Raw genomic sequence first — 57,516 nt, 5'->3', positions numbered from 1 at the left:
GCGCAGAGGCTGGCGCCATTGCCGAGATGCGCGATGACGGTGCGTTTTGCGACGAGCTGCGGCGCGATCTCGGCCAAGCGGCCCGCGACATATTCGAAGGAGAGGCCGTGGAAGCCGTAGCGCCGGACACCGCGCTCCTCATAACGCCTCGGAATCGCGAAGCGGCTCGCGGGCGGCGCGAGGCCGTGGTGGAAGGCGGTGTCGAAGCACGCGATCTGCGTCAGCGCAGGCCGGATCGCGGTGAACCTACGAACCGGCGCGAGGCATCGCGGCTGGTGCAGCGGGGCCAGCGGCGTCAATGCCTCCAGCTTCGCGGTGACGTCGTCCGTCAGTGTGACCGGGCCTGAATAATCGGGCCCGCCGTGAACGATGCGGTGGCCGACGGCGCGCAGGCTGCGTTCGCCGAACCGGTCCTCGATGAAGGTCAGCACGTCGGCGAACAGATGGCCACCGTCGGCGTCCGCCGCTTCTCTTCGCGTCTCGAACAGGTCTTCGCCCGCGGGGCTCTTCACGACGAGCCCAGGCTTTGCCTCATGCTCGTCGAGCAGGCCCTTGTAAAGCAGGGTGGGCTCAGTCGCCGAGATCTCGAACAGGCCGAACTTGATGCTCGACGATCCCGAGTTGAGGACGAGGACCGTTTCCGACATGGCTAGTCGCCGGCCTCAGTCGGGGTATTGCCGCCGGAGCTGTTGGGCCAGACCCAGTCCTGGACCTCGGGCATGTCCTCGCCGTGCTCCCTCACATAGCGCGAATGCTGGATCAGCTTGTCGCGGAATTGCTGCTTGGCCTGAGCCGCCTTCGCCGCGAGCCCGGGCACGCGTTCGATCGCCTCGATCGCGAGGTGATAGCGGTCGAGCTCGTTGAGCACGACCATGTCGAACGGCGTCGTCGTGGTGCCTTCCTCGGCAAAACCGCGCACATGCATGCCGGCATGGTTGGTGCGGTTATAGGTCAGCCGGTGGATCAGGTATGGATAGCCGTGATAGGCGAAGATGACAGGCTTGTCTGATGTGAACAGGCTGTCGAAGTCGCGGTCGGACAGGCCGTGCGGATGCTGCTCCTGCGGCTGCAGCGTCATGAGATCGACGACGTTGACGACGCGGATCTTCAGGTCCGGCAGCGCCTTGCGCAAGAGATCGACGGCGGCGAGGGTCTCCAGCGTCGGCACGTCGCCGGCGCAGGCCATGACCACGTCGGGCTCCTGACCTGCAGCTTCCGTACCCGCCCAGGTCCAGATGCCGATGCCGGCATCGCAATGCGTGGCCGCCTCCTGCATCGACAGCCATTGCGGCGCCGGCTGCTTGCCGGCGACGATCACGTTGACGCGGTTGTAGGTGCGCAGGCAATGGTCGGCGATCCACAGCAGCGTGTTGGCATCAGGCGGGAAGTAGATGCGGACGATATCGGCCTTCTTGTTGGCGACGAGATCGACGAAGCCGGGGTCCTGGTGGCTGAAGCCGTTATGGTCCTGACGCCAGACATGCGAGGTCAAGAGGTAATTGAGCGACGCAATCGGCCGCCGCCACGGCAGCTCGCGCGTGACCTTCAACCATTTGGCATGCTGGTTGAACATGGAATCGACGATGTGGATGAAGGCCTCGTAACACGAGAAGAAGCCATGCCTGCCGGTGAGCAGATAGCCCTCGAGCCAGCCCTGGCAGAGATGTTCGCTCAACACTTCCATGACGCGGCCGTCTTGCGCCAGATGCACGTCGTAAGGTTCGATCGGCTCCATCCAGACGCGTTCAGTCTCCTCGAACACCGCGTCCAGACGGTTTGACGCGGTTTCGTCCGGGCCCATGATGCGGAAGTTGCGCTCTTTCGCGTTGAGGCGGATGACATCGCGCAAAAATTTGCCGAGCTCGCGCGTCGCTTCGGCCATGAGGCCGCCGGGCTGCGGCACTTCGATTGCGAAGTTGCGGAAGTCCGGCAGCTTCAGCTCTTTCTTCAGGAGGCCGCCATTGGCATGCGGATTGGCGCCCATGCGGCGGAGGCCTTCTGGCGCGAGCGCCTGAAGCTCGGGGATGAGCGCGCCGCTTTCGTCGAACAGTTTTTCCGGCTCGTAGCTGCGCATCCAGTCTTCGAGCACTTTGAGATGGGCCGGATTTTCACGGCAGCCTGCGACGGGGACCTGATGTGCGCGCCAAAAGCCCTCGACCTTCTTGCCGTCGACCTCTTTCGGACCGGTCCAGCCCTTCGGGCTGCGCAGCACGATCATCGGCCAGCGCGGCCGCTCGACGCTTCCGCGCCCGTCCCGTGCGTGCTGCTGGATCGAGCGGATGCTGGCGAGCGCGACGTCGAGCGCATCCGCCATGGCCTGGTGCATCAATTTGGGCTCATCACCTTCGACGAACAGCGGCTCGTGGCCGAACCCGCGGAAGAGATCGCGGATTTCCTCGTCGCGCATCCGCCCGAGCACGGTCGGGTTGGCGATCTTGTAGCCGTTCAGATGCAGAATCGGCAGCACCGCGCCGTCATGGGCGGGGTTCAGGAATTTGTTGGAGTGCCAGGACGCGGCGAGCGGACCGGTCTCGGCTTCGCCGTCGCCGACCACGCAGGCAACGATCAAATCAGGATTGTCCAGCGCCGCGCCATAGGCATGCACCAGCGCGTAGCCGAGTTCGCCGCCTTCGTGGATCGAGCCCGGCGTTTCCGGCGCGGCGTGGCTCGGAATGCCACCGGGGAACGAGAACTGCCTGAACAGCTTGCGCATGCCGTCCGCATCGCGCGCGATATCAGGATAGATCTCGCTGTAGCTGCCTTCCAGATAGGTGTTGGCGACCATGCCCGGCCCGCCATGGCCGGGGCCGCAGACATAGAGCACGCTGACATCAAGCGTGCGAATGACGCGGTTGAGGTGGGCGTAGATGAAGTTCAGGCCGGGCGTTGTACCCCAATGGCCGAGCAAACGCGGCTTGATGTGCTCGGGGCGCAAGGGCTCGCGCAGCAGAGGATTGTCCAGCAGGTAAATTTGCCCGACGGAGAGGTAGTTCGCGGCGCGCCAGTAGCTATCAAGGAGACCGAGGTCGCTGCTCGCTGAGGCCGATTGTTGTTGCTTTGTCATGTTCCTGCTGACCTTCACCCGGCGATCGTCACCAACATTGTTCCGCGGCGATTGATCCCTGACCGGCATCAAACGAAATCGCCATGTCGGGCGTGTTGCGTGAGGTCAAAGGACCGCGCCCGAAATTTGGGCCGCAACTTTGCATGGGGTTGTTTTTCAGTTTTTCGTTTGTGTTCTTGATTTGTTCCTTTGCCGTGCTATCTTGGCTTCATGAGTCCAGCAGCATCCTCTCATGCTCACAAGCACCCGCCGGTCACGGCGCCCTCCGAGCCGGCGGGTGCGGACTCTGATTTTCCAGCCGATTTTCCAGAGCTCGGCGTCGCCATCGACCGCGCGCGCCGGAGAGGGCGGGGTGCGCAGTCGAATGCAAGCGGCCGCTTTGAGGCCGAGGCGCGCGTCGCCTTCGACGACGGCTGGCAGAGCCTGGAAGAGCTGCCGCCGTTCAAGACCAGTGTGGGGGTCGATACCTCGCGCAAGGTGATCACCCGCAACGACTCACCCGATATCGGCTTCGACCGCTCGATCAATCCCTATCGCGGTTGCGAGCATGGTTGTGTCTACTGCTTTGCCCGGCCGACCCATGCCTATCTCGGCCTGTCGCCGGGGCTTGATTTCGAATCGAAGCTGTTTGTGAAACCTGAGGCGCCCGCGCTGCTCGAGAAGGAGCTCGCCGCGACCGGCTATGAGCCGCGGATGATCGCGATCGGCGCCAACACCGATCCCTACCAGCCGATCGAGCGCGAGCGGAAGATCATGCGCGGCATCCTCGAGGTGTTGGAACGCGCCGGCCATCCCGTCGGCATCGTCACCAAATCCGCGCTGGTGGTGCGCGACATCGACATTCTCGCGCGCATGGCAAAGCGCAACCTCGCCAAGGTCGCGATCTCGGTCACCTCGCTCGATCCAAAACTGGCGCGCACCATGGAGCCGCGGGCCTCGACGCCGCCGAAGCGACTGGAGGCGCTGAAGCAGCTTTCGGACGCCGGCATTCCCACCACCGTGATGGTCGCGCCCGTGATCCCAGCGCTGAACGATTCCGAGATCGAGCGCATTCTCGATGCCGCCGCCCATGCCGGCGTCAAGGAAGCCTCCTATGTGCTGCTGCGGCTGCCGCTGGAGGTGCGCGATCTCTTCCGCGAATGGCTGATGGCGAACTATCCGGACCGCTATCGCCACGTCTTCACGCTGATCCGCGACATGCGCGGCGGGCGCGACTACGATGCGAAATGGGGCGAGCGGATGAAGGGCACGGGACCGATGGCCTGGACCATCGGCCGCCGCTTCGAGATTGCCTGCGACAGGCTTGGCCTCAACAAGCGGCGCTCAAAGCTTACGACGGATCACTTTGCGCGGCCGAAGCGGAGCGGCGATCAGCTCAGCCTGTTCTGACCGGGAGTGGAAGAGGCGTCGCATGAGCAAGCAACTCCAGCCTCCGCTGCCGCGGCTCACCGTCATCACGCTCGGTGTGAGTGACATCCGCGCCAGCATCGCCTTTTACGACGCGCTCGGCTTCTCGCGCCGGCTGAAGGCGACCGGAGAGGCCGTCGCGTTCTACGATACCGGCGGTCCGGTGCTCGCGCTGTTTCCGTGGAATCAGCTCGCGGCGGACGCCGCGTTGCCGGATCAGCCGAGGCCGACGACCTTTCGCGGCATGACGATCGCCTGGAACTGTCGGACACGGGACGAGGTCGATGCGGTGATGGCCTTCGCCCTCGGCAAGGGGGCGAATCTGGTGAAGGCCGCCCATGAGACCGATTACGGCGGCTATTCCGGCTATTTCGCGGACCCCGACGGCCATCCCTGGGAGGTCGTGGTCGCGCCCGGCATCGAGGTCGGCGAGGACCGGCGGGTGCATCTGGCGGAGTAGGCCAGCCTGAATAACGGGAATTGTCTGGGGTTCCCGGTTGCGCAGCCCGGGCCGCTTGCGCACCATCCCGGCCATGATTCGGGACAAGTCCGCCAGGAAGCCGGCCGCCAAAGACGCGGCAAAGCAGGACGCCGCCAGGAAGGCAGCGCCCTCGAAGGCGGCCAAGGCGTCGGCCGTCAAGGTCCCGGCCGGCAAGAAAGGCATCATCGCGATCGCGCCGCCGAGCTTCCGTCGCGAGCGCGCGCTGATCAAGCGCGGTGTCTGGCCGGTTGCGGGCTGCGACGAGGCAGGCCGCGGGCCGCTCGCCGGACCCGTGGTCGCGGCCGCCGTGATTCTCGATCCCGACCGCATTCCGCGCGGCATCGACGATTCCAAGCGCCTGACGGCCGAGGAGCGGGAAAGGCTGTTCGATAAGATCTGCGCCACCGCGCAGGTCTCGGTCGCCGTCGCCTCGCGCTCCCGGATCGACCGCGACAACATCCTGCGTGCCTCGTTGTGGGCACTGAAGCGCGCCGTGGTCGCGCTGCCCGACTCGCCGCGCCATGTGTTCGTCGACGGCCGCGATCGGCTCGACACGTCTTGCGACTGCGAGGCCGTGATCGGCGGCGACGGCATCGTCCTGTCGATCGCCGCGGCCTCGATCGTCGCCAAGGTGACGCGCGACCGCCTGATGTGCGCGCTGGCGCAGGACTGCCCCGGTTATGGCTTCGAGCAGCACAAGGGCTATGCCGTTCCCGAGCACCTCGACGCGCTTGACCGCCTCGGTCCCACCGTCCATCACCGCAGCTTCTTTGCTCCCGTCGCCGCCGCCCGCGCAAAGCATATGCCCTGGACGGTCGAGCCGGTGCAGGACCTGTTCACCGTCACCGAGGTACAGGTGGACGCCAACGTGGAAGTCGACGTGTCGGCAAATCTTTAAGGCTTAGCGCTGCTGATCCCTATATCGTCATGGCCGGGCTTGACCCGGCCATCCACACCTTACCCGCGGCACGAAGAACGTGGATGCCCGGGCCTTCGCCGCGCAGGCGGGACAAGCCCGGGCATGACGACTTGTGGCGGTTGCCACGACGCGCAGCGCCCATTATCAAAACAGATGTGAACGAATAGGGCCGGCTGGACGGGTTGGCTGCATCTTTCAGGCGTTGCATGCGGTTTACCTCCCTGGTCATCGAGCTCATTCGCGCCCGGCCGCGGCTGATCGTCTGGATCGTCGTGCTGCTCCAGGCCGCGATGTGGCTGTTCGTGGCGCTGGTGTTCTACCGCAGCCCGCCGGGCACCCTCGCGACGCTGCTGGCTTTCGGACGCGAATATCAGGTCGGCACCGAGCTCGGTCCACCTTTGCCGGTTTGGCTCGCCGACATCGCCTATCGCGCCGCCGGTGGCCACATGTTCGGCGTCTATGTGCTGGCCCAGCTTTGCGAGATCGCCACCTTCATCGCGCTCTATCATCTCTCCCGCGCCGTGGTCGGCTCGCAGCAGGCGGTGCTCGCCGTGCTCTTGACCATGACGGTGCTCGCCTTCTCCTCGTCGGCGCTCGACTTCGGCCCCCTCATCCTGGCCCGGCCGCTCTGGGCGCTGCTGCTGCTGCACTCCTGGCAGATCATCGGCCAGCGCCGCGGCAACGCCTGGTTCGCCTGGTCGATCGAGGCCGGCCTCTTGTTGCTGACGACGCCCGCGGCGATCTTTCTCCTGTTGCTGCTCGTGGTGTTCGCGGTCTCGACCGCAGGCGGCCGCCGGACACTGCGCGCGCTCGATCCGCTGTTTGCGCTGATCGTCGTGGCGGTTCTGGCGCTGCCCTATGCGGTCTGGCTGATGCGGGCCGAGACGCTTGCGATGCCGGCCCTGCCGCAAGTTGCGGAGCTGGGTGCCCGGGCCCTGCATGCGGCCTGGCTGCTCGGCGGCCTCGTGCTCGGGGCGGCCGCGATCCCGGCGCTGACCTTCCTCAACACCGGGCTGTTCGCCACCAAGGGCGAGGAGCCGCCGATCATCTTCCGGCCGCCGGTCGCGCCGCTCGCGCGCAACTTCGTCTATTTCTTCGCGCTCGCCCCGGTGCTGGGCGCAGCGCTGATCTCCGGCCTGCTCGGGCTCGACTCCGTCGTCGGTGGCGCCGGCGTCGTGCTGGTCATGACCGGGCTTGCCGTGGTCGTTGCGGCCGACGAGCTCATTGCAATGCGTCGCGCGCGGATGCTGCGTATGGTGTGGGCCGCTGCCGTCGTGGCGCCGGCCGTGGGCGTCGTGCTCGCCGTCCTGTTTCTGCCCTGGACCGGCACAAACGAGATCGCGACTTCGATGCCGGCGCGTGCGATCTCGGATTTCTTCGACGAGAGCTTTGCCCGCCGCACCAACCATCGCCTGCGCGCGGTTGCCGGCGAGACCCAGCTTGCGAGCCTGATCACACTGCATTCCGGCCGGCCGCATCTGTTCATCGACGCCGACCCCGCGCGCACGCCATGGATGACTCAGGCCAAGTTCAGCGAGACCGGCGGCGTCGTGGTCTGGCGCGCTTCCGACACCGCCGGCACGCCGCCGCCGGAGATCCTCAAACGCTTTCCCGGCATCGTGCCGGAAGTGCCGCGAGCTTTCGAATGGCTGGTGACGGGTCGGCAGCAATTGCTGCGGATCGGCTGGGCCATCGTGCGGCCGAAAGGGACGTGAGGCTGCACGCGGGCTCTTTCCGTCGTCATTGCGAGGAGCCCTTGCGACGAAGCAATCCAGGATCTTTCCGCAGAGGCACCCTGGATTGCTTCGCTTCGCTCGCAATGACGGGGAGGGAGCGTCCGGCCCCTCACGCGCCCGCCAGCGCCTTTGCGATCGCCCGCAGGTCCTGCCAGGCCAGTCGCTTGTAGGACGGCGAGCGCAAGAGATACGCAGGGTGAAAGGTCGGCAGCGCGCGGATGGTGCGCGTACCCGCGTCGTAGTCGAACCAGCGCCCGCGCGTGCGCATGATGCCCTCGCGCGTTCCCAGCAGCGTCTGGGTGGAGGGGTTGCCGAGCGTCACCAGCACGTCGGGATTCACCAGCTCGATCTGGCGCTGGATGAAGGGCAGGCAGATCTGCGTCTCCTGCGGCGTCGGGGTGCGGTTGCCGGGCGGCCGCCAGGGAATCACATTGGCGATATAGGCGGTGGTGCGGTTGAGCCCGATCGCGCCGATCATCAGATCGAGCAGCTTGCCGCTGCGCCCGACGAAGGGCAGGCCCTCGATGTCCTCGTCGCGGCCCGGCGCCTCGCCGACGAACATGATGCGCGCCTGCGGATTGCCGTCGGCGAACACCAGCCGCGTCGCGGTGTGCTTCAGCGCGCAGCCCTCGAAGCTCTGCATCAGCTCGCGCAGCGCCTCCAGCGTCGGCGCGGTGCGCGCGGCCTCGCGCGCCGAGGCGATCGCGACGTCGGGGGCAGGGGCGGCCTCGCCACGCATCACCGCCGGCGCGGAGACCGGCCGCGGTGCCTCGACCGGAGGTGCCGCGCGCGGGGCCGGCGGCGGAGCGTCCAATTCCGCCAGGCGGTCGATCGGTTCCTCCGCGAGCGCGCAATCGATCCCGGCCTCCAGATAGAAGGCGAGAAGCTCGCGGACGGTGGGTGCGGGTTCGGGGATCATTTGGAAAGTCAGACTTTATATCAGTTTAAGCCGCCTTGTATCCCAGCGAAACGCATTTCCGAGGTTGTCCTATCCGGAAAAATCGGAAACAAGAGGGCGCAATCGACCAAGGACCGTCTCAAGGGCTGAGATCAGATGAGCACCGAAGAACTTCCCCCGCGCGAATCCATGGAATTCGACGTCGTCATCGTCGGCGCCGGCCCCTCGGGCCTGGCCGCGGCGATCCGGCTGAAGCAGCTCAACGCCGATCTCAACGTCGTCGTCGTCGAGAAGGGCTCCGAGGTCGGCGCGCATATTCTCTCCGGCGCGGTGATTGATCCGATCTCGCTCGACAAGCTGATCCCCGATTGGCGCGAGGATGCCGACTGTCCGTTGAAGACCCAGGTCAAGGACGACCACTTCTACTGGATGTTCGGCGACACCCGCATCAAGCTGCCGAACTTCGCGATGCCGCCGCTGATGCACAATCATCACTGCTACATCGGCTCGCTCGGCAATGTCTGCCGCTGGCTGGCGCCGAAGGCGGAAGCGCTCGGCGTCGAGATCTATCCGGGCTTTGCCGCGACCGAGGTGCTCTATGACGACAAGGGCGCGGTGCGGGGCATCGCGACCGGCGACATGGGGATCGCCAGGGACGGCACCCACAAGGATTCCTACACCCGCGGCATGGAGCTGCTCGGCAAGTACACGCTGTTTGCCGAAGGCGCGCGCGGCTCGCTGTCGAAACAGTTGATCGCGAAGTTCGCACTGGACGCCAAGAGCGAGCCGCCGAAGTTCGGCATCGGCCTCAAGGAAGTCTGGCAGATCGATCCGGCCAAGCACAAGAAAGGCCTGATCCAGCACTCCTTCGGCTGGCCGCTCAACAACTCCACCGGCGGCGGCTCCTTCCTCTATCACTACGACGACAACCGCGTCGCGGTCGGCTTCGTCGTGCATCTGAACTACGACGATCCGTATCTGTCGCCGTTCGATGAATTCCAGCGCTTCAAGACCCATCCCTCGATCCGCGACGTGTTCGAAGGCGGCAAGCGTCTCGCCTATGGCGCGCGCGCCATCACCGAAGGCGGCTACCAATCGGTGCCGCGGCTGACCTTCCCGGGCGGCGCGTTGGTCGGCTGCGCGGCTGGCTTCGTCAACGTCCCCCGCATCAAGGGCGTCCACAACGCGATGGGCACCGGCATGCTCGCGGCCGAACATCTCGCCGCCGCGCTCGCCGAAGGCCGCGCCAATGACGAGGTCCTCGCCTACGAGAACGCCTGGCGCGATTCCGCGGTCGGCAAGGACCTCTTCAGGATCCGCAACGTCAAGCCGCTGTGGTCGAAGTTCGGCACCTTCCTCGGCGTGCCACTCGGCGCAATCGACATGTGGACCAATCAGCTGTTCGGCATCTCGCTGTTCGGCACGCTGTCGCATGCCAAGCCCGATCGTGCCACGCTCGATCCGGCCAAGAGCCACGCGCCGAAGAACTACCCGAAGCCGGACGGCAAGATCTCGTTCGACAAGCTGTCCTCGGTGTTCCTGTCCAACACCAACCATGAGGAGGACCAGCCCGTCCATCTCAAGGTCACGGACATGAACCTGCAGAAGACCTCCGAGCACGACGTGTTCGCCGGTCCCTCGAATCGCTATTGTCCCGCCGGCGTCTATGAGTGGGTCGAGGAGGGATCGAGTCCGCGTTTCCAGATCAACGCCCAGAACTGCGTTCACTGCAAAACCTGCGACGTGAAGGATCCCAACGGTAACATCACCTGGGTTCCCCCGGAGGGCGGCGGCGGTCCCAACTACGAGGCGATGTAAGAGCGGGCCGGGCAAGCGGATTGGTCGCGAAGTGATCCGGCGCACGTTCGCGTGAGGATGAGGCCGCGACCACCGGTCGCGGCCACGATAAGGCCATAGTAGCGGCGTCTTGGGGCTGCTCCGACCGGTCACTTGGCCGATTTGGAGCGTGCGGAGGGGAACGTCCGGCCCGAATCCTTGCGGCGAAGCGCCAAAAGCGGCATTGTGGCCGGACGGTTCCGGGTCCGGATGCCACCGGCCGCGTTCGCATGCGATACGGCCCTCTGCTGCAAACCCAGGCACTACCAACTCAAGGCGAGCCCTGATGTTTTCAAATCGTTTCAACCGCTGGACTGTTGCCGCCATCGCCCTCATGGGCACAGCGATCGCGACCGTCCCGGGCAGCGTCCTGGCGCAGACGCCGGATCACCCGGAGAACACGGCGGCGCAGTTTCCAACCCGAAATGATCTGAAGTCGCTCACCGGTGCCGGCAGCTATCTCGCCGCCCGGCATGCCAGCGTCGAGCGCGACGCGGCCTCTGCCGCCGCGTTCTACCGCTCGGCCCTGCGCACCGATCCCAAGAACAACGAGCTGCTCGACCGCGCCTTTATCTCGTCGGTCGCCGACGGCGACATCGAGGAGGCGGTCAAGCTCGCCGAGCGCGTTCTCACCATCGACAAGACCAACCGCGTCGCGCGTCTCGTCGTCGGCGTGCATGATCTCAAGGTGAAGAAGTACGCGGCCGCGCAGACCAATATCAGCCAGTCGATCCGCGGCCCGATCACCGATCTCGTCGCCACGCTGCTGTCGGGCTGGGCCGCCTATGGTGCCGGCGATGCCAAGGGCGGTGTCGCCACCATCGACAAGCTGGCAGGTCCCGAATGGTATCCGCTGTTCAAGGACCTTCACGCCGGCATGATCCTCGAGCTCTCCGGCAAGGAGAAGGACGCCGGCACCCGCTTCGAGCGCGCCTACAAGCTCGACGATTCCATGCTGCGCGTCACCGAGGCCTATGCGCGCTGGCTGTCGCGCAACAAGGATTCCGCCGCCGCAACCACTGTCTATCAGGCCTTCGACAAGAAGCTCGCGCGTCATCCGCTGATCCAGGAAGGCCTGCGCGAGACCAAAGCCGGCAAGAAAATGCCTTCGCTGGTCGATTCCGCCCAGGCCGGCGCCGCCGAAGCGCTCTACGGCATCGGCGCCACGCTGACCCGCCGCGGCGGCGAGGATCTGGCGCTGGTCTATCTCCAGCTCTCGCTCTACCTCCAGCCGACGCATCCGCTGGCGCTGCTTTCGCTCGCCGATCTCTACGAATCGGTGAAGCGGCCGCAGATGGCGATCAAGGTGTATGAGCGTGTGCCGTCGAGCTCGCCGCTCAAGCGCAACGCGCAGATCCAGCTGGCCATTGATCTGGATTCCGCCGACCGCACCGACGAGGCGATCAAGATCCTCAAGGGTGTCACCACGGAGGATGCCAAGGATCTCGAAGCCATCATGGCGCTCGGCAACATCGAGCGCGGCCGCAAGAGGTTCGGCGACTGCGGCGCGACCTATTCGCAAGGCGTCGACGTGCTGCCGGCCGGCAACGACAAGGCCAACAGCGTCTGGTACTATTATCGTGGCATCTGCCAGGAGCGTTCCAAGCAGTGGGCCAAGGCCGAGGCCGACATGAAGAAGGCGCTCGAGCTGCAGCCCGACCAGCCGCACGTCCTCAACTATCTCGGCTATTCCTGGATCGACCAGGGCGTGAACCTCGACGAAGGCATGAAGATGATCAAGCGTGCCGTCGAGCAGCGTCCCGACGACGGCTACATCGTCGACTCCCTCGGCTGGGCCTATTACCGCATCGGCAATTACGAGGAAGCGGTGAAGAATCTCGAGCGCGCGATCGACCTCAAGCCCGAGGATCCCACCATCAACGATCATCTTGGCGATGCCTATTGGCGCGTCGGCCGCACGCTGGAAGCCAAATTCCAGTGGTCGCACGCCCGCGATCTCAAGCCCGAGCCGGAAGAGCTGCCGAAGATCGAGGCCAAGATTGCGAACGGGCTGACCGACGACAATTCGAACTCTTCGGCCGCGCAGGCGGAAAAGAAGAAGGACGACGGCAAGGGCGGCTAGGCCGTCGCATGATCCGGAAAAGGTGTAGCGGTTTTCCGATCAGATCATGCGCGACAAACAGGTGAAGTTGGGGGCGTGTCGCCGATGCCGGCGTTGATTGAAGAAGGACGGGCGAAGGTCAATCTCAGCCTTCGCGTCGTGGGCCGTCGTGCCGATGGCTATCATGATCTCGAAAGCGTGGTTGCGTTTGCCGATTGCGCCGACCGACTCACGCTGGAGCCGGGCGGCGAGCTGAAGCTCACCACCACCGGGCCGCTGGCGGAGGCCTGCGGCGAGATGTCCGACAATCTCGTGTTCAAGGCCGCCAAGCTGTTGGCCGAGGCCGTGCCCGGCCTGAAGCTGGGCGCGTTCGCGCTCGACAAGGTGCTGCCGGTTGCGGCCGGCATTGGTGGCGGCTCTGCCGACGCCGCGGCTGCGCTGCGGCTCTTGGCGCGTCTCAACAATTTGTCGCTCGATGATCCCAGGCTCCAGAAGGTCGCGCTCGCGACCGGCGCCGATGTGCCGGTGTGCCTTTTCTCGCGCGCCTGCGACATGACCGGCGTCGGCGAGCAGCTGCTGCCGCTCGCACTGCCGAGCATGCCTTGCGTGATGGTCAATCCGCGCGTGCCTGTAGCCACCAAGGACGTGTTCCAGGCGCTGGGCCTGCGCAACGGCGAACTGCTGGTTGGCGTGACCGACGTCATCCGCGCCCCGGCTTGGCCGGAGGAGGGCGCCTCCATCACCGATTGGGTCGACGTTCTCGAAACCGTCGCCAACGATCTCGAAGCGCCTGCGCTGCGCATCGAAGCTGTCATCGGCGAGGTGCTGGAAGCCTTGCGCTCTTCCGCCGGCGTCAAGCTTGCCCGCATGTCCGGCTCGGGCGCGACGTGCTTTGCGATTTATGGCTCAGCCGCCGATGCCCATGCCGCCGCCGAGAAGATCCGGCGCGACCATTCCGGCTGGTGGGTGCATGCGGGGACGTTGAGCTAGCTGCTTCGTCAAAGACACCGCCGTAGGGTGGGCAAAGCGACTTGTCCGCCGTAGCTCGAAGAGCGAAGGCGGAAGCGTGCCCACCACTTCCAAGAACGTGGGCACGGCGCTGTCGCGCCTTTGCCCACCCTTGTAATAGCGCGATCGTTTATTCTCGACCCGTTCCATGAGGAATGGCCTGCCGCGGTTTGCACCCCGCGACAGGCCGCTGGCGATCGGATCGAGCCCACCCAGAGCAGTTTGTGGCTGCCCCGTAGCGTGATCGCGTCAGCACCTTCATCGGACCCGGATGGTTGCCGGAACAACTTGGTTCGCTTCACAAGGCAGGGTCGACGAAGATGACACAGACTAACATAACGACGGCCGGGATCGATACGTCCAAGGCTAAACTGGACATCGCGGTTCATGGTCGAACCGAACGCTGGCAGGTCGCCAATGCTTTACCGGGTTGGCGCGCTCTGGCAGCAAACCTGGCCAAGGCCGGCGTCACGCGGATCGGGATCGAGGCCACTGGCGGCTATGAACGTGGCGTGGTGGAGCATTTGCGATCGGCCGGTTTTACCGTGCTGTTGCTGCAGCCGCTTCAGGTCAAGGCCTTCGCCAAGGTCCATTTGCGCCGGGCCAAGAACGATGCGCTCGACGCCGTATTGATCGCCGCCTGTGCTGCGGCGCTCGATCCCCCTGAGATCGCGCCGGATCCGCGATTGACGGAATTGGCCGACTATCTGACCTTCCTTGAGCAGATCGAGGAAGATATCCGGCGCTTCAAGACGCGTCTCGAGCACATCGACGAGCCTGCGTTGCGACGCATCGTCAACAGCGACATCGCCCGGTTGAAGGCACGCAAGGCCGCGCAGATTCGTGACATTGCCAAGCGCCTTCGTGCCCACGACGCCCTAGCCATGCGGCTCAAGCTGGTGCTGAGCATTCCCGGCATCGGCGAGCGGACGGCGCTGGCGATCGTCATCCGCATGCCCGAACTCGGACGCGTCAGCCGGGAGCAAGCCGCAGCCCTGGCCGGGCTGGCTCCCTTCGATTCCGACAGCGGACAGCACAGAGGACAGCGCAAGATCGCCGGAGGCCGCAGCCGCCTACGGCGCTCCCTGTTCGCCGCGGCCCTTCCAGCTGCCTTCCGCTGGAACAAGGCCTTGATCGCGCTCTATGCACGCCTCATGGCAAGGGGCAAAGTCCACAACGCAGCACTAATCGCCTGCGCCAGGAAACTCCTGATCTACGCCAATACTGTCGTACAACGCGGCACGCCCTGGACCGAAAAAGTCGCCTAGCCTTTAATGGTTGCTACGGCTGTTGTGCTAACCCGCGCCGTCCGCGTTGAGCCCGAGAAACTGCCGGATCTCGCCTAGCACCTCCTGCGGCTTGTCGTGCTGCAGCCAGTGTCCGGCGCCTGAGATGGTCTCGACGCGCGCGTTCGTGAAATACCGCTCCAGGCCCGCTGATCTGGCACCGGCGAGAAAGCTTTCGCCGGCGTTCAACAGCAGCGTCGGGCAGGTAATGCGCGCCCACAGCGCGACGTGATCGTCAGGCCAGAGCCGGTGCGGCGCCGAGGCGCGCTGATAGGGATCGAACTTCCAGCTATAACTGCCGTCCTCGTTCTGCCGGGCGCCGTGCGTGGCGAGATGCAGCGCGAGGTCGCGGGACAGGCGTCTGTTGTGAAGCACCATCTGCGCCGCTGCATCCTCGAGGGTTGCATAGCGGCGCGGTGTGCGGTCATGCAGCTTGTCGAGCTGGCCGACCCATTTGCTGATGCGCTCGTGCGCCGGGGCCTTCGGCGTATCCGGCAACATGGTCACGCCGTCGAGCACGACCAGCTTCGAGACCTTTTCAGGGAATGACCCCGAAAAGATCAGGCTCACCATGCCGCCCATCGAATGGCCGATGAGAGTCACCTGCGGCGCTGCGATGGTGCGAATGAGCTGGGCGAGATCGTGGACATATTCGGTCAGCGCGTAGCTGCCGCCCTTGGTCCATTCGGAATCGCCGTGGCCGCGCAGGTCGGGCGCGATGATGTGAAAATGCGGCTGCAACGACCGGGCGATGACGTCCCAGCTCCGGCAGTGATCGCGGCCGCCATGGACCAGGATGAGAGGCGGAGCGCTCTCATTGCCCCAATCGGCGTAATGCAGCCGCAGGCCATGCGATTCATAGAAGCGATCCTGCGGGGGGCTAGCCATTTGCCGGCCGCCGCGCCAAGGCCAGCGACAGGCCGAGACCTGCAATGAAGACGCCGGAGCCCTGGGTCAGGCGCCGCATAAGATGCGGCCTTCCAACGAGCTGTGTGCGTGTTGCGGAGGCCATCAGCACCACGACGATATCGGCGAGCGTGTTCAACGCCACCGAGATCGCACCTAACATGATGAATTGCAGCGTCGGGCTCGATCCCGTGGGATCGAGGAATTGCGGAATGAAGGCGAGGAAGAACGCGGCGGTCTTCGGGTTCAACGCCTCGACCAGCACGCCGCCGCGGAAGGCGCGCTTGTCGCCGACGGCTTCGTTCTCGAGCGACAGGCCGGCGCTGCGAAACGTCTTGATGCCGAGCCAGACCAGATAAAGCGTGCCGACGAACTTCACCGCGGCAAACAGCTCGGCGCTGGCAAGGATGATCGCGGAGATGCCCGCGCTGCCGGCGACCACATGAACCAGCCCGCCCAGCGCGGTGCCCGCGGTCGAGGCGAAACCGCTGGCGCGTCCCTCGGACAAGGTCCGTGCCGCGACGTAGAAGATCCCGGGGCCGGGAATTGCGGCAATGAGACAGGCTGCGGCCAGGAACAGCCAGAAATTCGTTTCGATCATCCTGTTTTGGTAGCGCAGCGGACCGCGATTGCAAGGCCTCTCGTTGAGTCCACGCGGCGGAGAGCAGCGCGCTCCTGCCTATCGCCACCACCCTGACGCGCGAGCGTCAGATCGAAGCGCTCAGTGCGACCGCGCCAGGCAGAACGCCACCACCTGCTCCAGCGCGCTCTTCATCGGCGAGGAGGGGAACAGCGCCAGCGCGTCCACCGCCATGGCGCCGTAGTGCTGGGCGCGGCTCAGCGTGTCCTCGAGCGCGCGGTGCTTGTTCATCAGCCCGATGGCATGGTCGAGGTCTGAATCGCCGATCTCGCCACGCTCCAGCGCGCGGATCCAGAACGCGCGCTCGGTGTCGTTGCCGCGGCGGAAGGCGAGCACGACCGGCAGCGTGATCTTGCCCTCGCGGAAATCGTCGCCGGTGTTCTTGCCGAGTTTTGCGCTCTTGCCGCCATAGTCGAGAACGTCGTCGACGAGTTGGAAGGCGATGCCGAGATTCATGCCGACCGAGCGGCAGGCGGTCTGCTCCGCCTTCGGGCGATTGGCGATGACGGGGCCGACCTCGCAGGCGGCGGCGAACAGCTCGGCGGTCTTGCCGCGGATCACGGCGAGGTATTCATCCTCGGTGGTCGCGGTGTTCTTGGCGGCGGCGAGCTGCATCACCTCGCCTTCGGCGATGGTGGCGGCGGCCGCGGAGAGGATGTCGAGCGCGCGCAGCGAGCCAACCTCGACCATCATGCGGAAAGCCTGGCCGAGCAGGAAGTCGCCGACCAAGACGCTTGCCTCGTTGCCCCAGAGCATGCGCGCCGACAGCTTGCCGCGGCGCATCTCGCTCTCGTCAACGACGTCGTCATGGAGCAGGGTGGCCGTGTGCATGAACTCGACGCTTGCTGCGAGCTTGATGTGGCCGTCGCCAGTGTAGCCGGCGAGGTTGGCCATGGCGAGCGTCAGCATCGGCCGCAGGCGCTTGCCGCCGGAGGAGATTAAATGGTTGGCCACTTCCGGGATCATGGTCACGTCCGAACCGGTCCGCGACAGGATCGTGGCGTTGACGCGCTCCATATCAGGAGCGACAAGGGCAACCAGCTCTTCGATCGACGCGCCGGGAGTTTCGAAAGGTACGATGACTGCCACGCCGGTCTCCAATATTTGCCCCGGAAGGGCTATTCTGACGGAAAGACAATAGAAACTGGCAGCGGATGCGGCAAGGCCTGCGGAACCATTGACATTTGCCGCTTTAGCCTCTTTCAGGCAGGAGACCTCTCGTTTTGCGTGAATTGGTTCGGACCAACGATATGGTGCTGGTGTCGGCGATCGGCGCGCTGCTCGACGGCGCCAACATCCATCATCTGGTGCTGGACCAGAACATGAGCATCATCGAGGGCTCGCTCGGCATTTTGCCGCGGCGGATCCTGGTTCATGAGGACGACGCCCAGGAGGCCAGGGACCTTCTCACTGAGGCCGGCCTCAGCCACGAACTGCGCGGCAATGAGTGAGGCCGCAAATATTACCGAGGACGCCTTTCTCGGGGGGCAGTTGCGGCTGAGGCAGAAGCGGTCCGGTCATCGCGCCGGGCATGATGCCATCCTGCTTGCGGCGGCGACCGAGGCCCGGGCAGAGGACCGCGTGGTTGATTTCGGCGCCGGTATCGGCACGGCCGGGCTGGCGCTGGCCCGGCGCATTCCCGGTGTCAGGCTCAGCCTGGTCGAGATCGATCCGGAGCTGGCCGAACTCGCGCGCGACAATGCGGCGGCGAATGCGATTGCCGCCGAGACGATCGTGCTCGACGTCACAGCCGACGCGCAGGTCTTCGCGGCGAACGGGCTGTCGCCCGACAGCGTCGACGTGGTGCTGATGAATCCGCCGTTCAACGATCCGGGCCGGCATCGCGGCTCGCCGGATCAGGCGCGTCACACCGCGCATGTGGCGACGGAGGAGACCCTGCATGCGTGGGTGCATGCAGCGCGGCGCATCCTCCGATCGAATGGTGTGCTGACATTGATCTGGCGCGCAGATGGCATCGCCGATGTCCTGGCGGCGCTGTCGCGCGGCTTCGGCAGCCTTTCGATCCTGCCGGTTCACGGCGAGGCGGGGCGGCCCGCGATCCGCGTGCTGGTGCGTGCAGTCAAAGGCGGCCGGGCCCCGACGCGATTGCTGCCGGGCCTCATGCTCAATGACGAGTCACGCGTGCCTAAAAATGAGACGAGGGAGATTTTGGAGGGGAGAGCGGCCTTGCCGCTGGTGGAGCGGTGACGGCTTACTGCGGAAGCGATTCCGACTGCTGCTCTCGCGGAGACGTCAGGCGGATCGCCATGAACAGCGCACCGATCAGCAGCATCAGCAGGTAGATTTTCATGGCGTTCTCCGCTGCCTCATTGCAGCCTCCCAACGGGAAATCTGCAAAACACGTTCCAGGCACTTCCAATGACAGTCGCGTGATAAGAAATGGTTAAGCAGAGGTAACGGCATGGCCGAACATTTGAACGAACGTGAGAGTTCCGGCCTGGCCGACAAGCTCATGCAATATCTTCCGGCGCGGTTCCGCCCGGGCACGGCAGTGGTGCCGGTGGTGCGGCTCTCAGGCGTGATCGGTGCGGTGACGCCGCTACGCCCGGGCATGACGCTGGCGGGCGTGGCGCGCGTGCTGGAGCGGGCGTTTTCGTATCGGAACGCCAAGGCGGTGGCGCTGGTGATCAACTCGCCCGGCGGCTCGCCGGTGCAGTCGCGTCAGATCTACTTGCGCATCAAGCAGCTCGCGACGGAGAAGAAGCTGCCGGTGCTGGTGTTCGTCGAGGACGTCGCGGCCTCCGGCGGCTACATGATCGCGTGCGCGGGCGACGAGATCATCTGCGATCCCTCCTCGATCCTCGGCTCGATCGGCGTGGTCGGCGGCAGCTTTGGTTTTCAGGAGGCGATCAAGCGGCTCGGCATCGAGCGGCGCCTGTACACCGCCGGTGCGCACAAGGCGATGCTCGATCCGTTCCTGCCGGAGAACCCCGACGACGTCGCCAAGCTGAAGGGGATCCAGCGCGAGATCCACCAGATCTTCATTTCGCTGGTGAGGGGGAGTCGCGGCGCGCGGCTGAAGGGCGACGACGATACCCTGTTCACGGGCGAATACTGGGCCGGCGAGAGCTCGGTCGCGCTGGGGCTGGCCGACAGCATCGGCGATCTCCGCTCAACTCTTCGTGCCCGCTACGGTGAGAAGGTTCTCACCCCCGTGATTGCCCAGCCGACCGGTTTGCTCTCAGGTCTCCTGGGCCGGAAATCGCCCGGCGCGGGCCAGCTTTCGGCCCTGGAATCAATGGCCGGCTTGCCGGACGAGCTGATCTCGGCGGTCGAGACGCGGGCAATCTGGGCGAAATTCGGGTTCTAGGCGACACCCTCCCGCGCCATTTGGTCCTTCAGCCTGCCGATTGCGGCGCAGAACCATCTGCGCAACAATGCACGTGGGGGCTGAGCACTAGACAAGGATCGACCGATGCCGCCGTTCGTCGCTTTTGCGGGCGTCCTGGGTGGGCTTGCCGTGGTCCGCTGGGCCTACAAGACCGCTGTCCGGATCAATCAGGAGCTGGAGGAGATGCGCCTGTCGCGCGTCGCCGAAGCCGCCCATGTGGGGAACATCCAGACGCTGAAACGTGATCCCGTGACCGGAGCTTACCGGCCGGGTTAGCCGGTGCCGTAGGGTGGGCAAAGGCGCTCTTGCGCCGTGCCCACCATTCCCTTCCGCAATCGTGGTGACGATGGTGGGCACGCTTCGCTTTGCCCACCCTACGGCACTGCTTCACACGCTGTCATTCCGGGGCGGTCCAACGGACCGAACCCGGAATCTCGAGATTCCGGGTTCGATGCTTCGCATCGCCCCGGATTGACTGCCATTTCCGCCCCCTTTGCCTTGATTCCCACCCCCGCCGTCGATACGGTCCCGCGCGATTCAAAACCCCCCGCGAGAGCCTGATCTGACGATGGACGCCTCATTGCCCGCCCATATGCGCCCGGAACGCTCGTTCCAGGGCTTCATCCTCGCGCTCCAGCGGTTCTGGGCCGAGGAGGGCTGCGTGATTTTGCAGCCCTACGACATGGAGATGGGCGCGGGCACCTTCCATCCGGCGACCACGCTGCGCGCGCTGGGGCCGAAGCCCTGGAATGCCGCCTATGTGCAGCCCTCGCGGCGGCCCAAGGACGGCCGCTACGGCGAGAACCCGAACCGGATGCAGCACTACTACCAGTTCCAGGTGATCATGAAGCCGTCGCCGCCGAACCTTCAGGAGCTGTACCTGAAGTCGCTCGCCGCGATCGGCATCGATTCCGCCGTGCACGACATCCGCTTCGTCGAGGACGATTGGGAGAGCCCGACGCTGGGCGCCTGGGGCCTCGGGTGGGAGTGTTGGTGCGACGGCATGGAGGTCAGCCAGTTCACCTATTTCCAGCAGGTCGCGGGCTTCGAATGCGCGCCGGTCGCGGGCGAGCTCACCTATGGGCTCGAGCGCCTCGCGATGTATGTGCAGGGGGTCGACCGCGTCTACGATCTCAACTTCAACGGTCGCGACGGCGATGCCAAGGTCACCTATGGCGACGTCTTCCTGCAAGCCGAGCGCGAATACTCGAAGCACAATTTCGAAGTTGCCGACACCGCGATGCTGTTCGAGCAGTTCAAGATGGCGGAAGCTGCCTGCAGGAAATATCTCGACGCGGGCTGGAAGGACGATAAGCGCGAGGCGCATCTGATGGCGCTGCCGGCCTATGACCAGTGCATCAAGGCGAGCCATGTCTTCAACCTCTTGGACGCGCGCGGCGTGATCTCGGTGACCGAGCGGCAGAGCTACATTTTGCGCGTACGCGAATTGGCAAAAGCCTGCGGCGAGGCCTGGATCCACACTGAAGCGGGCGGAGCGGCCTGATGCCCGATCTTTTGCTTGAACTGTTCTCGGAAGAAATCCCCGCGCGCATGCAAGCCAAGGCGGCCGACGATCTGCGCCGCATGGTCACCGACAAGCTGGTCGCTGAAGGCCTCGTCTACGAGGGCGCGAAAGCGTTCGCGACGCCGCGCCGGCTTGCGCTTACCGTGCACGGCATCCCCGCGCGCCAGCCTGACTTGAAGACCGAACGCCGCGGCCCGAAAATCGGCGCACCCGATGCGGCCGTGCAGGGTTTTCTGAAAGCGACGGGTCTGAAATCGCTGGACGAAGCAAAAATCCAGCGCGACCCCAAGGGTGACTTCTACATCGGATTGATCGAAAAGCCCGGCCGCGACGCGATCGATGTGCTCGCGGAAATCCTTCCCGTCATCATCCGCACCTTCCCCTGGCCGAAATCGATGCGCTGGGGCGCGCGTTCCGGCAAGCCCGGCTCGCTGAACTGGGTGCGCCCGCTGCACGCGATCACCGCGACCTTCGGGATCGAGACGGAAGAACCCGATGTCGTGAAGTTCGAGGTCGACGGCATCGAGACCGGCCAGACCACTTACGGCCATCGTTTCATGGCGCCCGCCGCAATCTCGGTGCGCCGTTTCGAGGACTACGAAGCGAAGCTGAAGGCTGCAAAGGTCATCCTCGATCCGGAGGCGCGCAAGGACATCATCCTCGCCGACGCCAAGGAGCTGACCTTCGCGCAAGGGTTCGAACTGGTCGAGGATCAAGCGCTGCTCGACGAGGTCTCGGGCCTCGTCGAATGGCCCGTCGTCATGATGGGTTCGTTCGAAGCGGAATATCTCGCGATCCCGGACGAGGTAATCCGCGCGACGATCCGCAACAACCAGAAGTGCTTCGTGGTCAAGGACCCCAAGACGGGCAAGCTGACCAACAAGTTCGTTCTCACCGCCAATATCGAGGCGACCGACGGTGGCAAGGTCATCGTATCAGGCAACGAACGCGTGATCCGTCCGCGTCTGTCGGATGCGAAATTCTTCTACGAGACGGACCTGAAGACGAAGCTCGAAGATCGCCTGCCGAAGTTCGAGCAGATCGTATTCCACGAGAAGCTCGGCACGCAGGCCGCGCGCATCAAGCGCATCGAGCGCCTGGCCGGGGAGATCGCGCCGCTGGTCGGCGCTGATGTCGCCAAGACCACGCGTGCCGCGCATCTCGCCAAGGCGGATCTGCTGACCGAGGTCGTCGGCGAATTCCCCGAGGTCCAGGGCCTGATGGGCAAGTACTACGCGTTGGCGCAGGGCGAGGATGCGTCCGTCGCCGCCGCTTGCGAGGAGCACTACAAGCCGCAAGGCCCTGCTGATCGCGTGCCCACCGATCCGGTTAGTGTTGCAGTGGCTTTGGCGGACAAGATCGATACGCTCGTCGGCTTCTGGGCCATCGATGAGAAGCCGACTGGGAGCAAGGACCCTTATGCGCTGCGTCGTGCGGCGTTGGGTGTGATCAGGCTGATTGCGGAGAACGCGTTGCGGCTGTCGCTCATGAAGGTGGCGGCGTCCGCGCTCGCCGGCCTGTCGGTGAAGCCGGCCGATGCGCAGAAGCTCCCAATCGATCTGCTCGCCTTCTTCGCCGATCGCCTCAAGGTCCAGCTCCGCGAGCAGGGCGCACGTCACGATCTCGTTGATGCCCTGTTTGCGCTCGGCGGCCAGGATGATCTCCTGATGATCGTCCGCCGCGTCGAGGCGCTCGGAAAATTCCTCGAGAGTGACGACGGCAGGAATCTGCTCGCCGGCACCAAGCGCGCCGGCAACATCCTCTCGATCGAGGAGAAGAAGGACAAGCGCACGTTTGACGGCGCGCCCGATGCTGCGCTCTATGGCCTCGCTGAGGAGAAGGCGCTGGCCAAGGCGATCGGTGAAGTGAAGACGGAAGCCAGCGCTGCGGTCGCCAAGGAGGATTTTGCCGCCGCGATGAGCGCGATGGCGAAGCTGCGTCCGCCGGTCGATGCGTTCTTCGAAAAAGTTCGCGTCAACGACGACGATGCGAAGGTGCGCGAGAACCGCCTGAAGCTGCTGAACGAGATCCGCAGTGCTACGCGTGCGGTGGCGGATTTCTCGAAGATCCAGGACTAGGTCTCGTGCCCCGGACGCAGCCGCAGCGCTTCTTCAGCGGTGCGCTGCAGAGCCGGGGCCCATGCTGGCCGCGTGCACGGAGCTTCTGGGTCCCGGCTCTGCGTCGCAACGCTTGCGCGTTGCGCCTTGTCCGGGACACGAGCGCCCAATAAAAGTGCCCCGCCCGGCGGGGGGAAGACCGGGCGGGGCCTGATGTCCGATTTTCACTGTTCGCGCCAGCCTGATTGAAGTGACGCGCCGGACATCTAGTCGATCAGTGCTCGTTGTCGATCAGTGCTAGTTCAGCACCTCGACGATGCGGCGTGAGCGCGGTTCGACCAGCACGGTCTCGCCGTTCACGACGGTGTAGCGATAGGTGGTGGCGCCGAAGCGTTGCGGCACGTCATAATAAGTGACGCCGCTTTCGGGTAAGGTAGCGCCGACCACCACGCGATCCGGAATCCGGAAGGGCGGCACACGTTGTTCGACGACATACTCGCGGAAGGCCGGCCGCTGGTCGGTCGCAATGGTCGGGGCGCTGTCGACCACAGCGGGCGCGCGTCCGACGGTGACACCGCTTTGCGCCTGCGCCGCAAGGGGCGAGCCGATCGCGGCCGCGAGCGCTGCAAGAGCAAGAATCCTGTTCCGCATGGACAACTCCTTCGACGTGATTTTATTTTCGGACGCGCCAGTGGCGCAGCCGATTGGCCAATGCATGCACCCTTCTCAATGTTCCGGGAAAAGGCCCGCCGCATTCGCGGCAATTTCAGGCAGTTTTCGTGGGTGCCGGAACTCGCACTGCCTGTTGCGCGTCTCTACTCGCGGAACCGGGAGGGCTATGATCCGCCCGCGATTCGCCCCACCTCCACAGAAAGATAGTCATGCACATCACCGTCGCCCACATTTCGCCGATCCTGTCGTTGATTGCGGGCGTGCTCATCCTGATCATGCCGCGGCTCCTCAACTTGATCGTCGCGATCTTCCTCATCGTGAACGGCGCGATCGGGCTCGGGCTCCTGAAGTGGCTCCGCTTCTAGGCGTTCATTTTCCGGAACTGTCCGACTTGCGCGGGCCCGCCCAAAATGGTGTAAGGCCCGCGAATTCCCATTCCTCTCGCAGGTTGTGTGCAAGCTATGGCCAAAGCCGCCTCGAAGCCCAAGAAAATCCCGGCGAAAATCCCAGCGAAATCAAAGTCCTCCGCCGCCGCTAAGGCCGCGCCGCCGGCCCGCAAGGTGCTGGCCAAGAGCGCGCGGAAGACGGTCGCCAAGCCGGCTGCAAAGCCTGCCGCCAAGACCGCTGCAAAGCCGGCGGCCAAGGCCGTGACCAAGGCGGCTCTGCCGAAGGTCGCTGCGAAGCCTGCGCCGAAGAAGGCTGCGCCCGCCAAGGCGGCTCCCGCAGGCATCAAGGCCGGCAAATGGGTGTACACGTTCGGTGACGGCAAGGCCGAGGGCCGGACGGAGATGCGCGACCTGCTCGGCGGCAAGGGCGCCAACCTCGCCGAGATGGCCAATCTGGGCCTTCCCGTGCCTCCCGGCTTCACTATCCCGACCTCGGTCTGCACCTACTTCTACGCCCACGACAAATCCTACCCGAAGGAGTTGCAGGCACAGGTTGAGAAGGCGCTCGACCATGTCGGCAAGTTGACCGGCAAGGTGTTCGGCGACACCAAAAACCCACTGCTCGTCTCGGTGCGCTCCGGCGCGCGCGCCTCGATGCCGGGCATGATGGACACGGTGCTGAACCTCGGCCTCAACGACCAGACCGTGGAAGCGCTGTCGGAATTGTCGGGCGACCGCCGCTTCGCCTATGACAGCTATCGCCGCTTCATCACCATGTATTCGGACGTGGTGCTCGGCTTCGAGCATCATCACTTCGAGGAAATCCTCGACACCTTCAAGGACGGCCAGGGCTACACGCTCGACACCGACCTCACCGCCGACGACTGGGTCGACCTGGTCGGCAAGTACAAGGACGCGGTCGCGCGCGAGACCGGCAAGGATTTTCCGCAGGATCCGCACGACCAGCTTTGGGGCGCGATCGGCGCCGTGTTCTCATCCTGGATGAACGCGCGCGCGGTGACCTACCGCAAGCTGCACGACATTCCGGCTGACTGGGGCACCGCGGTCAATGTGCAGGCCATGGTGTTCGGCAACATGGGCGAGACCTCGGCGACCGGCGTTGCCTTCACCCGCAACCCCTCGACCGGCGAGAGCAAGCTCTACGGCGAGTTCCTGATCAACGCGCAAGGCGAGGACGTGGTGGCGGGCATCCGCACGCCGCAGGACATCACCGAGGAAGCGCGCAAAGAGTCGGGCTCCGACAAGGCGTCGATGGAAGCGGCGATGCCCGAGGCCTTCAAGGAGCTGACGCGGATCTACACGCTGCTCGAGAAGCACTACCGCGACATGCAGGACATGGAGTTCACGGTCGAGCAGGGCAAGCTGTGGATGCTCCAGACCCGCGGCGGCAAGCGTACTGCGAAAGCCGCGCTGCGCATCGCGGTCGAGCTCGCCAATGAAGGGCTGATCAGCAAGAAAGAAGCGGTCACCCGCATCGATCCGGCTTCGCTCGACCAGCTGCTGCATCCGACCATCGATCCCAACGCCAAGCGCGACGTGATCGCGACCGGCTTGCCGGCGTCCCCGGGCGCGGCCTCCGGCGAGATCGTGTTCTCCTCGGATGAAGCGGCCAAGCTTCAAGCCGACGGACGCAAGGTCATCCTGGTCCGCATCGAGACCAGCCCGGAAGACATCCACGGTATGCACGCCGCCGAAGGCATTTTGACCACGCGCGGCGGCATGACTTCGCACGCCGCGGTGGTCGCGCGCGGCATGGGCAAGCCCTGCGTCTCCGGCTGCGGCACCATCCGCGTCGATTACGGCCGCGGCACCATGAGCATCGGCTCGCGCACCTTCAAGACCGGCGACGTCATCACCATCGACGGCTCGCTCGGCCAGGTGCTCGCCGGCCGCATGCCGATGATCGAGCCGGAGCTGTCCGGCGAGTTCGGCACGCTGATGGCCTGGGCCGACCAGGTCCGCAAGATCGGCGTCCGCGTCAATGGCGACACGCCTGATGACGCGCGCACCGCGATCAAGTTCGGCGCCGAAGGCATCGGCCTGTGCCGCACCGAGCACATGTTCTTCGAGGAGACCCGCATCCGCACCGTGCGCGAGATGATCCTCTCCGAGGACGAGCAGTCCCGCCGCGCCGCGCTCGCAAAACTGCTGCCGATGCAGCGCGCGGACTTCGTCGAGCTGTTCGAGATCATGAAGGGCCTCCCGGTCACGATCCGGTTGCTCGATCCGCCGCTGCACGAATTCCTGCCGCACACCCATGCCGAGGTCGAGGAAGTGGCGCGTGCCATGAACACCGACCCGCGGCGTCTGGCCGACCGTGCGCGCGAGCTCTCGGAGTTCAATCCGATGCTCGGCTTCCGCGGCTGCCGTATCGCGATCGCGTATCCCGAGATCGCCGAGATGCAGGCCCGCGCGATCTTCGAGGCCGCGGTCGAGGCCGAGAAGCGTACCGGCAAGGCCGTCGGCCTCGAGGTGATGGTACCGTTGATTGCGACCAAGATGGAGCTCGACCTCGTCAAGGCGCGGATCGATGCCACCGCGCAGGCGGTGATGCGCGACACCAACACCAAGCTGACCTATCAGGTCGGCACCATGATCGAGCTGCCGCGCGCCTGCCTGCTGGCGGCCGAGATCGCGCAATCGGCCGAGTTCTTCTCGTTCGGCACCAACGACCTCACGCAGACGACCTACGGCATCAGCCGCGACGACGCGGCGAGCTTCCTCGGTCCCTACGTGACGAAGGGCATCCTCTCGGTCGATCCCTTTGTGGCGCTCGACCAGGAAGGCGTCGGCGAGCTCGTCAAGATCGGCGTCGCGCGCGGCCGCAAGACCCGCCCGAAGCTCAAGGTCGGCATCTGCGGCGAGCACGGCGGCGATCCCGCCTCCGTCGCCTTCTGCCACAATATCGGCCTCGACTACGTGTCGTGCTCGCCCTACCGCGTGCCGATCGCCCGTCTCGCCGCCGCGCAAGCCGCGCTCGGCAAGGCGATCGCAAGCCAGGCGTAAGCGACGAGTTGAAATGCTGAGAGCAAAGAGGCGGGGCCGCAAACCCCGCCTCTTTTCATTTGGGGCGACACTCCATCCACACCGTCATTGCGAGCGCAGCGAAGCAATCCAGAATCTTTCCACGGAGACAGTCTGGATTGCTTCGTCGCAAGAGCTCCTCGCAATGACGAGCTTGAGGCAACGCGCGTGTGAGCGCATTGCGCAACACCGGGAACCCACGCGCGTCCCGTAATGATACGTCCGCGCAAGAGTTCCTTCACCATTCGCGTTGACCGATCGTTTACCGCTTCGCATGACGCGGCATTTACCAACGCGCATCATCACCCCGTGAAAACACCTGCAATCGCTTGAGTGTGCTGGACGCGCAACGCCGATTAACGCCCCGGCAACCTAAATTAGATACTTACGATAAAGATCGAATTGCACGGATGTACTGCGGCTCGATTTTTCTGGCGTAAGCGTAGCGTGAGCGTAACGATGTCAGTGTTGCGTAACCATCCGAAGGGCGCGCGGTTCGCGTCCTTCGGCATCGGTCTCTGCATCTTCGCATTGATGCCGAGAGAGACCGGCTATCAGGACATTGCCTCTCTGCTGGCGCGCCAACCCGGCGTCGCCGAGCGTTGGCAGAAGCAGGTGTTCTCCGCGGCGTCCTCCATCCAGCTCGCCACCTACAGTTTTTCGCGCCCCATTGGCACCTCGGTCCCGCAGAGCGCGATGGTTCGCCTCGCGAGCATCGATGGTCGCGACGTCACCGGCGCGATCAACCGCAACCCGGCGCTGCAGGCGCCGCCGCGCTACCAGGCCGCCGATTTTCCCAAGGTCGATCGCTCCATGAAGGGTGATCGCCTCGCAACCGTCGCACCGACCGAGGCTCCCGAGACGGCCGCGCCTGCTGCGGCGCCGGCGCAGGAGGATCCCGCGACGTCGAACAGCTCGGTGTTCGGCACCAAGACGGCCGCGTTGCCACAGGCGATGTCGCCGGAATCCGCGGCCGCGCTCGACCCCGAGCTCCAGGAAGCGCTGCGCGCGCCGCCGCTGCCGCAATATGCCAATCCACCGCAGGCCAGCGACACTGCGCGCGCGTTCGCGGTCCAGCCCCTCGAAGCGCTGAAGCAAGCGACTGTTCCGGCTGCACCGGCGCGCGATCCGTTCCGGGTGAAGACCTCGAACCTGTTCTTCGGCAGCTCCTCGCTCGGCGGCAATCTCGAGAGCATCGAGAGCTGGCAGCCTGGCGCCGAGCCGCTGATCGTGATGCCCGACCCCGACATGAAGGTGACAGCCTCGCTGTCGCCGCCCACAGTGGACATTGCCAAGGACATCGAGAGCGGCGAGAGCGTCGCGCCGAAGGGCGAGGTCAACGCCGACAACCAGCGCACCAGGTCACCGGCGGAACGGCTCGCGCTCGACGACAAGTCGCGCGCGAAGTCCGAGAAGTGCCTCGCGGAAGCGGTCTATTTCGAGTCCCGCGGCGAGGCCGTCCGCGGCCAGATGGCGGTGGCGCAAGTCGTGATGAACCGCGTGTTCTCCGGCAAATATCCGGATACCGTGTGCGGAGCGGTCTATCAGAACAAGCACCGTCATCTCGCCTGCCAGTTCACCTTTGCCTGCGACAACAATGCCGACGTGATCCGCGAGCCCGAGATGTGGGAGCGCGCCAAGAAGATCGCGAAGGCCACGCTTGACGGCCAGATCTGGCTGCCCGAGGTCGGCAAGTCCACGCACTATCATGCCTATTGGGTGCGTCCGTCCTGGGTCGCCGAGATGAAGAAGATGTACAAGACCGGCGTGCACACCTTCTACCGCCCGCGCGCCTGGGGCGACGGCAGCGAGGTGCCGAGCTGGGGCACGCCCGCGCAGACCGCGGCGCTCTCCGCCGAGCTCGCGCAGGAAGCCAAGAGCTCCGCGGAGATGGGCGTGAGCGAGCGGCGCTGAGGCAATCAATCGTCGCCCCAGTGAAGGTGCGCTCCCTCTCCCGCTTGCGGGGGAGGGTTGGGGAGGGGGTGTTTCCGCAGGCGAGAACCCCCGTATGGAGAGAGCTCCCACCCGGCGCTTCGCCATAGCCGAGGCTTCGCCTCGGCGTTCTTCAGATGACGGCCGCCGCGGGCAGCCTTTGCCTCCCCGCAAGCGGGAGAGGTGCAGCCAGCCCTGGGCGAAGAGCTGTGGCCTCACGTCTCGATATCCAGCGCGCAGTCGAAATTTGGCGCCGAATGCGTCAGCGCGCCCGCTGAGGCGTAATCGACGCCGGTCGCGGCGATGGCCGCAATCGACTCCAGCGTGACGCCGCCTGATGCCTCCAGCTTGAGACGGCCCTCGTTCATCCGCACGGCCTCACGCAGCGTGGCAAGATCCATGTTGTCGAGCAGCACGGCGTCGGCCATCCCCGTCGCCAGCACCTCGCGCAGTTGCGACAAGGTGTCGACCTCGATCTCGATCTTGACGAGGTGGCCGGCATGGGCGCGGGCGCGCTCCAGCACCGCACCGACGCCGCCGGCGACCGCGATGTGGTTGTCCTTGATCAGGATCGCATCGTCGAGGCCGAAGCGGTGATTGAAGCCGCCGCCGCACCGCACCGCGTATTTCTCCAGCGCCCGCAAGCCCGGCGTGGTCTTGCGCGTGCAGCAGATGCGCATTCTCGTGCTTTCGGTGCGCGCAACATAATCCGCCGTGAGCGTGGCTACGCCCGACAGGCGGCCGACGAAGTTCAGCGCGGTTCGCTCCGCGGTGAGAACGGCGCGCGCGGGGCCCGTGATCGTCAGCAATTGCTGTCCGCGGGCAACGCGTGCGGCGTCACGCATCTGCGCGCGCACCTCGATGTCGGGCGAGAGCTTTCGCAATGTCGCCAACGCCAGCGGCAAGCCGGCGATCACGCCGGACTGGCGCGCGACCAGCACGGCTTGCGCCTTGGTCGCTTCCGGCATCGTCGCGAACGAAGTGATGTCGCCGGCGCGGCCGAGATCCTCGTCGAGCGCGCGCTGCACGGCTTCGTCGATGACGAGCGGGGAAAGGAAGGCGTCGGGGTTGAGCAATGAGGTCGGGTTGATCATGGGGGACTCCATCAGGCGATCATGGGGCGGGCCGCGCGCGGCAACGGGCTCAGGCATTCTGCGATATCGCGCGCCGCGGCGAGCGTGGTCATCGTTCTCTGCGCCAGCGCAGGGATTTCGTCCGCATGGTCGGAGCGGAAATGCGCGCCGCGGCTTTCGCGTCGGCTCCAGGCCGAGGTCGCGACGAGCAGGGCCGACGTCGCCATGTTGCGGAGCGTGATGCTCGTTGCCTCGCGTTCGAGCGCGGCGAAGTGGTTCACGGCCTCGGTGAGCCCGTCGCCCTCGCGGACCACGCCGACATGCGCGCTCATCATCGCCCGCAGCCGCTGCACGACTGCGGCATCCGGCGTGCCGCCGCGCGGTGCGACCGGTGCGTCGGGAAGGCGGGCAGGCGAGGGGAGCGCACGGCCGGCGATGTCGTCGGCAATTCGTGCGGCGTAGACCACGGCCTCGAGCAGCGAATTCGAGGCGAGCCGATTGGCGCCGTGTGCGCCGGTTGATGACACTTCGCCGCCGGCCCAGAGCCCGTCGATCGAGCTGCGGCCGCGTTCGTCCACCGCGATGCCACCCATATGATAATGCGCGGCGGGCGCGATCGGGATGATTTGCGTCGCCGGGTCGATGCCGGCGGCGATGCAGCTCGCATGCACGGTCGGAAATCTGTCGGCGAAGCGCGCGCCCAGCGCCTGGCTCGCATCGAGAAAGGCGCCGCACCCGGCCGCGATCTCGGCGAACACCCCGCGGGCCACGATGTCGCGCGGCGCGAGCTCGGCGAGCGGGTGGCGCGCCGCCATGAAGCGCTCGCCATCGCTGTTGACCAGTATCGCGCCTTCGCCGCGCAGCGCCTCGGTGGCGAGCGGCGCCGGATCGCGTCCGACCCTGATGGCGGTGGGATGGAACTGCACGAATTCGGGGTCGGCGATCACGGCCCCGGCGCGCGCCGCGATGGCGAGGCCGGATCCGCTGGCCTCGAGTGGATTGGTGGTAACGGCATAGAGATGCCCGATGCCCCCGGTGGCAAGCACCACCGCGCGCGAGGCGAGCAGGAACGGCCTCGCCGACGTGTTGACGGCCTCGCGCAATTGAAGGCCGGCGACGGCACCGCCCTCGGTCAAGAGGGCTTCGGCGACGACACCTTCGATGACTCGTATCGACGGCGTGCGGCGCACAGCTTCGCTCAAGGCCGCGATGATCGCCGCTCCAGCCCCGTCGCCCCGCACATGCACGATGCGCCGGGCGGAATGCGCAGCTTCGCGTCCCACGGCGAGTTTGCCTTCGAGATCGCGATCGAAAGGAACGCCATAGGCCAGAAGATCATGAATGCGCGGCGCGGCCTCGCGCGCGATCCCAATTGCGACCGCCTCGTCGACAAGGCCGCCACCGACCGCGACGGTATCGGCGGCGTGCGCTTCCGGCGTGTCGCCTTCGGCCACTGCCGCGGCGATGCCGCCTTGCGCCCATGCCGATGATGCACCCTGTCCGAGCGGCGCGGCCGAGATCAAGGTCACCGGCCGCGGCGCGAGTCTCAGCGCACAGAACAGTCCGGCAAGGCCGCCGCCGACGATGACGACGTCGTCGGTGCTGCGGGTGAGGTTGTGGATGTTGTTGGTCATGATGTTTCCTCTTGCTCCACCGTCGTCCCCGCGAACGCGGGGACCCATACGCCGCAGCGGAAATTGTCTTGCGAAGCTGTTTAACGTCGTTCTTCGCAACCACATCTCCCTGTGGTTATGGGTCCCGGATCTGCGCTGCGCTTGTCCGGGACGACATTGGTGTTTGCCGCTACATGTTGCCTTCAATTCTTCAGATTGATCATCCGCTCGACCGAACGCCGCGCACGCACGGCAAGCGCGGGATCGATCGTCACCTCATCGCGGAGCGTCAGCAGGCTCTCCAAGATGTTCGCGAGCGTGATGCGCTTCATGTGCGGGCAGAGATTGCAGGGACGCAGCATCTCCACGTCGGGCAGCTCGGCGCGGACATTGTCGGCCATCGAGCACTCCGTGATCATCACCAGCCGTCGCGGCCGCTTTTCGCGCACCCAGTTGATCATGTGCGCGGTCGAGCCGGTGAAGTCGGCTTCCGCCAGCACGTCCGGCGGGCACTCCGGATGCGCGATGATCTGCACCGAGGGATCGGCCTCGCGAAAGTCGCGCAGTTCTTTGCCGGTGAAGCGTTCGTGCACTTCGCAGGCGCCCTTCCAGGCGATGATCTTCATGTCGGTCTTCGAAGCCACGTAAGTTGCGAGATAGCGATCGGGCAGGAAGATCACGCTTCGAGCGCCCAGGCTCTCGACCACCTGCACCGCGTTCGACGAGGTGCAGCAGATGTCGACCTCGGCCTTCACCTCCGCCGAGGTGTTGACGTAGGCGACCACGGGCACGCCGGGAAATCTTTCGCGGAGCAGGCGGACGTCGGCGCCGGTGATGCTGGCGGCTAGCGAGCAGCCGGCGCGCATGTCGGGGATCAGCACCGTCTTGTCCGGGTTGAGCAGCTTTGACGTCTCCGCCATGAAGTGCACGCCGCACTGGACGATGATGCCGGCCTTCACCTTGGTTGCTTCGACGGCGAGCTGAAGTGAATCGCCGCCGATATCGGCGACGCAGTGGAATATCTCCGGGGACTGATAGTTGTGCGCGAGGATCACCGCGCCCCGCGCGCGCTTCAGCTCGTTGATCGCCTGGATCGTCGGCGCCATCAGCGGCCACTCGATCGGCGGGATCACATGCTTCACACGCTCATAGAGCGGCGCGGTGGCGCGCGCGACCTCCGGCGTCCATGCCAGCGAGGGCGTCGGCAGCGCGGGTCCCGTTCGTGCCGGCGCGGCACGGGGGGAGGCGGTGACTTGGCCCTGGGGCCGGTTGGCAAAGTCGTCGGGGCCGTAAATTCCAGCGATCGGCATCAAAAGCCTCCCTTGCATATCAGTTATACTCATATTGAGCATATATGAGGCCCAATTAATCTGGCCAGAAGGCCAGCACATCGAGGTCAAATATACTCAGTATGAGCAAATCAAAGATAACATGCTCTGCTGAAGATCGCCAGATTCTTCCGGCACACATTTCCGTCAAGCCCGGCTTGGCGGGTCGGCGAGGCCACACTGAAACGCAATGCTTTCGCGGCAGCTCCCCGTGGAATGCAACCGTTTTTGGCTTGGGGTTTTCATGCAAGTGCATTAAATGGCATGTTCGCGGCCGCCGCTTTGCCAGTCCGCCAAAGACAGACGAGGACAACATGTCGACATCAGCGGGCGAACTTGCTCCGGCCTCACGTTCCTCCAACTGGCGCACTCCGGCGGTCATCATTCTCTGCGGTTGTGCGATCGGCATGCTCGGCTTCGGTCCGCGCTCGGCGCTCGGCTTCTTCGTGCAGCCGATGAGTCACGAATTCTCCTGGGGCCGCGACGTGTTCGGTCTCGCGATTGCCGTGCAGAACCTGTTGTGGGGCTTGGGCCAGCCATTTGCCGGTGCGGTCGCCGATCGCTTCGGCCTGTTCCGGGTGATGTGCGTCGGCGCTCTGCTCTATGCCGGCGGCCTGCTGTTGATGCGCTACTCTTCGACGCCGTTGTCGCTCAACCTCGGTGCGGGCGTCATGGTCGGTTTTGGCCTTGCCGGCTGCTCGTTCAATCTGGTGCTGTCGGCGTTCACCAAGCTCCTGCCGGCCGAGAAGCGCGGCCTTGCGCTTGGTGCCGGCACGGCGGCGGGATCATTCGGGCAGTTCCTGTTCGCGCCGATCGGCGTCGCCTTGATCGACAATTTCGGCTGGCAGCAGGCGCTTTCCGTGTTCGGCTTCCTGATGTTGCTGATCATCCCGCTGTCGCTGGCGCTCTCGACGCCGCCGGTCGCACATGCGGCGACCGCGACGCCGGCGGATGATCAGACCTTCACCAAGGCGCTTGCCGAAGCCTTCGGCCACCGCTCTTATGTGCTGCTGGTGCTCGGCTTCTTCACCTGCGGATTCCAGCTCGCCTTCATCACCGTGCATCTGCCGGCCTTCCTGGTCGATCGCGGCATCACCGCGCAAACCGGCGGCTGGGTGATCGCGGCGATCGGCCTGTTCAACATCGTGGGCTCGCTAAGCGTCGGCTATCTCCAAAACTCGCTGCCGAAGCGCTACATCCTCTCGACCATCTACTTCACGCGTGCGCTGGCGACCCTCGCCTTTATCTCGTTCCCGATCACGCCGTTCTCGGCGATCGCATTCGGTGCGGTCTCCGGCCTGACCTGGCTGTCGACGGTGCCGCCGACCTCGGCGCTGGTGGCGCTGATGTTCGGCACCCGCTGGTTCGCAACGCTCTACGGCTTTGCCTTCGTCAGCCATCAGGTCGGCGGCTTCCTCGGCGTCTGGTTAGGGGGCATCGTCTTCGAGCGCTTCGGTTCCTACACGTCGATCTGGTGGCTCTCGATCCTGTTCGGTGTGCTCTCGGCGCTCATCAATCTTCCGATCGTCGAGAAACCCGTCGCACGGGCAGTTGCGCAGCCGGCCTGATCGGCTAAACATCCCGGTCAAACCAGTCAGGGAGTTCAGTCGTGGCCACATTCAAGGCGATCCGGATCGACAAGGCGGACAAGGGCACCACCGCCGCACTGACGCAGTTCGACGAAGCCGAGCTGATGGACGGCGACGTCACCGTCCGCGTCGAATGGTCGACGCTGAACTACAAGGACGGCCTTGCGCTCACCGGCAAGGCGCCGGTGGTGCGCCGCTTCCCGATGATCGCCGGCATCGACTTCGCCGGCACCGTCGAGCAATCCTCGCATCCGCAATGGAAGGCTGGCGACAAGGTCGTCTGCACCGGTTGGGGCATGGGCGAGACCCATCTCGGCGCCTATGCCGAGAAGGCGCGGGTGAAGGGCGACTGGCTGGTGGCCTTGCCGCAAGGCCTGTCGGCGCGCGATGCCATGGCGATCGGCACCGCCGGCTTCACCGCGATGCTCTCGGTGCTGGCACTGGAGAAGCACGGTCTCTCGCCGAAGAGCGGTCCCGTGGTGGTGACGGGTGCCGCCGGCGGCGTCGGCTCGGTCGCGATCGCCGTGCTTTCGAAGCTCGGTTACCACGTCATCGCCTCGACCGGCCGCGCCTCGGAGGCCGACTATCTGAAGCATCTGGGAGCGGCCGAAATCATCGACCGCAACGAATTGTCGACACCGGCCAAGCCGATTGCAAAGGAGCGCTGGGCGGGCGGCGTCGATAGCGTCGGCTCGACCACACTGGCGAATCTGCTGTCGATGACGAAATACGGCGGGGCAATTGCGGCCTGCGGCCTGGCCGCCGGCTTGGACCTGCCGTCGTCTGTCGCACCCTTCATTTTGCGCGGGGTGTGCCTTCTCGGCATCGATTCCGTGATGTGCCCGATCGAACCGCGGAAGGCCGCCTGGCAGCGCTTGGCGTCCGATCTGGATCGGACAAAACTAACTGAAATCACTCAGGAAATCCCGATCGACGAAGTTCCGCAATGGGGCGCGAAAATCCTGGCCGGCCAGGTCCGCGGCCGCATCGTGGTAAAAATTGTCTAACGGCGTTCAGACTTTACCAACCAAGCTGCTTCAATGTCGCCATGGTTAGTATGGTAAGCAGCGGGTAAAGAGATAAGGCATCGCCCGCTGCGGGGGTTGGTTCGGAGTTGAGCATGCTTGCGCGTATTGTGTTGGGGGCTGTCACGGCGGCAGCAACGTTTGCGCCGGCCATTGCCGGTAGCATGAACGCCGACGAGGCGCGTCGCTTCGTGGCCGGCAAAGTGTTTGCCTTCACCTGTTTCGACGGCACCCGCGGTGCAGGCCGCATCCTCGACGACCTCGGCGCCGCCGGTGCGGTGCAGTTCTCCGGCGCAGGCCCGGTGAAACATCTCCGCGTGCCCGGCAACACGCTCCAGATCCGCGGCCAGAACGTCTGCGCATCGATCAAGGGCATTCCGTTCGAGCCCTGTTTCAACCTCGAAAAGACCGATGATCGCAGCTTCCGCGGCTCGGTGTCGGGCATGGGCTTCGCCTATTGCGACTTCCATCACCAGGGCGGCAACCAGATGCTGATGGCCCGCGCCGCGGCCCGGCCGCGCTCGCTGCGCAGGTCGGAGCACACCGGTTCGGTCGGTCCGTCCAACACCGAGATTGCCGCGCGCGTGGAGACGCCGCGTGTCGAGAGCAGCCGGCTCGAGCCGGTGAAGTCGGACGCCAGGTCGGAGCCTGCCAAGAACGAGGGCCCGCTGGAGCTGCGCCGTTCGACCCAGTGAGACGGCCGCGCGCGTCAGCCCGCACAATTTTTCGTTGAAGACGTCTATCGAACACGAAGTCGCCGCGCCGTAGTCATACGGACGGCGGCTTTCATGCCTTGGTAGCTGTTCGCGCTCCAGTTTGCGTACGGCCGGGGGGCGCGGCCCGATAAAAGGGTTCAACGATGTCGCTGTACTTTTTCCGCATCAGCACCGGTCGCTATTCCGGCGCCGCCGACCAACCGTATGAGTTCGACGATCGCACAGCCGCCTGGACCGAGATGACCGAGGTCTGCGCCAACCTGCTCGGTGGCATCGCGCGCAGCCTGAAGCCGAACGCCGAGTGGTGCATGGAGCTGCTCGACGAAAACAAGCAGCCGGTCTTCCGCATTAGCCTCGTCGGCGAGAGCGTCCGCTGACGGCGCCGCCAAGCGAGGGCGCGTTAACGAATGCGATGCTTGCAAATCCGCGAGACTACGTTCCATTGCGCGTGAAACGTGTGGAATACAGAGTGCTGCGTAATTCTACCTAGCCTGCAGCGGTCGCACTTAACGTTAATGAGGTACTTCCAGTTTAGCTTCCCGGAGTTTTCGCGCTTGGTCGCGGCAAATGCGTATCCGGGGATATTTTCGATGACGTTCATTCAGAACCTGCGAATTGGCACCAAGCTCGCCATCACCTCCGCGCTGACCATCGGTCTCGTCGCGCTGATGATCTTCCTCCAGATGAGCGGAAATGCCGAAGTCCAGAAGCTCGGCAATGAAGCGTCGGGACAGCAGGCGATCGCGCAAAACGCCGCGGAAGCGAAGGCGTCGGTCCGGGGCATGCAGATCGGCATTCGCGATATCCTGATGGCGTCCACTCCGGCCGAGATGCAGAAGGCTGTCACCTATTTCAACGACCGGCAGACGGCGGCGCTGAAATTCTCCGGTGAGATGGCCAAGCTGTCGCGCTCGGCTGAAAATCACAAGCGGATCGATCGCCTGACCGCGCTGATCGGCGACTACGGGAAAGGTCAGCAGCAGATCGAGGCCGTCCGCAAGCAGGAACTCGCACTCGACGGGAAGAAGGACAGCGAAGCGTCGGCGCAGCTCGCAAAGTTCGCGTCTGAAGTCGATCGTACCCGCAAGGAGACGCTGGCGCCGATCAACGAAGAGATATCCGAGCTGGCAAACCAGATCACCGAATTCGCCAAGCAGAAGAGCCGCGAGGCGCGCGCCGAAGCGGAAGCCGAGGCCGTGTCGGTTGGCCGGACGTCGTTCGTCACCGGCGTGCTGGTCGCGCTGGTCCTGATCGGAACGTGCATCTTCTCCGTATTCAGCATCGCGCGGCCCATGCGCGCGCTGACGGTGGCGATGGAAAAGCTTGCCGGCGGCGATTTCTCGGTGGTGCTGCCCGGCCTCGGCCGCAAGGACGAGGTCGGCGAGGTCGCCGGTGCCGTGGAGAAATTCAAGGTCGTGTCGGAGCAGAAGGCGCGCGCGGAAGCGGACGCCAGGATGCGGCAGGATCAGATTGCGGCCGAGCAGCGCAAGGCCGAGATGTACAGGCTGGCCGACAGTTTCGAAGGCGCCGTCGGCGAGATCGTCGGGACGGTGTCGTCGGCCTCGACCGAGCTTGAGGGCTCCGCTACCACGTTGACGTCGACCGCCGAGCGTACACAAGAGCTCACCACCATGGTGGCGGCAGCATCGGAAGAAGCATCAACCAACGTGCAGTCGGTGGCATCCGCAACGGAGGAGCTTTCCTCCTCGATCACCGAGATCAGCCGGCAGGTGCAGGAATCCGCTCGCGTCGCCAGCGAGGCGGTCAGCCAGGCCCGCACCACGACGGACCGCGTCGGCGAATTGTCCAAGGCGGCGGCGCGCATCGGTGACGTGGTCGAGCTGATCAACACCATCGCCGGCCAGACCAATCTGCTGGCGCTAAATGCAACCATCGAGGCCGCTCGCGCCGGCGAGGCCGGACGCGGCTTTGCCGTCGTCGCCTCCGAGGTCAAGGCGCTCGCCGAGCAGACCGCGAAGGCGACCGGTGAGATCGGGCAGCAGATCGCCGGCATCCAATCCGCGACCGAGCAATCGGTTGGCGCGATCAGGGACATCAGCGACACTATCGAGAAGCTGTCGGAGATCTCTTCGACCATCGCGGCCGCCGTCGAGGAGCAGGGCGCGGCGACGCAGGAAATTTCCCGCAACGTGCAGCAGGCGGCGGCAGGCACTCATCAGGTGTCGTCCAACATCACCGACGTGCAGCGCGGCGCGAGCGAGACAGGCTCGGCGTCCTCGCAGGTGCTGTCCGCCGCGCAGATGCTGTCGGGCGACAGCAATCGCCTCAAGCTCGAGGTCAGCAAGTTTCTCGGCACCGTGCGCGCCGCCTGACGCTCCTATCAGTGCGTGTGATTAACCTCATGCGCGCGCGTACCGTGCTGGATTGCAAGGGGTTTTCGCGCTGACCCAGTATTTTTCCGGGGGCCGTTGTTAACCAATTCGGAATGGCAGTCGCTCACGTTTTGGGCAAGGGCGATCAACGCCAGGGCGGCCGACAATGATTTGGCTGCGAATTTCCCCAGGGGAAACGTGCCCATGTTGAGCCTTGCTCAGAATTTGCGGATCGCGACAAAGCTTGCGATCGCGTCGGCCTTCGCCATCCTGCTGGTCCTTTCCATGATAGCAAGCCAGCTTGTCGGCAACGGCGATGTGCGCCGTTCCAATCAGGCTGCATTCGCGCAACAGGAATTGGCGCGCGAGGCGGTGGAAGCCAAGCTTGCGGTGCGCAGCATGCAGCTCGCCGTCCGGGACATTCGGCTGGCCAACAACGCAGGCGAATTGCAGAAGGCGAGCGAGGCTCTCCTCGAACGACTTGGAACGTTGACCAAGCTTGCCGAAGCGATGTTGAAGCTGTCGCAGGTGTCCGAAAATCGGACGCGGATGGAGAAGCTCAAGAGTCTCGGTGCGAATTATGTCAAGGCGGCCCAGCAGGTGGCTGCGATCCGCGGCGAGGCAATTGCCGCGACGGGAGCGGATACGACTGCCCGTGTCGCGAAGCTCGTCGAAGAAGCGGCGCGTCTTACCCGCGAAGCGACGCTGCCGCTTGCGGCCGAAATGGATCAGATTGCCAGCCAGATCGCCGATCTTGCCAAACACAGGAGTGAAGACGAGATTGCCCTCTCTCTCAAGGAGATGGCGTCGAGCGAGCAAATCGGGATGACGGTCGGCGCATTCGCCATGCTCGTCCTCGTCGGCTCCTGGCTGATGTCCTTTCTGACCATCGCACGGCCGATTCGTGCGCTGACCGTAGCCATGGCCAAGCTCGCGGGCGGCGATTTCTCCGTGGTGCTGCCCGGTCTCGGCCGCAAGGACGAAGTCGGTGGCGTGGCTGCGGCCGTCGAAAAGTTCAAGGTCGTGTCCGAACAGAAGGCGCGTGAGGAGGCCGAGGCCAAGCTAAGGCAGGATCAGGCAGCAGCCACGCAGCGCAAGGCCGAGATGCATAGGCTCGCCGACGGCTTCGAAGCTGCGATCGGGGAGATTGTCGATACTGTGTCCTCGGCTGCGACCGAACTGGAAGCCTCGGCGTCGACGCTGACGTCGACTGCGGAGCGCGGTCAGGAGCTCACCACTGTGGTGGCTGCCGCCTCTGAAGAGGCGTCCACCAACGTGCAGTCGGTGGCCTCTGCGACAGAGGAGCTGTCGTCCTCGATCACGGAGATCAGCCGCCAGGTGCAGGAATCCGCGCGGGTCGCGAGTGAGGCGGTGAACCAGGCCCGCACCACGACGGATCGCGTCGGCGAGCTATCCGCAGCGGCAACGCGGATCGGCGACGTCGTCGAGTTGATCAACACCATCGCCGGCCAGACCAACCTGCTGGCACTCAACGCGACGATCGAGGCCGCGCGTGCCGGCGAGGCCGGGCGCGGCTTCGCCGTGGTCGCCTCCGAGGTCAAGGCGCTCGCCGAGCAGACTGCGAAGGCGACGGGTGAAATCGGGCAGCAGATCGCCAGCATCCAATCCGCGACCGAGCATTCGGTCGGCGCGATCAAGGACATCAGCCACACCATCGAGAAGCTGTCGGAGATCTCCTCGACCATCGCGGCCGCGGTGGAAGAGCAGGGCGCCGCAACGCAGGAAATTTCCCGCAACGTGCAGCAGGCGGCGGCAGGTACCCATCAGGTGTCCTCCAACATCACCGACGTGCAGCGCGGCGCGAGCGAGACAGGCTCGGCGTCCTCGCAGGTGCTGTCCGCCGCGCAGATGCTGTCCGGCGACAGCAATCGCCTCAAGCTCGAGGTCAGCAAGTTTCTCGGCACCGTGCGCGCCGCCTGACGGCTGCGTCCTTCAGGCCTGATCTGCAACCGTCGCGCGTGACTGCGCGGCGGTCGCGCGCGTTCGTATTTCGGCGTTGTGACCGTGCCCGCAGGGTTAACCTTCCAGGAAAGCGACGCGGTCATGATGCCCGCAATATTTCGGGCGCTGAGTCGCCCTTCGCGTCGAGGCCAAGCTGAAGGAGATCGACGATCCCAGGACGACATGCAGCGGCTCGCCGATACGTTCGAAGGCGCGGTCGGCGAGATCGTCGAGATGGTATCGTCGGCGGCGACCGAGCTCGAGGCGTCGTCGAACACGCTGACCCAGGCCGCCGAGCGCGGCAACGGGCTTGCCACGGCCGTGGCGACGGCCGGAGGAGGCGTCCGCCAATGTGCAATCAGGGTGGCCCACTCGCGCCACAGCACGCAGTAGCCGCGTGCAATAACAAACGATTGCATGGAAAATCACGGGGGCCGGGCCTCGCCCGTAGTTTTACGTAGGATCATGTTAACGCCTGCTTGCGATTATGGAGGGCAATCTTACGGGATAAGAACCAGCCAGCACTGTTGAACTGACCGCCGCACAGTCGTCCGTCGTGACGACTGGCGCAGGTGGCGTGCGCGTTGCTAGGCATCGTTGGGATTTGTGTGATGTCGAAGTTATCGATCGTGTTCAAGCTTCTGACCGTGTTGTCAGTTCTCGTTCTCTCGCTGGCCGGTGTCGGCGTGATGGCGATCGGCACCATGCAGAACATCAACGCCCACACGGTCGAGATTGCGCAGAGCTGGCTGCCGAGCGTGCGTGCGCTCGGCTCGATGCGTGCCGACATCAATGAGCTGCGCGTCGCGCTTCGTCTGCACCTGATGCAGGACACCGCCGAAGGCAAGGAAGCCGCCGAGAAGCGCCTCGCCTCGTTGCGTGAGCGCATCGAGAAGACGCGCAAGGTCTACGAGCCGCTGATCACGGTCGCTGAGGAACGCGCACTCTACGAGCAATGGAGCAAGGCCTGGGCCGAATATCTGAATGGTGTGCAGGAGACGATGGCGTTGTCGCGCAAGAGCGTCGGCCGCTTCCCCACCGACGCCAACGAGATGTTGCAGACCAAGGTCGCGAAGATGGCCCAGGCCGCCGATCCCCTGCTCCAGAAGGGCATAGAGCTCAACAACCAGGGCGCCGAGCTGGAGACGAAGCAGGCGGCCGACAGCTACGCCGCGATCTTCCGGATTCTGGTCGGCATCATCGTACTCTCCGTTGTGATCGCGATCGGCGCCGCCTACTATCTCGTGCGTGACGTGTCTCGCGGCATTGCCTCGATCATCCGTCCGATGCAGTCGCTCGGCGAGGGAGACCTTTCGGCCGAGGTGCCGCATCGCGGCGAGAAGACCGAGATCGGTTCGATGGCGGATGCGCTCCAGATCTTCAAGGAGGCGCTGATCGCCAAGAAGGCCGCCGACGAGACGGCGGCGCGCGACGCCGAGGCCAAGATCGAACGCGGCCGCCGTGTCGATGCGATCACCAGCAGGTTTGAAGCCATGATCGGCGAGGTGGTCGGCACGGTCTCCTCGGCCTCGACCGAGCTCGAGGCGTCGGCCTCGACGCTGACCGGCACCGCGCAACGCGGCAAGGAACTTGCGACCGTGGTTGCCGCTGCGTCCGAGGAGGCCTCCACCAACGTGCAGGCGGTCGCCTCCGCATCCGAAGAACTGTCGTCCTCCATCACCGAGATCAGCCGCCGCGTGCAGGATTCGGCGCGGATGGCGGCAGAAGCCGTCGAGCAAGCCGCGCGGACCAACGAGCGCGTCAACGCGCTGTCGCAGGCCGCGTCCCGCATCGGCGACGTGGTCGAACTCATCAACACCATCGCGGGCCAGACCAATTTGCTGGCCCTGAACGCCACCATCGAGGCGGCGCGCGCGGGCGAAGCCGGCCGCGGCTTCGCGGTCGTCGCGTCGGAAGTCAAGGCGTTGGCCGAGCAGACCGCCAAGGCGACTGGCGAGATCGGCGCGCAGGTGTCGGGCATCCAGGCCGCGACTCAGGAATCCGTCAGCGCCATCCAGGAGATCGGCGGCACCATCGAGCGGCTGTCCGAAGTGTCCGCAGCGATCGCCGCCGCCGTCGAGGAGCAGGGCGCCGCGACGCAGGAGATCTCGCGCAATGTCCAGCAGGCCTCGGTGGGCACGCAGGAGGTCTCGGCGAACATCACCGACGTGCAGCGCGGTGCGATCGAGACGGGCGAAGCCTCGGTCGAGGTGCTGTCGGCAGCGAAATCGCTGGCGACCGACAGCACGCGTCTCAAGGTCGAGGTCGCGCAGTTCCTGGAGTCGGTCCGCGCGGCCTGATCCTTACGCGCTCGTCTGCGGAGCCGGAGCCGGCGGCGGCGTGACCTGCCGCCGGAACAGGATGCGCTGGTAGAGCCAGCCGATCGCGACCAGCACGATGCCGAGGCACATGAACGACAGCGCCCGGTAGACGCCTGTTAGCGTCGACATGTCGATGACGAAAGCTTTGAGGATCGTCAGAGCGATGACCGCGGCCGACGCCAGCCGCGCGCGCTCGGAGTTGACGAGGATGCCGACGCCGAGCAACACCACGCCGAAGCCGAGCCAGCCGATCGAATAGGTATATTGCTCCGCCCCCGTGGTGCCGCCGTAGAGCAGGACCGGGCCGTGATAGAAGCGGCGGATCTCCAGCGTCACATAGCTGAGCGCGAACACCAGCGCGCCACCTGCGATCGTGTTGGCGTAGGCGACGGAGCGATGGCCCGCCACCGCATAGGACAGCAGCAGCATCAGCACCGACGGCAGAGCGTAGCCGAGCAGCAGCAGGTTGAAGACGAGGCCGCCGACATTGACGCCGGAGAACAGCAGCGGGTTCTCCAGGATCAAGAGGCCGAACACGCTGATGAACCCGGCAATCGCAGTGAGCACGACCGCGCCGACATTGTGCACGACGCTGTGGCTGCGCAGCCGCAGCCGCTCAAGCCCGATAGCCATCGCGAGCGTGATGCAGACTTGCAGCGCGAATTCGAGCAGCGACGGCGGCGAGGTCATCCGGCCATTGGTCGCAAAGTGCCGGATCTCCATGAAGGCGAGCAGCGCGGTGAACAATATCGCGGCGGTCTCGACCATGCGCAGCGGCGCATCGTCGGCGCGGCGGCGCAAGAAGATGCTCGCGCCCCAGAACGATGCCGCCGGCAGGCCGTAGCCCCAGAGCAGCCAATTGAAGATCGGCGTGGTGCCGACGGCATCGCCGACGATGCACGGATCATAGGCGATGCGCGCGGTGACGAGCCCCGCGAAGATGGCGGCGAGCCAACGCAGGAACGGGATCGGCCGCTGCAGCGAGATCCAGGCGGTGCCGAGCGACATCAGCGCGAGCGCGATGGTGAGCCAGCCCTTCTCCAGCGCGAAGGTAAGCGCCAGCGCCAGCGCGCCAAGCGTGCCGGTCGCGAATAGCGCCGTGGAGATCATGGTGCTCGGCCGGCCCTCGCGGCGCGTCAGAGCCTCGGTCGCGGCGCCGAAAGCCGCGGCGAGCAGCACCGCGAGGATCGCAAACGGGATCGAGCGGTCGAGATGGGCAACGCGCGCGTAGAGCGCAACCAGGATCGCGATCGGCGTTGCGACCGCCGTTGCCGACCACACCACCGGGATGATCGCCGAGTTCGAACGGCCCTGGGCGAGGAAGCCCGCGATGCCGAAGCCGGCGGCGAAGAGCGCGGCCGTCACCAGATGCAGCGTCACGGAGCTGTCGATCGCGGCGGGTCCGATTCCCGCCATGGGGCCGCCCGGCAACACCAGCATGTCCGGATTGGCGCGCACTGCCCATTCGGCGAACACGATGAACACGGTCGCCGCGGCTGCGCCGAGTGCACCGGTCGCCGCCGGCGCGCGCCAGGCGACGAACAGGGTTGCGCCGACGAGAAGCGCGAACGCGATCAGCGCAAGATCGGCATGCGCACTCGACAGCACGATCAGCATTGCACCGAACAAGTAGGCACCGAGCGAGCTCGATGACACCGGCTCGATCTCGCCGTCTTCGATCGTCGGGCCGAACATGAAGCCGCAGACGACGAGCAGTGCGGCCAGCACGAAACCCGCGATGACATGGAAGGCGTGTGGCGCGACCTGCAATTCTTCGGTGTCCAGGCCCGGGAAGATCCACAACACGGCGAAGGCGATCGTGGTCACCGCGAGCCAGCGCCATAGCCGGATGCGGGCGAGGCCGAAGCTCGCGGCGGTGACGACTGCGAGGTAAATATAGAGCGCCCAATAGTCCGGCTTGCCGCTGGAGACGAGAACCGGCGTCACGAAGGCGCCGACCACGCCGAGGCCGGCGAGCGCCGGCCCGTGCAGCAGCGCGGCGGCGAGCGTGCACATGGCCACGATGCCGAGCAGCACGAAGGCAGTGGCAGGCACGAGGAAGCCGTAGAGCGCATAGGCGGCATAGATGGTCGCGAATGCCACCGCCGTACCGGCCGCGGTGAGAATCGCGGGAATGTTGGCGATCGGCAGCGCCTGGATGTTGGAAATGCTCTCCTTGCGCCGCGACCACTCGCCGGCCCCGAGCAGCGCAGCTGCGAACAGGCCGCCCAGAAATACGCGTACGCCGGGGCCGAGGAGGCCGGCCTCGATTGAATAGCGCACCATGAAGAAGCCGCCGAGCGCGAGCGCAAGGCCACCGATCCACACCACCCAGCGGGTGCCAAGCTGCTCCTCGAAGCCCGGCGCAGGCGCGGGCAGTGGGGGCGGCGGCGCATCGGCCTCGGTGCCCGCTTCGAGCGGCGGGGGCGAAACAGCTTCGGTAACGAGCGGCGAGGCCGGTTCAGTTTCCGGCGCGAGCGGCGGCGGCTCCGCGGTATCAGTCGTGGTGGCGGGCGCCTGCTCCCAAACAGGTGTGAGCGGCGGCGGCTGCACCTGCCGCTGCGCGTGAAACATCTCTTCGAGCGAATTCAGTCGCCGGCGCAGCTCGGCCGCCTGGCCGGAGGCCTTGATCGCAATGAGGAACGCGGCGATGGCAATGAGCCACGCAAAGACGTCAAACGGGCCGTCGAACATGAAGCCTCCAGGCGATCGACGGGAGGCCGATCACGAAATCCTTGTCTAGCGCCGGGAGCGTACGCGCAAGCCCGGCGCGGGCCGCTCCTGAAGCACGTCGCGGCGGAAGCGGTAGAGCGCCGCCGGCCGTCCGCCCGTCTGTGTCGACATGACGCCGGTCGGTTCGACCAGGGCTTCCATTTCGACCAGGCGACGGAAATTCTGCTTGTGCAGGTGCCGGCCGGAAATCGCCTCGACCGTGTGCTGCAGTTCGGTAAGTGTGAATTCGGGCGGCAAAAGTTCAAAGACGACAGGACGATACTTCAGTTTTGCACGCAGCCGCGCGATCGCCGTGGCGAGAATCCGGCGGTGGTCGAACTGCATCGAGGTCCCGAGCGGGGGAAGCGTCTTGCGCGCTAATGCCGCAGGGCGGCCGTCGCGCCGCGCTTCCTCGACCAGCCCGGCCTCGTACAGGAGCTCGTAGCGGTCGAGCACGCGCTCCTCGTCCCAGGCCGCTCCGTCGAGGCCGAAGTAGAATCGCACGCGATCCTTGCGCGGCAGCGCGCGAATCGTCTCCGGCGTCTCCTCCGCGGCCCACTCGGTCAGCGCAGGAATGATGTCGCGGGCGATGATCGCGGGCGGCTCCTCGCGCCGGTCTTCCCAGGGAAAGAAGCGGTACCATGGCGCGAAGCTCGCCGCGTTTGCTGCAAGCTCGCCGTCCACCGCGCGCGTCAGTGCGAGATAACCGATCGACACCATATGCGCCCCGGTGTCGCCGGCCTCGGCATGGCGGCCGCGATCGCCGAAGGTGTAGAGCTGCTCGACGTAGCCGAGCCGCAATCCCGCCTGCTCCTCGACCCAGGCGCGCAGGCCGATCTCGAAGGTGCGGTGCGCGAGCGCATCGAACGGGCCGAACGGCAGGCCGGCAAGCCCGTCACTGCCGCGCGCGGTCAGGATCAGCGGCTCTTGGCCCGCGATCGCGACGATGGCCGCGGTCAGACCGATCTCGATCGGCGTCAGGAGCTTGTCGCTCATGCGGTGACGATCGCGGAATCGATTGCGACGGTCTCTCCGCGGACTCGCTGTAACCTCTCCCGCTTGCGGGAGAGGTCGGCGCGTAGCGCCGGGTGAGGGCTTTCTCCTCTTGGGGATCGTCCCGTTGCGGCGACACCCTCTCCCCAACCCTCTCCCGCAAGCGGGAGAGGGGGCGCACCTGCGATGTGGCGCCCAGTCATTCGATCTCGATCACGAAGGGACGGCCCTCGACCATCATCGCACCCGGGCCGATCTCGTCGAGCGCCCGCAGCATGCGGCCGTTGCGTCCGAGGGCACGGTCGGCAAGGCCGACGATGCGCCGGTTCGGCGAGGCGATCGGCGAGGCCGCGCGGATTTTCCTGGCGATATCGAGTTCGTCGCGATTTGGATTGAGTGCGCAGACCGCCGCGAACGCGCTCGCGGTAGAGCGGCTGATGCCGGCGTAGCAATGAACCACCAGCGGTGCGCTGCGGTCCCAGCTGCGCACGAAGTTCAGCACCTGATCGATATGCGTCTCGGACGGTGCGACGAAACCGTCCATCTCCTCGGTGATGTCGTCCATCGACACCTTGAGATGATTGGCCGGGAGCACCGATACTGGACGTGCCACCTGCTCGACATTGGCCATCACGGTCAGCACATGGCTGGCCCCGGTGAGGCGGACGGTTTCGGGAAGCGCGGCGAGGGAACAGACGTGGATCATGGCGGACCTTTTTGGCGGCGATTATAGCCGGTGCCGTAGGGTGGGCAAAGGCGCATCGCGCCGTGCCCACCATTTCGCGCCGCGCGCATCGCTTAGTTTGGTGGGCACGCTTCGCTTTGCCCACCCTACGAAGGGACGACGCTCACGCGAACACCGCGCCAAACCGCTCCAGAAACTGCTTCTCCGCCCGGGCCGCCGTCCAGGGCGTCAGATAGTCGCGCCGGACGCTGTCGGAGAGCCCGGGATCCTTGCCGAACAGGCGCTTCGCCTCGGGCTCTTCGAAGCCGGCAAGCGCGGTCGCCTCCAGATAGGCCGCGCCGCGATCGGCGGCCTTGATAGCCAGCGTGATCTCCTCCGGCAGCTCCGGCGGCAGGCCGAAGCGGACGTGGATGGCGCCGAGCAGGCGCTTCTCGACCGCCTTGTAATGGCCGTCGAGCACGGCCTTGAACGGCGAGATCATGTCGCCGATCACATATTCGGGCGCATCGTGCAGCAGCGCGGCGAGCCGCATGCGCCGATCGACACGCGGCATCTCGTGCCGCAGCACGGCTTCAACCAGCAGCGTATGCTGCGCGACCGAGAAGATATGCGCGCCTGTCGTCTGCCCGTTCCAGCGCGCGACGCGCGCGAGGCCGTGCGCGATGTCGGCGATCTCGACGTCGAGCGGCGAGGGATCGAGCAGATCGAGCCGCCGGCCCGACAGCATGCGCTGCCAGGCGCGGGATTGCGCAACGGGCGCCGTCTTCTTCGTGGTCATTTTGCCTTGAGGCGCGGCTTGCGCTGCGTCTTGCCGCAGATCGCGTGACAATGGCAGTCGACGAGGTGGTCGTTGACCATGCCGGTCGCCTCCATGAAGGCATAGACGATGGTCGGGCCGACGAATTTGAAGCCGCGCGAGGACAGCTCTTTCGAGATCTGCACCGACAATGGTGTCGAGGCCGGCACGCTCGCGGTGGACTTGAACTGGTTGACCTTGGGTCGTCCGTCCATGAAGTCCCACAGCAGCTTCGAGAAGCCTGGCCCCTTCTCCATGATGTCGAGATAGGACTTCGCGCTCATTATCGCGCCGTCGATCTTGGCCTTGTTGCGAACGATGCCGGCATCGTTCATCAGCGCGTGAATCTTCTTCTCGTTGTAGCGCGCAATCTTCTCCGGCTGGAAATCGTCGAAGGCTTTGCGGAAATTGTCGCGCTTGCGCAAAATCGTGATCCAGGACAGGCCGGCCTGGAAACCGTCGAGGATCAGTTTTTCGTACAGCGCGCGGTCGTCATATTCCGGCACACCCCATTCGGTGTCGTGATAGGCGACATAGAGCGGATCTTCACCGGGCCAGGGGCAGCGGGACTTTCCATCGGGATGCAGGCGGGGGGCGCGGCTCATGCGGTGGGCTGCTTGGCTGGAATGCGAACGACGTCCGGTTCGGCGAGCGTCAAAGCAAGCCCCCCGGCGGTGAGGGGCTGACCGGCGTCGAGCGCGTCCGCGACACGGTCGATGCGCACCAGCGCAATGCCCTTGCCGCCGGAGGTAGAGCCGATGGTGCCGACCGGCTTGTCGCCGGCGAGAATGGTCGCGCCGGCCTCGGGCGAGGGACCATCGAGTAGCACCTTGACGCTGCGGGTGCGCGCGGTGCCGCGATGCTGCATGCGCGAGACGACCTCCTGGCCGACATAGCAGCCCTTGTCGAAATCGACGCCGGCAAGGCGGTCCATGTTGGTCTCGTGCGGGAACGCGTCGCTGTACATGAAATCGAGCCCGCCGCGCGGCACGCCGAGCGCGATGCGGTGCGCCTCGTATTCGGTCGCATCGACCAGTTCGGCCCCGATCAGATCAGACAGCTTCTGCTTGAGATCTTCAGGGATCAGGATGCGAACGCCGAGGCCGTCATTGCGCGGGTCGTTGAAGGCGAGGTCCGGCTGGGCCGCAGGCTGGCCGTCCCAGGCGGCAAGCACGCCGAGATCGCCGGAAAGGTTTTCCACCGTGACCTTGGCGCGCAACTTGTAGAATTTCAGCTTGGTGGCGAGGCTATCTGCCAGCGCTTTCGGGCAGTCGATCAGGAACCCGCCGCCGTGACCCGCGGGCGCTTCCGTGATCAGGAAATCCACGATGATCTTGCCCTGCGGCGTCAGCAGCGCGCCGAATCGGCCCAGGCCCGGTTTCAGCCTGTCGATGTCGGTCGTGACAAGGCCGTTGAGGAAGTTGCGCGCATCCTCGCCCGCGACCTTGACCACGCCCCGGTCGGGAAGAAACGCTGATTTCATACGAAAATCTCTTGCGACATGTTGCTTCGGAACGTAAGCCCGCGAGGCATAAACGACAAGACCTCGAGCCCTGCGCTTGGGGATGAGAGAGGCCTTCAGCCATGACCCAGCGTTTCGACGTGATCCTCAAAGGCGGCACCGTCGTCAACCAGGACGGCGAGGGTGTTCGCGATATCGGCATCACGGGCGGCCGGATCGCCGAACTGGGCCCGCTGTCGCAGGCCTCGGCCGCGGAGGTGATCGACTGCAAGGGCCTGCACATCCTGCCCGGCGTCATGGATACGCAGGTGCATTTCCGCGAGCCCGGCCTGGAGCAGAAGGAAGACCTCGAGACCGGCTCGCGCAGCGCCGTGATGGGCGGTGTCACCGCCGTGTTCGAGATGCCGAACACGTCTCCGTTGACGGTGACGGAAGCCACTTTCACCGACAAGGTGAAGCGCGCCCATCACCGCATGCATTGCGATTTCGCCTTCTTCATCGGCGGCACTCGCGAGAACGTACAGGATTTGCCGGTGCTCGAGCGCGCGCCGGGCTGCGCGGGCGTCAAGGTGTTCATCGGCTCCTCGACCGGCGCGCTGCTGGTGGAGGACGACGAGAGCCTGCGCCGTATCTTCCAGGTGATCCGCCGCCGCGCCGCGTTCCACGCCGAGGACGAGTACCGCCTCAACGATCGCAAATCGCTGCGCATCGAGGGCGATCCGCGCTCGCATCCGGTGTGGCGCGACGAGACCGCGGCACTGATGGCGACGCAGCGCCTCGTCAAGCTCGCGCATGAGACCGGCAAGCGCATCCACGTGCTGCACATCTCGACCAAAGAAGAGATCGAGTTCCTGCGCGATCACAAGGACGTCGCCTCCTGCGAGGCGACGCCGCATCACCTCACGCTGGTCGCGCCCGAATGCTACGAGCGGCTCGGCACGCTGGCGCAGATGAACCCGCCGGTGCGCGGAGCCGATCATCGCGCCGGCATCTGGCGTGGCATCGAGCAGGGCATCATCGACGTGCTCGGCTCCGACCACGCCCCGCATACGCTGGAGGAGAAGCAGAAGACCTATCCGGCTTCGCCCTCCGGCATGACCGGCGTCCAGACGCTGGTGCCGCTGATGCTCGATCACGTCAACGCGGGTCGGCTCTCTCTGGCGCGCTTCGTCGATCTCACCAGCGCCGGCCCAGCGCGCCTCTACAACATGGCCTGCAAGGGCCGCATCGCCGCCGGCTACGACGCCGACTTCACGGTCGTTGATCTCAAGCGCAGCGAGACCATCACCAACAAATGGGTGGCGTCCAAGGCCGGCTGGACCCCCTATGACGGCGTCCGCGTGACAGGGTGGCCCGTCGGCACCTTCATCCGCGGCCGCCGCGTGATGTGGCAGGGCGAGCTGGTGACGGCCTCGCAAGGCGAGCCGGTGCGGTTTCTGGAGACGTTGAAGCAGTAAGGGGCTTCTATCCGAGGACGAACGCACCATCCCCGTCATTGCGAGCGCAGCGAAGCAATCTAGAGTCCCTCCACGGAAAAATTCTGGATTGCTTCGCTGCGCTCGCAATGACGAGGGGAGAGGCTTACACTCCCTCTCGAACGGGAGAGTAGTCCAATGTCCCAGTCAATCGCCCTCATCACCACCGGGCAGCTCGCCGCCATCCTCGGCGATCCCAATTTGCGCCTCTACGACTGCACGACCTATAACGAGCCTGTTCCGCCCGGCAGCGACGTGCCGTATCGCGCGGTGCCCGGCGACAAGACCTTCGCGGCCGGCCACATTCCCGGTGCCGATTTCCTCGACCTCCAGGGCGAGTTCTCCGACACCTCGGCGCAACAATTCTTCATGATGCCCGGCGTGGCCCAGCTCGAGGCCGCGTTCGGCCGCCATGGCCTCGACGCAAGCAAGACCATCGTGCTCTACAGCATCGGCACGATGATGTGGGCGACGAGGTTCTGGTGGATGCTGCGCTCGCTCGGCGTCGATGCGCAGGTGCTCGACGGCGGCTTCGACAAATGGAAGGAGGAGGGGCGGCCGGTCGAGACAGGCGCACCGAAGGGGTATCCGGCGACGATCTTCAAGGCCGCGCCGCGCGCGGGCTTCTTCGTCGACAAAAACACCGTCAAGACCCGGATCGGCGATTCCGCGACGGTCACCGTCAACGCGCTGGGGCCGCAGTTTCATCGCGGCCTCGAGCCGAGCCGCTACGGCCGGCCGGGCCGCGTTCCCGGCAGCGTCAACGTATCAGCCGCAACGCTCGTCAATGCCGACAAGACCCTGACGACGCTTGCCGACGCCGAAGCCAAATTCACTGCTGCAGGCGTCACGCGCGACAAGAATGTGATCTGCTATTGCGGCGGCGGCATCTCGGCGACGATCGACCTGTTCCTGCTGACGCAGCTCGGCTACGACAAGCTGACGCTCTACGACGCCTCGATGGGGGAATGGGCGAGGGACCCGGAACTGCCGATCGAGACGGATTAGCTCTTACCCTCCCCTGGAGGGCCCCTCCAGGGGAGGGTAAGAAAATCGGGAACCTTTCGTCTGGGCCTGCATCCAATGTCCGAAACCAATGGAGCGAGGTGCCCGCCATGCCAGGGACCGCAGCCGGCCTGTCCGCCGGCGTCAGGATATCGGAATCCGAGCTGATCGACCGCGCGCGGCGCCGGGATGAAGCCGCATTGCGCGAGATCATGCAGGCCAACAACCGCAGGCTCTACAGGCTCGCCCGCGGTATCCTGCGCAGCGATAGTGAGGCCGAGGACGTGGTGCAGGAAACCTACATCCGCGCATTCACACATCTCGACGACTTTCTTGGTGCGTCGGCACTGTCGACGTGGTTGTCGCGCATCGCCATCAACCAAGCGCTCGGACGCGCACGCGCTCGGAAACCGCAGGTCGAGCTGGGATCGCTGCCGGAGGCAACGCTCGAAGCGCAAATCATCCAGTTTCCCCTTTCGTCCGCCGCAACTGATCCGGAAAAATCCATGGCTCAACGCGAGATCCAGCGCGTCGTCGAACACGCGGTCGATGAATTGCCCGACGCCTACCGCATGGTCTTCATCGCGCGGGTGATGGAGGGGATGAGCATGGAGGAGACGGCCGAGCTGCTCGGTATCAAGCCCGAGACCGTGAAGACGCGGCTGCACCGTGCGCGCACCCTGCTGCGCGAGAACGTCGAGAAGAAGATCGGCCCCGTCGTGATGGATGCATTTCCGTTCGCCGGCCAGCGCTGCGAGCGGCTGACGGAGGCCGTGCTCAGGCGCCTTGGTGTGAGTTGATCGGCATCGGCTGATTGGCGTCGGCTGAAATTTTTCGGGAACGTTTGCGCGAAACTCCCATCCAACTCCTGTGAAGCAACGCGCCGGCCAACCGTCCGGCAGCACAGGAGTGTCAAACCATGTTGATCCGATGGAGCGCGGCGGTCGCCGCAGCAATTCTGTTGTCGAGCCCCGCGCTGCTGCAAGGCGCCAGCGCGGCCGACAAACCCTCCGATCCGCAGATCGCTCACATCGCCTACACCGCCGGCGTGATCGACATCAACGCGGCCAAACAGGCGCAGAAGAAGGCCAAGAGCAAGGATGTGAAAGCGTTCGCGGAGGACATGCTGCGCGACCACGAGACGGTCAACAAGCAGGCGCTCGCGCTGGTCAAGAAGCTGAACGTCACGCCGGAGGACAACGACACCAGCAAGGCGCTGTCCAAGCAGGCGAGCGACAAGCTGGCCGAGCTCGACAAGCTGGACGGCGCGGCGTTCGACAAGGCCTATGTCGCCAACGAGGTCGCCTACCACAAGGCGGTCAACGGCGCGCTGGAGACCCAGCTGATTCCGTCCGCGAACAATGCCGAGCTGAAGAGCCTGCTGCAAACCGGTCTGAAGATTTTCCAGGGCCATCAGCAACACGCCGAGCACGTCGCGGCCGAGCTGAAATAAGGAGGGTGCGATGATGTCGGGGCGGCCAGTTTCGATCGCTATCGCGCTTGTCTTCGCGGCGATGGTCGTCCCGGCACACGCCGCGACCATCGAGATCACGATGGGGAATCTCGAGATATCTCCGGCTGATGTGTCTGCGAGGGTCGGCGACACCATCAGCTGGATCAACAAGGACGTCTTCGCACACACCGCCACCGCGAGGAACGGCGACTTCGACGTGACACTGCCGCCGAAGAAATCGGCGACATCAGTTCTGAAGAAGGCGGGAACGGTCGATTATTACTGCCGCTATCATCCCAACATGAAAGCGACGCTCAAGATCGAGCCGTGAGGAGGGGCACGACCCCTGCGCTCACTCGCCTTCCGGGACTATCGGAGAAATTCTCTCCAGCGCGACAGTTCGATGATGTGTTCGGACGAGAGAATGCCCGTCACGAGTGGCGGCTGCGCCACTGTTCGAATCTCATAGAGATGCCGGGTCGCCGCCGGCTTCTCCATGAAGACCGAGATGCACTCATCAAGAGTGCCTTCGCTTATCTGATACGGCTCCCGGTCCGGCCGGCGCTGGTTCGCAAGCGAGGGCCATTTATGCAGCGCGGCAAGCGCACCGAAATCGACCTTTGAATCCGCAACACCGTCCCCCATCGCTTCGCCTCACGCAAAAAATGCCCCGGCACGCGAATCTACGTGCCGGGGCCTACACCTGTCGCTGCATCTCAATGCCACGGACCTGCAACGCGGCAGCCGGGAAAAGGTTCCCGGCCGGCCTGTCGTTGTCAGCTCGCGGCCGCCGCGATCCTGTGCCCCGGGCTGGCCTGACCTTGGCCGTGCTCGTCACTGCTGCTGATTTCCAGCGGGAGCCCGGCGAAGCGTCGCAAGGCTTCCGCCATCTGTCCCCGGCCCGGCGCGCCGGTGATCACCACATCGACCATGGTGAACGACGAGTGGAAATGGCCGTGCGCCCTGAGCTGCTCGACCGGGACGCCTGCGGCCGCCATGGCCTCGGAATAAGCGATACCTTCGTCGCGCAAGGGATCGAACTCGCAGGTCACCACGAGAGCCGGCGGCAAGCCGGCTACCTTGCCGCGGAGTGGCGAGACGCGCGGATCGGTGCGGTCCGCCGGCGAGCAGTAGAGGTCCCAGAACCAGTACATCAGCGAGCGCGTCAGGAAGTAGCCCGTCGCATTGTCGTTGTAGGAGGGGCGGTCGAAGGTGCAGTCGGTGACCGGGCAGATCAGGAGCTGGCCGGCGATCTCGGGCCCGCCACGGTCGCGCGCGAGCTGGCAGGTGACGGCGGCGATGTTGCCGCCGGCGCTCCAGCCCGCAACCAGCACCGGGCCCGGCCTGCCGCCGAGTTCAGTGGCGTGCTCGGCGATCCAGCGGGTTGCCGCATAGCCGTCTTCGGCCGCGGTCGGGAAGCGATGCTCCGGCGCATGACGATAGCCGACGCTGACGAACATCATGCCGGTCCGCCGCACCATGTCGCGGCAGAACGGCTCGTCCGACTGCTCGTCGCCGAGCACCCATCCGCCGCCGTGGAAATAGACCACGATCGGATGTGGTCCCGGCGTGGCCGGCTTGTAGACGCGGTAGGGCAGCGCGCCGTCGATGACGGGCAGGGTGCCGTCGGCAATGTCGCCGATCGGCCGCCCGGCGGGCCGGCCTTTGTTGAACTCGTCCACGAAGGCGCGGGCGCCGAGCGCGCCCATCGACTCGATCGGCGGCAGGTTCAGCGACGCCAGCAGGTTGAGCACCAGCCGCACGTCCGGCTGCAGGCGCACCACCTCGCCGTCATTGCATTGCTCCGTGCCGCCAGGGCCGGTGAGCTTGAAGCCCAGCATGCCGCGGCTGACCACCTCGTCGCAGATGCTTCGATAGGGGCCGACGCCGCCGGTATAGGGCATCAGGCCCTGCACCTTGCCGGGCACGTTGGCGCCCGTGTACCAGGTGTTGGCGAGCCGGTGCAGCGTCAGCGTCGAACAGTCGGCCATGTGTCGGGCCCAGCCGGCCTGCGCCGTCTCGGTCGGCTCCATCGTGGTGAAGCCGGCATCGCGCAGCGCGGCCAGGCGGTCGACCACCCAATCGACATGCTGCTCGATCGACACCGCCATGTTGGACAGCACCGACGGGCTGCCGGGACCGGTGATCATGAAGAAGTTCGGGAAGCCCTCGACCGTGAGCCCGAGATAGGTCTGCGGCCCCTGCGCCCAGACGTCGGTGAGCGACTTGCCGCCGCGTCCAGTGATCGGATGCACGGCGCGGATCGCGCCGGTCATGGCATCGAACCCGGTCGCAAACACGATGACATCGACGTCGATGCTGCGGCCGTTCGTGGAGATCCCGCTCGCCGTGATCGCCTTGATCGGCTCCTGGCGCAGATTGACCAGCGTGACGTTCGGCCGGTTGTAGGTCGCGTAGTAATTCGTATCGAGGCAGGGGCGCTTGGCGCCGAAGGGGTGGTCGTGCGGCGTGAGCGCCGCGGCGGTCTCGGGATCCCTGACGGCGGCGCGGATCTTCTCGCGGATCAGGTCCTGGACGATCTTGTTGCCGTCGATGTCGACAGCCTGGTCGGCCCAGAGCTGCGTCAGGATGTGGATGAGGTCGCCGGCTGCCCAGGCACGTTCGAACCGCTCACGACGCTCGGCATCACTCAATTGCCAGCTCACGACCGTCTGCTGCGGATAGGGCACGCCGGTCATCGACTGGCGCGCCTGCTCGCGATAGGCCGCGCGATCGCCTTGCAGCAGGCTCATGCGGTCGGATGGTGCCGGGCCGTTATGCGCCGGCAGCGCGAAGTTCGGAGTGCGCTGGAACACGGTCAGATGCGCGGCCTGCTCGGCGATCAGCGGGATCGACTGGATGGCCGACGAGCCCGTGCCGATCACGGCGACGCGCTTTCCCGCGAGGTTGACGCCGTCATGCGGCCAGCGTCCGGTGAAATAGACCTCGCCTTCGAAATCCTTGACGCCGTCGATCTCCGGCGGCTTTGGCGCCGAAAGGCAGCCGGTCGCCATGATGTAGTGACGGCAGGAGACCGGCGCGCCGTTGTCGGTAGTCAGCTGCCAACGCTCGGCCTTCTCGTCCCATTTGGCTTCGGTGACCTTGGTCCCGAAGCGGATGTCGCGCCTGAGGTCGTAGCGGTCGGCGACGAAGCCGAAATAGCGCAGGATCTCGGGCTGGGTCGCGTATTTCTCCGACCAGGTCCAGGCGGTCTCGAGCTCGGGATCGAAGGTGTAGCTGTAGTCGATGGTCTGGATGTCGCAGCGGGCGCCCGGATAGCGGTTCCAGTACCAGGTGCCACCGACGTCGCCGGCCTCTTCGAGGGCGACCGCCTTGAAGCCGGCCTTGCGCAGGCGATGTAGAAGATAGAGGCCGGCAAATCCGGCGCCTACCACGGCAACATCGACCTGCTGGGCAGTTCCGCGCTCGTCGGAGGCACGTGTAGCAACCATTGCGTCAGGCATCGCATTCCTCCCGTGTGTTTTGTTTTGCCGGCAGGCTATCGCCGCAGGTTCAGCTTGTCATCACAGCAAGTGCAATCTTCGGTGGTCGTTTGGGGCAGCATCATGGCCACGTGAACCTTGCGGCGCCACACGCATCGCGATGCACAATGGCCGTGATCACCCGGGGTAATCATGTCCGATCCGTCTGTGTATGCTTGCGGCTACAAGCCACGCGTAGCGACCGAGCGTCATGCCAGAGTTGAGTGAGCGGACCAAAGCGAACATGGACGTCGTCCTGGAGGAGACGTGCCGCCAACTGC

At 65.3% G+C, this 57,516-nt stretch carries 48 protein-coding genes and 1 pseudogene (2 of these 49 cut by a window edge); 31 read left to right on the top strand and 18 right to left on the bottom strand.

The window, feature by feature from the left end; genetic code table 11:
• Positions 1-647: the 5' portion of an acetate/propionate family kinase gene (locus tag IVB26_RS30310; RefSeq protein ID WP_247968723.1), read on the bottom strand. Its footprint begins 547 nt before the window's first position; the window shows 647 of its 1,194 coding nt (coding positions 1-647); the start codon lies at positions 645-647; its stop codon lies off the left edge, out of view.
• Between the two features lie 2 nt (positions 648-649).
• Positions 650-3,064 carry a phosphoketolase family protein gene (locus IVB26_RS30305; RefSeq protein ID WP_247968722.1) on the bottom strand — a complete coding sequence of 805 codons (2,415 nt, stop codon included), beginning with the start codon at positions 3,062-3,064 and terminating at the stop codon, positions 650-652.
• 210 nt (positions 3,065-3,274) lie between these two features.
• Between IVB26_RS30305 and IVB26_RS30300 the strand changes: the two genes are divergently transcribed.
• From IVB26_RS30300 to IVB26_RS30285, 4 genes are all read left to right on the top strand, one after another.
• Positions 3,275-4,453, top strand: coding sequence for a PA0069 family radical SAM protein (locus tag IVB26_RS30300; protein ID WP_247968721.1), 1,179 nt, complete (start codon positions 3,275-3,277; stop codon positions 4,451-4,453).
• Positions 4,454-4,475: 22 nt separating this feature from the next.
• Positions 4,476-4,931 carry a VOC family protein gene (locus IVB26_RS30295; RefSeq protein WP_247968720.1) on the top strand — a complete coding sequence of 152 codons (456 nt, stop codon included), beginning with the start codon at positions 4,476-4,478 and terminating at the stop codon, positions 4,929-4,931.
• A 73-nt stretch (positions 4,932-5,004) separates the two neighbouring features.
• Complete coding sequence (locus tag IVB26_RS30290) at positions 5,005-5,850, top strand: ribonuclease HII (RefSeq protein ID WP_247968719.1); 846 nt, start codon at positions 5,005-5,007, stop codon at positions 5,848-5,850.
• Positions 5,851-6,077: 227 nt separating this feature from the next.
• Positions 6,078-7,586, top strand: coding sequence for a glycosyltransferase family 39 protein (locus tag IVB26_RS30285; protein ID WP_247968718.1), 1,509 nt, complete (start codon positions 6,078-6,080; stop codon positions 7,584-7,586).
• Between the two features lie 130 nt (positions 7,587-7,716).
• On the opposite strand, the gene IVB26_RS30280 is transcribed toward IVB26_RS30285, so the two are convergent.
• A complete protein-coding gene (locus IVB26_RS30280) occupies positions 7,717-8,526 on the bottom strand; it encodes a uracil-DNA glycosylase (RefSeq protein WP_247968717.1) in 810 nt (269 codons plus the stop codon).
• 135 nt (positions 8,527-8,661) lie between these two features.
• Here IVB26_RS30280 and IVB26_RS30275 point away from each other — a divergent pair, with 135 nt between their 5' ends.
• From IVB26_RS30275 to IVB26_RS30260, 4 genes are all read left to right on the top strand, one after another.
• Positions 8,662-10,323, top strand: coding sequence for an electron transfer flavoprotein-ubiquinone oxidoreductase (locus tag IVB26_RS30275; RefSeq protein ID WP_247968716.1), 1,662 nt, complete (start codon positions 8,662-8,664; stop codon positions 10,321-10,323).
• A gap of 304 nt (positions 10,324-10,627) precedes the next feature.
• Positions 10,628-12,424: a tetratricopeptide repeat protein gene (locus IVB26_RS30270; RefSeq protein ID WP_247968715.1), complete on the top strand. Its 1,797-nt coding sequence runs from the start codon at positions 10,628-10,630 to the stop codon at positions 12,422-12,424.
• Between the two features lie 84 nt (positions 12,425-12,508).
• Entirely contained in the window at positions 12,509-13,393 is an 885-nt protein-coding gene (locus IVB26_RS30265; protein ID WP_247968714.1) for a 4-(cytidine 5'-diphospho)-2-C-methyl-D-erythritol kinase, read from the top strand.
• A gap of 338 nt (positions 13,394-13,731) precedes the next feature.
• Entirely contained in the window at positions 13,732-14,679 is a 948-nt protein-coding gene (locus IVB26_RS30260) for an IS110 family RNA-guided transposase (protein WP_247968116.1), read from the top strand.
• Between the two features lie 27 nt (positions 14,680-14,706).
• On the opposite strand, the gene IVB26_RS30255 is transcribed toward IVB26_RS30260, so the two are convergent.
• The 3 genes from IVB26_RS30255 to IVB26_RS30245 form a co-directional block, all read right to left on the bottom strand.
• Complete coding sequence (locus IVB26_RS30255) at positions 14,707-15,585, bottom strand: alpha/beta fold hydrolase (RefSeq protein WP_247968713.1); 879 nt, start codon at positions 15,583-15,585, stop codon at positions 14,707-14,709.
• The gene (locus tag IVB26_RS30250) at positions 15,578-16,204 is read right to left on the bottom strand and encodes a LysE family translocator (RefSeq protein ID WP_247968712.1); all 627 of its coding nucleotides are present in this window, start codon (positions 16,202-16,204) and stop codon (positions 15,578-15,580) included. The genes IVB26_RS30255 and IVB26_RS30250 overlap by 8 nt, the downstream gene beginning before the upstream one ends.
• 120 nt (positions 16,205-16,324) lie before the next feature.
• Positions 16,325-17,332 (bottom strand): polyprenyl synthetase family protein, encoded by a 1,008-nt coding sequence (locus tag IVB26_RS30245; protein ID WP_026202916.1) that lies wholly within the window; start codon positions 17,330-17,332, stop codon positions 16,325-16,327.
• Between the two features lie 134 nt (positions 17,333-17,466).
• On the opposite strand from IVB26_RS30245, the gene IVB26_RS30240 reads away from it, so the two are divergent.
• The 6 genes from IVB26_RS30240 to glyS all read left to right on the top strand — a co-directional run bounded on the left by IVB26_RS30240 (position 17,467) and on the right by glyS (position 23,198).
• Complete coding sequence (locus IVB26_RS30240; protein ID WP_246928408.1) at positions 17,467-17,694, top strand: putative signal transducing protein; 228 nt, start codon at positions 17,467-17,469, stop codon at positions 17,692-17,694.
• Positions 17,687-18,451, top strand: coding sequence for a tRNA1(Val) (adenine(37)-N6)-methyltransferase (locus IVB26_RS30235; protein ID WP_247968711.1), 765 nt, complete (start codon positions 17,687-17,689; stop codon positions 18,449-18,451). Before IVB26_RS30240 ends, IVB26_RS30235 begins: the two co-directional genes overlap by 8 nt.
• A gap of 214 nt (positions 18,452-18,665) precedes the next feature.
• Entirely contained in the window at positions 18,666-19,574 is a 909-nt protein-coding gene (locus IVB26_RS30230; RefSeq protein ID WP_247968710.1) for a S49 family peptidase, read from the top strand.
• Positions 19,575-19,679: 105 nt separating this feature from the next.
• Complete coding sequence (locus tag IVB26_RS30225) at positions 19,680-19,871, top strand: hypothetical protein (RefSeq protein ID WP_246929943.1); 192 nt, start codon at positions 19,680-19,682, stop codon at positions 19,869-19,871.
• A gap of 292 nt (positions 19,872-20,163) precedes the next feature.
• Complete coding sequence (locus IVB26_RS30220; protein WP_247968709.1) at positions 20,164-21,099, top strand: glycine--tRNA ligase subunit alpha; 936 nt, start codon at positions 20,164-20,166, stop codon at positions 21,097-21,099.
• On the top strand, positions 21,099-23,198 hold the full coding sequence (gene glyS / locus IVB26_RS30215; protein WP_247968708.1) for a glycine--tRNA ligase subunit beta: 2,100 nt from the start codon (positions 21,099-21,101) through the stop codon (positions 23,196-23,198). Before IVB26_RS30220 ends, glyS begins: the two co-directional genes overlap by 1 nt.
• A 276-nt stretch (positions 23,199-23,474) precedes the next feature.
• On the opposite strand, the gene IVB26_RS30210 is transcribed toward glyS, so the two are convergent.
• Positions 23,475-23,828 carry a DUF1236 domain-containing protein gene (locus IVB26_RS30210; RefSeq protein WP_247968707.1) on the bottom strand — a complete coding sequence of 118 codons (354 nt, stop codon included), beginning with the start codon at positions 23,826-23,828 and terminating at the stop codon, positions 23,475-23,477.
• Positions 23,829-24,058: 230 nt separating this feature from the next.
• On the opposite strand from IVB26_RS30210, the gene IVB26_RS30205 reads away from it, so the two are divergent.
• From IVB26_RS30205 to IVB26_RS30195, 3 genes are all read left to right on the top strand, one after another.
• The gene (locus tag IVB26_RS30205; RefSeq protein ID WP_008562090.1) at positions 24,059-24,214 is read left to right on the top strand and encodes a DUF3096 domain-containing protein; all 156 of its coding nucleotides are present in this window, start codon (positions 24,059-24,061) and stop codon (positions 24,212-24,214) included.
• 96 nt (positions 24,215-24,310) lie between these two features.
• Positions 24,311-27,262 carry a pyruvate, phosphate dikinase gene (ppdK, locus tag IVB26_RS30200; protein WP_247968706.1) on the top strand — a complete coding sequence of 984 codons (2,952 nt, stop codon included), beginning with the start codon at positions 24,311-24,313 and terminating at the stop codon, positions 27,260-27,262.
• A gap of 477 nt (positions 27,263-27,739) precedes the next feature.
• Entirely contained in the window at positions 27,740-29,194 is a 1,455-nt protein-coding gene (locus IVB26_RS30195; RefSeq protein WP_247968705.1) for a cell wall hydrolase, read from the top strand.
• Positions 29,195-29,427: 233 nt separating this feature from the next.
• Here IVB26_RS30195 and nadC read toward each other — a convergent pair whose 3' ends face one another.
• From nadC to nadA, 3 genes are all read right to left on the bottom strand, one after another.
• Positions 29,428-30,306, bottom strand: coding sequence for a carboxylating nicotinate-nucleotide diphosphorylase (gene nadC / locus IVB26_RS30190; protein ID WP_247968704.1), 879 nt, complete (start codon positions 30,304-30,306; stop codon positions 29,428-29,430).
• Between the two features lie 11 nt (positions 30,307-30,317).
• Positions 30,318-31,919: an L-aspartate oxidase gene (locus IVB26_RS30185; RefSeq protein ID WP_247968703.1), complete on the bottom strand. Its 1,602-nt coding sequence runs from the start codon at positions 31,917-31,919 to the stop codon at positions 30,318-30,320.
• A 182-nt stretch (positions 31,920-32,101) separates the two neighbouring features.
• Positions 32,102-33,208, bottom strand: coding sequence for a quinolinate synthase NadA (gene nadA, locus IVB26_RS30180; RefSeq protein ID WP_247968702.1), 1,107 nt, complete (start codon positions 33,206-33,208; stop codon positions 32,102-32,104).
• Positions 33,209-33,540: 332 nt separating this feature from the next.
• Here nadA and IVB26_RS30175 point away from each other — a divergent pair, with 332 nt between their 5' ends.
• From IVB26_RS30175 to IVB26_RS30140, 8 genes and pseudogenes are all read left to right on the top strand, one after another.
• Positions 33,541-34,794 carry an MFS transporter gene (locus IVB26_RS30175; protein ID WP_247968701.1) on the top strand — a complete coding sequence of 418 codons (1,254 nt, stop codon included), beginning with the start codon at positions 33,541-33,543 and terminating at the stop codon, positions 34,792-34,794.
• Between the two features lie 41 nt (positions 34,795-34,835).
• Complete coding sequence (gene acuI, locus IVB26_RS30170; RefSeq protein ID WP_247968700.1) at positions 34,836-35,822, top strand: acrylyl-CoA reductase (NADPH); 987 nt, start codon at positions 34,836-34,838, stop codon at positions 35,820-35,822.
• 113 nt (positions 35,823-35,935) lie between these two features.
• The gene (locus IVB26_RS30165; RefSeq protein ID WP_247968699.1) at positions 35,936-36,535 is read left to right on the top strand and encodes a hypothetical protein; all 600 of its coding nucleotides are present in this window, start codon (positions 35,936-35,938) and stop codon (positions 36,533-36,535) included.
• A 164-nt stretch (positions 36,536-36,699) separates the two neighbouring features.
• Positions 36,700-36,933 carry a DUF6894 family protein gene (locus IVB26_RS30160; RefSeq protein ID WP_247968698.1) on the top strand — a complete coding sequence of 78 codons (234 nt, stop codon included), beginning with the start codon at positions 36,700-36,702 and terminating at the stop codon, positions 36,931-36,933.
• Between the two features lie 213 nt (positions 36,934-37,146).
• The gene (locus IVB26_RS30155) at positions 37,147-38,889 is read left to right on the top strand and encodes a methyl-accepting chemotaxis protein (protein ID WP_247968697.1); all 1,743 of its coding nucleotides are present in this window, start codon (positions 37,147-37,149) and stop codon (positions 38,887-38,889) included.
• A gap of 204 nt (positions 38,890-39,093) precedes the next feature.
• Entirely contained in the window at positions 39,094-40,830 is a 1,737-nt protein-coding gene (locus IVB26_RS30150; RefSeq protein WP_247968696.1) for a methyl-accepting chemotaxis protein, read from the top strand.
• A gap of 171 nt (positions 40,831-41,001) precedes the next feature.
• Positions 41,002-41,212, top strand: a pseudogene (locus IVB26_RS30145) (methyl-accepting chemotaxis protein); the annotation flags it as partial.
• A 250-nt stretch (positions 41,213-41,462) separates the two neighbouring features.
• On the top strand, positions 41,463-43,151 hold the full coding sequence (locus IVB26_RS30140; protein ID WP_247968695.1) for a methyl-accepting chemotaxis protein: 1,689 nt from the start codon (positions 41,463-41,465) through the stop codon (positions 43,149-43,151).
• A 3-nt stretch (positions 43,152-43,154) separates the two neighbouring features.
• On the opposite strand, the gene IVB26_RS30135 is transcribed toward IVB26_RS30140, so the two are convergent.
• From IVB26_RS30135 to ygfZ, 6 genes are all read right to left on the bottom strand, one after another.
• Entirely contained in the window at positions 43,155-45,866 is a 2,712-nt protein-coding gene (locus IVB26_RS30135; protein ID WP_247968694.1) for a DUF2339 domain-containing protein, read from the bottom strand.
• Positions 45,867-45,911: 45 nt separating this feature from the next.
• Positions 45,912-46,880, bottom strand: coding sequence for an NUDIX hydrolase (locus IVB26_RS30130; RefSeq protein WP_246926625.1), 969 nt, complete (start codon positions 46,878-46,880; stop codon positions 45,912-45,914).
• Positions 46,881-47,076: 196 nt separating this feature from the next.
• Positions 47,077-47,583, bottom strand: coding sequence for a tyrosine phosphatase family protein (locus IVB26_RS30125; RefSeq protein WP_247968693.1), 507 nt, complete (start codon positions 47,581-47,583; stop codon positions 47,077-47,079).
• A 142-nt stretch (positions 47,584-47,725) separates the two neighbouring features.
• A complete protein-coding gene (locus IVB26_RS30120; RefSeq protein WP_247968692.1) occupies positions 47,726-48,340 on the bottom strand; it encodes a YfbR-like 5'-deoxynucleotidase in 615 nt (204 codons plus the stop codon).
• Complete coding sequence (locus IVB26_RS30115; protein ID WP_247968691.1) at positions 48,337-48,963, bottom strand: DNA-3-methyladenine glycosylase I; 627 nt, start codon at positions 48,961-48,963, stop codon at positions 48,337-48,339. The genes IVB26_RS30120 and IVB26_RS30115 overlap by 4 nt, the downstream gene beginning before the upstream one ends.
• A complete protein-coding gene (gene ygfZ / locus IVB26_RS30110) occupies positions 48,960-49,841 on the bottom strand; it encodes a CAF17-like 4Fe-4S cluster assembly/insertion protein YgfZ (RefSeq protein ID WP_247968690.1) in 882 nt (293 codons plus the stop codon). The genes IVB26_RS30115 and ygfZ overlap by 4 nt, the downstream gene beginning before the upstream one ends.
• A gap of 101 nt (positions 49,842-49,942) precedes the next feature.
• On the opposite strand from ygfZ, the gene IVB26_RS30105 reads away from it, so the two are divergent.
• The 5 genes from IVB26_RS30105 (at position 49,943) to IVB26_RS30085 (ending at position 54,084) form a co-directional block, all read left to right on the top strand.
• Positions 49,943-51,277: a dihydroorotase gene (locus tag IVB26_RS30105; protein WP_247319829.1), complete on the top strand. Its 1,335-nt coding sequence runs from the start codon at positions 49,943-49,945 to the stop codon at positions 51,275-51,277.
• 156 nt (positions 51,278-51,433) lie between these two features.
• A complete protein-coding gene (locus IVB26_RS30100; RefSeq protein ID WP_247968689.1) occupies positions 51,434-52,303 on the top strand; it encodes a sulfurtransferase in 870 nt (289 codons plus the stop codon).
• Positions 52,304-52,410: 107 nt separating this feature from the next.
• Positions 52,411-53,100: an RNA polymerase sigma factor gene (locus IVB26_RS30095; protein WP_247968688.1), complete on the top strand. Its 690-nt coding sequence runs from the start codon at positions 52,411-52,413 to the stop codon at positions 53,098-53,100.
• 119 nt (positions 53,101-53,219) lie between these two features.
• Positions 53,220-53,753 carry a DUF4142 domain-containing protein gene (locus IVB26_RS30090; RefSeq protein ID WP_247968687.1) on the top strand — a complete coding sequence of 178 codons (534 nt, stop codon included), beginning with the start codon at positions 53,220-53,222 and terminating at the stop codon, positions 53,751-53,753.
• Between the two features lie 13 nt (positions 53,754-53,766).
• Entirely contained in the window at positions 53,767-54,084 is a 318-nt protein-coding gene (locus IVB26_RS30085) for a cupredoxin domain-containing protein (RefSeq protein WP_247973307.1), read from the top strand.
• 38 nt (positions 54,085-54,122) lie between these two features.
• On the opposite strand, the gene IVB26_RS30080 is transcribed toward IVB26_RS30085, so the two are convergent.
• Both IVB26_RS30080 and IVB26_RS30075 read right to left on the bottom strand, forming a co-directional pair.
• Entirely contained in the window at positions 54,123-54,398 is a 276-nt protein-coding gene (locus IVB26_RS30080) for a hypothetical protein (protein WP_247968686.1), read from the bottom strand.
• Between the two features lie 131 nt (positions 54,399-54,529).
• Positions 54,530-57,217, bottom strand: coding sequence for a flavin-containing monooxygenase (locus IVB26_RS30075; RefSeq protein WP_247968685.1), 2,688 nt, complete (start codon positions 57,215-57,217; stop codon positions 54,530-54,532).
• 229 nt (positions 57,218-57,446) lie between these two features.
• On the opposite strand from IVB26_RS30075, the gene IVB26_RS30070 reads away from it, so the two are divergent.
• On the top strand, positions 57,447-57,516 hold the 5' portion of the coding sequence (locus IVB26_RS30070) for a hypothetical protein (RefSeq protein WP_246931699.1). It continues 140 nt past the right edge of the window; 70 of the gene's 210 nt are visible here — the first part of the coding sequence; it begins with the start codon at positions 57,447-57,449; its stop codon lies beyond the right edge, outside the window.

It is taken from the genome of Bradyrhizobium sp. 195 (assembly GCF_023101665.1).
In the GTDB taxonomy this organism is placed as follows: domain Bacteria; phylum Pseudomonadota; class Alphaproteobacteria; order Rhizobiales; family Xanthobacteraceae; genus Bradyrhizobium.
Note: the sequence above shows the minus strand (reverse complement) of the source record. Positions and strands in the feature narration are given on the sequence as shown.

Bases quoted from the DNA above. Each gene is read 5' to 3' on its own strand.
- IVB26_RS30235 (WP_247968711.1), top strand. From the start codon at position 17,687: ATGAGTGAGGCCGCAAATATTACCGAGGACGCCTTTCTCGGGGGGCAG.
- ppdK (WP_247968706.1), top strand. From the start codon at position 24,311: ATGGCCAAAGCCGCCTCGAAGCCCAAGAAAATCCCGGCGAAAATCCCA.
- IVB26_RS30130 (WP_246926625.1), bottom strand. From the start codon at position 46,880: ATGAGCGACAAGCTCCTGACGCCGATCGAGATCGGTCTGACCGCGGCC.
- IVB26_RS30095 (WP_247968688.1), top strand. From the start codon at position 52,411: ATGCCAGGGACCGCAGCCGGCCTGTCCGCCGGCGTCAGGATATCGGAA.
- nadA (WP_247968702.1), bottom strand. From the start codon at position 33,208: ATGCCGATCGCTGGAATTTACGGCCCCGACGACTTTGCCAACCGGCCC.
- IVB26_RS30195 (WP_247968705.1), top strand. From the start codon at position 27,740: ATGTCAGTGTTGCGTAACCATCCGAAGGGCGCGCGGTTCGCGTCCTTC.
- IVB26_RS30295 (WP_247968720.1), top strand. From the start codon at position 4,476: ATGAGCAAGCAACTCCAGCCTCCGCTGCCGCGGCTCACCGTCATCACG.
- IVB26_RS30120 (WP_247968692.1), bottom strand. From the start codon at position 48,340: ATGACCACGAAGAAGACGGCGCCCGTTGCGCAATCCCGCGCCTGGCAG.
- IVB26_RS30105 (WP_247319829.1), top strand. From the start codon at position 49,943: ATGACCCAGCGTTTCGACGTGATCCTCAAAGGCGGCACCGTCGTCAAC.
- IVB26_RS30220 (WP_247968709.1), top strand. From the start codon at position 20,164: ATGGACGCCTCATTGCCCGCCCATATGCGCCCGGAACGCTCGTTCCAG.
- IVB26_RS30270 (WP_247968715.1), top strand. From the start codon at position 10,628: ATGTTTTCAAATCGTTTCAACCGCTGGACTGTTGCCGCCATCGCCCTC.
- IVB26_RS30175 (WP_247968701.1), top strand. From the start codon at position 33,541: ATGTCGACATCAGCGGGCGAACTTGCTCCGGCCTCACGTTCCTCCAAC.
- IVB26_RS30100 (WP_247968689.1), top strand. From the start codon at position 51,434: ATGTCCCAGTCAATCGCCCTCATCACCACCGGGCAGCTCGCCGCCATC.
- IVB26_RS30290 (WP_247968719.1), top strand. From the start codon at position 5,005: ATGATTCGGGACAAGTCCGCCAGGAAGCCGGCCGCCAAAGACGCGGCA.
- IVB26_RS30185 (WP_247968703.1), bottom strand. From the start codon at position 31,919: ATGACCAACAACATCCACAACCTCACCCGCAGCACCGACGACGTCGTC.
- IVB26_RS30150 (WP_247968696.1), top strand. From the start codon at position 39,094: ATGTTGAGCCTTGCTCAGAATTTGCGGATCGCGACAAAGCTTGCGATC.
- IVB26_RS30255 (WP_247968713.1), bottom strand. From the start codon at position 15,585: ATGGCTAGCCCCCCGCAGGATCGCTTCTATGAATCGCATGGCCTGCGG.
- IVB26_RS30280 (WP_247968717.1), bottom strand. From the start codon at position 8,526: ATGATCCCCGAACCCGCACCCACCGTCCGCGAGCTTCTCGCCTTCTAT.
- IVB26_RS30090 (WP_247968687.1), top strand. From the start codon at position 53,220: ATGTTGATCCGATGGAGCGCGGCGGTCGCCGCAGCAATTCTGTTGTCG.
- IVB26_RS30300 (WP_247968721.1), top strand. From the start codon at position 3,275: ATGAGTCCAGCAGCATCCTCTCATGCTCACAAGCACCCGCCGGTCACG.
- IVB26_RS30140 (WP_247968695.1), top strand. From the start codon at position 41,463: ATGTCGAAGTTATCGATCGTGTTCAAGCTTCTGACCGTGTTGTCAGTT.
- IVB26_RS30125 (WP_247968693.1), bottom strand. From the start codon at position 47,583: ATGATCCACGTCTGTTCCCTCGCCGCGCTTCCCGAAACCGTCCGCCTC.
- IVB26_RS30275 (WP_247968716.1), top strand. From the start codon at position 8,662: ATGAGCACCGAAGAACTTCCCCCGCGCGAATCCATGGAATTCGACGTC.
- IVB26_RS30115 (WP_247968691.1), bottom strand. From the start codon at position 48,963: ATGAGCCGCGCCCCCCGCCTGCATCCCGATGGAAAGTCCCGCTGCCCC.
- IVB26_RS30285 (WP_247968718.1), top strand. From the start codon at position 6,078: ATGCGGTTTACCTCCCTGGTCATCGAGCTCATTCGCGCCCGGCCGCGG.
- IVB26_RS30155 (WP_247968697.1), top strand. From the start codon at position 37,147: ATGACGTTCATTCAGAACCTGCGAATTGGCACCAAGCTCGCCATCACC.
- IVB26_RS30075 (WP_247968685.1), bottom strand. From the start codon at position 57,217: ATGCCTGACGCAATGGTTGCTACACGTGCCTCCGACGAGCGCGGAACT.
- IVB26_RS30080 (WP_247968686.1), bottom strand. From the start codon at position 54,398: ATGGGGGACGGTGTTGCGGATTCAAAGGTCGATTTCGGTGCGCTTGCC.
- IVB26_RS30165 (WP_247968699.1), top strand. From the start codon at position 35,936: ATGCTTGCGCGTATTGTGTTGGGGGCTGTCACGGCGGCAGCAACGTTT.
- IVB26_RS30250 (WP_247968712.1), bottom strand. From the start codon at position 16,204: ATGATCGAAACGAATTTCTGGCTGTTCCTGGCCGCAGCCTGTCTCATT.
- glyS (WP_247968708.1), top strand. From the start codon at position 21,099: ATGCCCGATCTTTTGCTTGAACTGTTCTCGGAAGAAATCCCCGCGCGC.
- IVB26_RS30210 (WP_247968707.1), bottom strand. From the start codon at position 23,828: ATGCGGAACAGGATTCTTGCTCTTGCAGCGCTCGCGGCCGCGATCGGC.
- IVB26_RS30085 (WP_247973307.1), top strand. From the start codon at position 53,767: ATGTCGGGGCGGCCAGTTTCGATCGCTATCGCGCTTGTCTTCGCGGCG.
- IVB26_RS30135 (WP_247968694.1), bottom strand. From the start codon at position 45,866: ATGTTCGACGGCCCGTTTGACGTCTTTGCGTGGCTCATTGCCATCGCC.
- IVB26_RS30305 (WP_247968722.1), bottom strand. From the start codon at position 3,064: ATGACAAAGCAACAACAATCGGCCTCAGCGAGCAGCGACCTCGGTCTC.
- IVB26_RS30205 (WP_008562090.1), top strand. From the start codon at position 24,059: ATGCACATCACCGTCGCCCACATTTCGCCGATCCTGTCGTTGATTGCG.
- nadC (WP_247968704.1), bottom strand. From the start codon at position 30,306: ATGATCAACCCGACCTCATTGCTCAACCCCGACGCCTTCCTTTCCCCG.
- IVB26_RS30230 (WP_247968710.1), top strand. From the start codon at position 18,666: ATGGCCGAACATTTGAACGAACGTGAGAGTTCCGGCCTGGCCGACAAG.
- IVB26_RS30265 (WP_247968714.1), top strand. From the start codon at position 12,509: ATGCCGGCGTTGATTGAAGAAGGACGGGCGAAGGTCAATCTCAGCCTT.
- IVB26_RS30260 (WP_247968116.1), top strand. From the start codon at position 13,732: ATGACACAGACTAACATAACGACGGCCGGGATCGATACGTCCAAGGCT.
- IVB26_RS30225 (WP_246929943.1), top strand. From the start codon at position 19,680: ATGCCGCCGTTCGTCGCTTTTGCGGGCGTCCTGGGTGGGCTTGCCGTG.
- ygfZ (WP_247968690.1), bottom strand. From the start codon at position 49,841: ATGAAATCAGCGTTTCTTCCCGACCGGGGCGTGGTCAAGGTCGCGGGC.
- IVB26_RS30160 (WP_247968698.1), top strand. From the start codon at position 36,700: ATGTCGCTGTACTTTTTCCGCATCAGCACCGGTCGCTATTCCGGCGCC.